We start from the raw sequence: 49,263 nt of genomic DNA, 5'->3' as shown, positions 1-49,263 counted from the left end.
TTAGGACATCGGGGACGTTCCTAGTTTGACAACTTTTTAGACAAAAAAAGAACGATCTAATTCTTTTAAAATATACTATAATATTAAATTTTTCTAGTTAAGCAGGACAAAACTATTGTGCAGTCTCCACTTTTTCTACTTTTTTAAGAAATCTTTGTTGGTAGAACCATCCGAATCACCTATCAAAAATGCATAGCAAAAAACCCGCGAAAATTCGCGGGTTTAACAAGATTTCCAAACTATGGTGGAGGCGAGGAGAATCGAACTCCTGTCCAAAGGTATTGCCACAGAGGCTTCTCCGAGCGCATTCTGTGTTTTAGTTTTCGCTCAGTTGATGCCCACAGACAGGCTTCTTCGGAGCTATCTCGACTATTTTTCCCAGTCAGCCCACCGAGAATAAGGCTTCAGGTATCCTGCTTTTTGACGTCCTATCCCGCCTCGCAGGCAAAGGAGAGTAGGACGTTAGCATTAAGCTGCTAAAGCGTAATCTTCGTTTGCGTTTACTTAAAGGTCCACCGTTTTAACGGGCTAATGGAACCCCGACTCGCTACCTATGCCACAACTACCCCTGTCGAAACCAGTACGCCCCCATAATTATGATTACGCTATTCAATTGTCATATAATTATATCACAAAATCAACTATATGCAAAATATTTTTCACCGCAGGCTTCAGGAATTTTAAAGGAGATTATGACGGCCTAAATGAATATATTAAGTTTGATGATAGCGACATAACTCAAGGAGAAGACTTATATGACACAACGCACTTCAGGTACATTAATGGTATTGGCATCAGCTGCTGGATTCGCGACTTTAGCCATCTTTGTGAAATACGCCTATGCCGCAGGCGTTACTACAGTCACAATGCTTACCGGCCGCTTTTTGCTGGCCGCATTAGCATTATGGGCAGTAGTAATAATGCGGAAGATCCCTATCGTTACCGATAAAAAAATCGTTATCAAGCTTTGTCTTATGGGGATTTTAGGCTACTGTGTAGTGTCTATCCTGTTTACCTCGACACTATATTATCTTCCTGCCTCGTTAGCGGCTATGCTGCTGTATGCGTATCCGGCGCTAGTCACGCTAATAGCTTTTATCATAGGCGATGAAGTTTTCAGTTGGAATAAAGGTATCGCTCTCGTTATATGTTTTCTCGGATTATTTTTAGTGTTAGGAGTATCCTTTAGCAGCCTCCAACCGATCGGCATTATGCTCGGGCTAAGTGCAGCGCTGGTTTACTCGGTTTATATTGTTGTCGGTAATCGCGTACTTAAATCAATCAATCCGCTTCTAGCTACTACTTATGTATGCTCTGCCGCCGGGATAGCGCTATTGGTGGGGGGCTGGGCCGCCGGCTATCAGTCTTTAGACTTCGACCCGCATGGCTGGGCCGATATATTCGGAATGGCTTTACTGGGAACAATCGTTGGCATCTTAGGACTTTTTGCCGGCATGAGCAGAATCGGAGCCGCTAATGCTTCAATAATAAGCATAACCGAGCCGGTAATTACCGTAATCCTTTCGGTATTGCTGCTGGCCGAAGAATTAACTTTACTTCAGGTCATAGGCGGACTTTTGATTATAGCCGGAATAATTGTACTTCAGGTATGGGCAAAAGAACAGGCGCCTTACATGGAGAATGAACAGTTGGACCGTATATAAGCTAGAAACAGAGATTGCCACTTCCCTTCGGCACTCACAATGACAGTAAAACCAAGAAATCATCGCAAACAAAGCACTGCAATCTCAGCCTTTTGTTAACAGAATGAAAATCCCTCTTATGAGGGATTTTTTAGTTAACTACATCTTTTGTCTATCGCGAAAAGCCCGGTCAATTTCCCGTTTGGCATCGCGTTCGGCTATGTCCTGACGTTTATCATAATTTTTCTTACCGGTGGCTAAGGCTATTTCAACTTTTGCTCTGCCACGGGTGAAATACAGTTTAAGCGGCACCAGGGTGTATCCTTTTTCCTGGGTTTTGCCGACAAGTTTATTAATTTCATAGCGATGCATTAAAAGCTTACGCGTGCGGAGCGGCTCATGATTAAAGCGGTTGCCCTGATCATATGGGCTGATATGCATATTATGGAGCATCAGTTCGCTATTATCGATGCGGGCATAGCTGTCCTTTAGATTGGCCTTGCCGGCCCGAAGCGATTTGACTTCTGTACCGGTTAGGGCAATGCCGGCTTCGAATGTTTCATGGATATGATAGTCATGGCGCGCTTTACGGTTTTCAGCAACGATTTTAATACTTTTCTCCACCGCTTTCACCTCACCGGATAATAGTCTATAACTACCATATTATATCAAAAAACCTCACATGGGTCAACGAAGCCAATGGCTTACAGTTATGCGAATTTGTTCAAGGAGCTAAGGTCTTAAGATTTACGACGTTTTGGTTTTGCAGAGACGCCTTTCTTACTTTTAAGCTTTGGTTTAGGCGGTCTTGCAGCCGGCTTACCAGCCGATTTCGCAGCTGGTTTAGCTGCTTGTCTGCCAGTGGGCTTTGGCGGTGACTTTCGAGCGGCGGTTTTCGGTTTGCCGCTGTTTTTTCCAGCCGGTCTTGGTTTTTGATTACTAGGGGCAAGGACAAAATCAAGTGTCCGCTCTTCAGGGTTAGTGCGAGTCAGCAGTACTGTTACCGGTTCTCCCAGACGGTAGACATTCTTAGTGCGTTCACCGATAAGCGAGTACTGATCTTCAACGTAGTGGTAGTAATCATCGTCCATGCTTGATATATGGACCAAACCCTCTACGCCGTTCTCCAATTCAACAAACATGCCAAAGGCGGTAACACTGCTGATAATGGCTGGAAACTCTTCGCCGATGAATTGGGTCATATACTCAACCTTTTTAAGTTCGACTGTTTCACGTTCAGCCTCAGCTGCTGCTCTTTCCCGCTCTGACGCATGAAAAGCAATTTCAGGAAGCATTGCGGCAAGCTTTTGACGGCGTTTAGCCGATACATCGCCGGTATTGAAGGTTTCCCGCAACAGACGATGGACAATTAGGTCGGGATAGCGTCTGATTGGCGAGGTAAAATGGGTGTAATAGGTTGCTGCCAAGCCAAAGTGACCAAGGTTTTCGGCCTCATAGCGGGCTTGTTTTAACGACCTGAGCATTACTGTGCTGATTATGCGTTCTTCAGGACGGCCGGCAATGCGGCTAAGCACCTTTTGCAGGGCCATCGGTCTAATCTCATTAGTTTTGGGTAAACTTTGGCCAAAATTGTGTAACAGCACATTGAGCCGATCCATCTTCTCTTGATCCGGCTGTTCATGTACCCGAAAGACAAATGGCACCTCAAGTTCGTGCATATGCTCAGCGACCGTTTCATTAGCCACTAGCATAAATTCTTCAATGATAGATTCCGAAAGAGTCCGGACTCGTTTTACTATTTCAACCGGCCGGCCGCTTTCATCAAGCTTAACCTTTAGTTCCGGAAAATCAAAATCAACTGCGCCCCGGCGAATCCGCCGATCCCGCAATATCCGGCAGAGCCTCTCCATGTCCTCAAGCTGCTCAATTAGGTCGCTGTACTCTGTGCGCATCTGCTCATCATGCTCGACTAAAACTTTTTGCACAATATTATACGACAACCGCCGATGAACTTTGATTACACTGGGGAATATCTCATAATTCAAGACTTGCCCGCGATGATCAATCTCCATGTGTATCGACATGGCCAAGCGGTCAACGCCGGCATTAAGACTACAAATGCCATTTGACAGCCGCGGCGGCAGCATCGGCAGCACCCGGTCTACTAAATAAACGCTTGTCCCGCGCTGACGAGCCTCTTGGTCGAGCGGCGTGTTTTCGCGGACATAATAGCTAACATCGGCAATATGCACACCAAGGAGATAGCGGCCGTTCTTGAGGCGCTCAACATAGACGCCGTCGTCTAAATCTTTGGCATCTTCTGAGTCAATTGTAACGATGGGTAAGTGCCTTAAGTCCTGGCGGCCTTCAATTTCCTGCTCATTGACTTCCTGGGGGACCTTATTAGCTGCTCGTTCAACCGCAGCGGGGAATTCAGTAGGTAAATCGTGTCGTTTGATAATGGACAAAATTTCGATACCAAGATCGCCCTTTTGACCTAGTACTTCCACAATCTTACCTTCAGCGCTTTTTTTACGTTCCGGCCATTTAGTTATTTCGGCAACAACTTTTGCGCCGATTTTTGCACCGTTGAATTCATCTTTAGGAATAAAAATGTCATTGCCCAGACGCGGATCATCTGGAATGACAAACCCAAAATGTCGGCTGCAGTCAAATACACCTACGACCTTAGTATTAGCACGCCGGACAATGCGAATAATCTCACCTTCACGGGTCCTGCCGCGACCCGAAGGTCGATTGATTCTGACCACTACTCGATCATTATTCATAGCACTGAGCATGGCGTCCGGCGGGATAAACACATCACCTTCATCTTCAACCGGATTTTCGGGAATAACAAAACCATACCCTTTGTTGGTCGCTGAAAGCCGGCCGACAACAAGGTTCATTCGCTCAGGCGTACCATATTTGTCAAATCGCGTTTTTATTATTTCAGCCTCGTTCTCCAGTTGTTGGAGAAGATCCCAAAATTCAGCGAGTTCGCTGCCTTTCAGTTCCAATTGTTCGGCCAAGTCCTCGGCTGTCAGCGGTTTATAGGCCTCGGTATGCATAAATGACAATATTCTTTCCTTGAGAGTCATGTTTGACCTCCATCAATTACTATCGCCGTCGTTTTGGCTTGTGCAGTCACTGTACCGTCGGGCAGTTCTATCGTACCGGTCAATTCGTACATTTTACCACGCTGTCCGGTTATTTTACCGGTAACTTTTAGTTCAACGCCGATCGGTGTAGGCTGCCGATACCGGACTTCGAGCCGAGCCGTAACAGCGGTTACGCCCTTTATATAAACATAACGGGTGGTTATTTCATCAAGTAGTGTACTGATGATTCCGCCATGCACTATTCCATCGTAACTTTGATGCTCCGGGCCAGCGGTAAATCTTGTAATGTAAGTGTCATTTTCCTCGGCAAACTGGAGCTTTAGGCCAATTGGATTAAGCCGTCCGCAGGCAAAACACCATTGATTGACTTCGTCTTTTTCCAGATTATTTGTCATAAGCTCACCTCATATTTTATTTTTACCGCCGGATAAAATCAGCAACAAGTCTAAATACACTGTCGCGTTCTGCATCAAGCGTAATAATATGACCAGATTCCTCCAGCCAAACAAGTTTTTTTTCGCGGCTGCCCAGTCGGTCATAAATATGCCGGGCGCTTTTCGGGCGCACCGTACGATCATTACGCGACTGAACAATTAGCGTCGGTTGATTAATAGTCGGTAGCAGCCTGTCAACCTTCTTAATAAGCTCAATCAGACTGCCTATACAATTCAATGGCGTTCGGTCATAGGAAACTGAGTAAATCGGGTCAACATCATGAAATTTGCGCCGCCGTTTAGGGGCATATTTGCGGATAAGGCGATATAGCGGCAGCATTGGTAGGCGCCTGTCAGCAATGTATATAGGCGCGCTCAATGAAGCTACGCGTTCAATGGGGTACTCGGACGCCAGCTTTAGGGATAGTAGGCCGCCCATCGACAGACCGACCGCATCTATTTTAGAGCAGGCTCCCTTAAGCATTAGATAGGCGTCTTCGACATTGCCGAACCATTGGGACCAAGCTGTTGCCGCCATGGCCTCAGGAGTAGTACCATGCCCGGTTAGCCGCGGCGCAATTACAGTATAGCCAAGATCGTTAAGATGATATCCTAATAACCGCATTTCGGATGGCGACCCGGTAAAGCCATGTACTAATATTACACCATGCTCACCACCCGGCAGCAAGAATGGTTCGGCACCTTTCATTATGGCCAATGGGTATCCTCCTTCGTCGTTTACTGTCTAATATTATCATTATACCATTATTAGGCATTTTTAGATAATGCCGCATGGATAAAACTAACGAGTAAATTATGCATAGCCGGCTGGGTGGCCGCCATCATTTCAGGATGCCATTGTACGCCGATAAAAAATTCGCTTTCCGAGTTTTCAATGGCTTCAATGACGCCGTCTGCTGTCCACGCTGTCACTCTAAAGCCTGGCGCAACATTCTTTACGGCCTGATGATGAAAACTGTTTACTATGGCTTTGGGCCCAAGGATACTTGCAAGCTGAGAGTTTTCAGCAATCTCAATTGTATGGGTCGGAATATTATTTTTAGCATTTTGCATATGCTTTATAACTCCGGGCACGTCTGACAAGTCTTGGTATATCGTTCCACCAAAAGCGATATTAATGAGTTGGATACCGCGGCAAATGCCGAGAATAGGAATTTGAGCCAGAGCGGCAGCTCTAACCAGCTCAATTTCGTGAAAATCACGTTCGGGGCAAACATAACCCAATTTCTCAGCCGGCTGCTCACCAAACAGCAGCGGATCGACATCATAGCCGCCCGACAAAATTAGCCCATCGATTATTTTGAGCTGCTGCTGTATTGATTCCTGATCGGTAATGACCGGAAGCATAACAGGAACGCCACCGGCCTGACTCACTGCTTTGATGTATTCTGTACTTACTGCTGCCCGCTCAGCGCCATTATCTAACGTCAAAATATTGGCTGATATGCCAATTACCGGTTTAATCATAACAATCCTCTCCTTAAGCTTTATGCTAAGATTTTATGCCGATAATGGCTAAAAAGTCCAAAGGCGCCAGGCTTTACGCCTGACGCCTTTTCTAGATTCTAGAAGAAAAGCAATGGAGCAATAATTAGGGAAATTGTTCCGGCCACTTTGATAAGGGGGTTCATTGCCGGACCTGAAGTATCTTTGAAGGGGTCACCAACAGTGTCGCCGATAACAGCAGCGGCATGAGTAGGTGTACCCTTTCCGCCGTATTTACCTGTTTCAATATATTTCTTAGCATTGTCCCATGCGCCGCCGGCATTGGCCATAAAGATAGCCATGAGTACACCGGCTGCGGTAGCACCGGCCAAGAAACCGGCCAAAGCTTTAGCCCCAAGGACAAAGCCTACTAGCAGCGGAGAGCCAACCGCGAATAAACCGGGAAGCATCATTTCGCGAATAGCGGCTTTAGTGCTTATATCAACACAGCGAGCATAATCAGGACGACCGGTGCCTTCCATAATGCCCGGGATTTCTCTAAATTGACGACGTACTTCAGCAATCATTTCAAAGGCGGCTTTACCAACAGCCTCCATGGTAAATGCGCAAACCAGGAACGGCAGGGTTGCGCCCAAGAAGATGCCAATGATAACAGCAGGTTCAGTCAGGTTGATTACCAGATGACCATCAACCAAGAGCCCCGCAAGTTTTGGATTTTTAGCAATTTCTTCACCAAACGCAGTGAAGAGAGCCAGAGCCGTTAAGGCTGCCGAGCCAATAGCAAAACCTTTTGCAATAGCAGCGGTAGTGTTGCCTACCGAGTCAAGTTTATCAGTTGTTTTACGAACTTCAGGTTCGAGTTCAGCCATTTCAGCAATACCGCCGGCGTTATCGGCAACCGGACCGAACGAGTCAACCGCTACTACCATACCGGCAGTACACAGCATACCCATAGCAGCCATAGCGATACCGTAAATTCCGGCATAATGATAAGCTACCCAGATAGCTACAACGAACACCAGCATCGGAAGGCCGGTACTTCTCAGACCGGTTGCAATACCAGAAATGATGTTAGTGGCAGGACCTGTTTGAGAAGCATCTGCAATGCGCTGAGTCGGAGGTTTGGCATTGGAAGTATAATACTCGGTAATGGAACCAATGGCAACGTTGACAATCAAGCCGGCTACAATTGCGACAAAGATGCCAAAACCTTGTGAGCCGAAAACATGAGCTGCGAGCAAGTAGGACAAGATAGCAGTAATTATATTTGTCGCCCATAAACCGCGGTTAAGCGCAGCCTGGGGATCACCATCTTCACTGGTACGAACAAGGAAAATACTAACGATAGCAGCCAGTATTCCAGCTGCACCAATTAACAACGGGAAGATAACACCATTAATGCCGAACAGGGTATTGCCGATCAGCATTGCGGCAATTGCAGTGGCGCCATAGGACTCGAATAAGTCCGCACCCATGCCTGCAGTGTCGCCAACATTATCGCCAACGTTGTCGGCAATAACGGCCGGATTACGGGGGTCGTCCTCGGGAATACCGGCTTCAACTTTACCAACAAGGTCGGCACCGACGTCAGCAGCTTTAGTATAAATACCGCCGCCAATCCGGGCAAAAAATGCAATTGCGCTTGCGCCAAAAGCAAAACTATTTATCGCAACAGGATCACGGAAGATTATGTATAAGACCGACACGCCTAATAGTCCAAGACCGGCAACCGACATCCCCATAACAGCTCCGGCGCGGAATGAAACGCTGAGCGCGCTGTTAAGACTTCTCCGGGCCGCTTCAGTGGTCCGGGCATTCGCTTTAGTAGTTGAAGTCATGCCTGCATAACCGGCTAAAGCCGAACAAACAGCGCCAACCAGGAACGACACAGCAATCTCATAGCCGGTTACAAAAAACAAAACAGCAAAAATAACCACGGTAAACGGAATAAGGGTTTTGTACTGCCTATTCAAGAAGGCCATTGCTCCCTCAAATATTGCCTGTGAAAGTTCTTGCATCCTTGCGTTGCCAGGGCTTTCTTTAAGCACGCTGGCCATAAAATAAGCTGCGAAAGCTAGTGCCACGATACCGGCAATAGGTGCAATATACAACAGTTCCATGCGTAAATTTCCCCCTTAGTTGGATGAATTGTCCACTAAATTTGGTTAAAAATATTACCTCAATGACCTTACATTGAGGCATATTAGAACTACTGCATCAGCTTAGCTAGAATCATTGTTACGATTGCGAATAAGGTTCCTAAAATCATAGTTGCTCTGGATAAGATTTCGTCCAATCCTTTTTTCTTGCCACCAAACATGGTTTCCGCCCCACCGGCGATGGAACCGGACAAACCAGCGCTTTTACCTGACTGAAGTACCACAACGGCAATTAAGGCAATACAAATGATAGCTTCAAGAATCATCAGTCCTGTAATCAAAGTTCTAACACCCCCCTACTTTTACTCATTTATTGTAACATAGATAAAATAGGGTAGCAATGTATTACAAATATTTTTATTATTCCTACTTTTTCTACCCCAAAAAAGCAGCAATTATACGCCTTATTTAAAAAAAATTTGTAAATGAGGCCAAATATCGAAAATCAATAGCTAGCAATTTTGCCGGCTATTGATTTTCTTTACGGCTTACTTCTTTAAGTTGCAAAAGACAGCTTTGCCTCTATACTCTGCAACATCACCAAGTTCTTCTTCGATGCGAAGCAGCTGATTGTATTTTGCGACACGATCTGTACGCGCAGGCGCACCTGTCTTGATTTGGCCGGCATTAACGGCTACTGCAATATCGGCAATAGTGGAATCTTCGGTCTCGCCTGAGCGATGGGAAATTACACAAGTGTATCCAGCCCGTTTAGCCATTTCAATAGTGTCAAAAGTCTCGGTCAGTGTACCTATTTGATTTACTTTTACAAGAATAGAGTTAGCCACGCCTTTAGCAATACCTTGGCTTAATCTTTCAGTATTAGTTACAAATAAGTCATCGCCGACAAGCTGGATTTTGCCGCCCAGACGTTCAGTCAGCAGCGCCCAGCCTTCCCAGTCGTCCTCGGACATACCGTCTTCAATGGAGATAACAGGATATTTTTCAACGAGATGCGCATAGTATTCAACCATCTCAGCGGCTGTTTTAACGACGCCTTCGCCTTCAAGGTTGTATTTGCCGTCTTTGTAGAGTTCGGTTGCCGCTACGTCAAGCGCAATGCAAATTTCTTCGCCCGGCTTGTAACCGGCTTTAGTAATCGCTTCAATAATTACTTCAATAGCTTGTTCGTTAGATGCTAAGTTAGGAGCAAAGCCGCCTTCATCACCGATAGCGGTATTTAAACCACGGGCTTTAAGTACACCTTTAAGACCATGATATACTTCTGCGCACATTCGCAGTGCTTGGGCGAAGCTTTCAGCGCCAACCGGCATAACCATAAATTCTTGAATATCAACATTATTGTCAGCATGCTTGCCGCCATTGAGAATATTCATCATGGGTACTGGCAGTTCTTTAGTGTTGAAACCGCCAAGATATTGATACAGCGGCATGTTGGAAGCAGCGGCAGCTGCCTTTGCTACTGCCATTGAAACGCCAAGAATTGCGTTAGCGCCTAGTTTGCCTTTATTAGGTGTACCGTCAATCTCAAGCATAAGTTTGTCGATAGAAACTTGGTCGAGCGCCTCCATACCAATAAGCTCAGGGGCAATAAGTTCGTTTACATTTTGTACAGCCTTCAGTACGCCTTTGCCTAGATAGCGGCCTTTATCGCCATCTCTTAGTTCAACAGCCTCGTACGCGCCGGTTGATGCTCCGGATGGTACGGCAGCGCGGCCAAGCGTGCCGTCGTCCAGCACTACATCGACCTCTACAGTGGGATTACCCCGCGAGTCCATAATCTCTCTGGCAAAAACATCTACAATCGTCGACATGATGATGCCTCCTTTATAATATATAGAAATTAGAATTTTATTTCGCTATCAGACTTTGGCCTGTCATTTCGGGCGGGATTTGCATAGCGGCCAGCTCGAGGATTGTCGGTGATATGTCAGCTAGTTTTCCTGGCCGCAGCTTAGCGTTACGATGGTGTTCTGACACCATAATGAAAGGAACTACATTCGTGGTATGACAGGTTAATGGCCCGCCGGTATCCGGATCAATCATGCATTCACAATTTCCATGATCGGCTGTAATCAAAGTTATGCCGCCCCGGTCGCGCATGGCATCAACTACACGCCCCACACATTTGTCTACTGTTGCGACCGCATTGACAGCAGCCCCCATCTTGCCGGTGTGACCAACCATATCACCATTCGCGTAATTGAGAATAATCAAGTCATATTTACCACTATTAATTGCTTTAACCACTTTGTCGGTTACTTCAACAGCGCTCATCTCCGGCTTGAGGTCATATGTAGCAACTTTGGGGGACGGAACTAAAATGCGGTCTTCATTAGCAAACGGTTTCTCCTCGCCACCGCTAAAGAAAAAGGTAACATGGGCATACTTCTCAGTTTCAGCAATTCTAAGCTGATTTAAGCCAGCTTGGCTAAATATCTCGCCCAGCGTATTTTTTAAGTATTGCGGCGGATAGGCAACGTCAACATCAAGTGTTTCGTCATATTGAGTCATAGTTGCAAACGCCAGCGGCAAATACCCTTTTTTGCGGTCAAAACCGCGGAAATCTCTATCAACAAAGGTTCTGGTCAGCTGACGCGACCGATCTGGCCGGAAGTTAAAGAAAATAACGCCATCATTTGGTTTAATTGCCCAGTCGTCAGGGCCGGCGATGACAGTCGGTTGGACAAACTCATCTGTTTCACCGCGCTCATAAGCTTGCTTGATAGCCTCCCGGGCCGTCGGAGCTGTTATCCCTTGCCGATAGACCAAGGCAGCATAGGCCTTCTCTACCCGCTCCCAGCGCTTATCACGATCCATGGCGTAATATCGACCTGAAATAGTTGCAATCTTGCCAATGCCTAACTCGGCAATTTTATTTTCTAAAGCGGCTAAATAGTCAATCGCACTGGATGGCGGCACATCGCGGCCGTCTAGGAAAGCATGCACATAGACTTCTGTAAGGCCATGTCGCTTTGCTAATTCGAGTAAGGCATAAAGATGCTCAATATGGCTATGAACGCCGCCGTCTGATACTAGACCCAGAAGATGGAGGGCTCCTCCGGCAGCCTTAGCCTTTTCGATTACGCCGGTCAATACCTTATTAGTAAAAAAGTCCCCGTCTTTGATAGCCTTGGAAATACGGGTTAGTTCTTGATAAACTATCCGTCCGGCGCCGATATTGAGATGGCCGACCTCGGAATTTCCCATTTGACCGTTCGGCAAGCCTACCGCCTCACCAGAGCAGGCTAGCGTAGTCGACGGATACAACTCGGATAACAGCGTTAAATGGGGTGTTTCCGAATGGCTTATCGCGTTGCTGGGATCGTCAGCACAGCCTACGCCCCACCCGTCCATTATAACAAGGGCAATAGGTGTTTTAAGTTTGCTCAATCTATTCCCTCCACAGCGTTTAAAAATTAATTATCTGGCTGAAGCCGGCTGCATCTAAAGCAGCTCCGCCGACTAATGCGCCGTCAATATCACTTTTTGCCATCAGTTCAGCAATGTTTGCCGGCTTAACACTGCCGCCATATTGAATTCGAACACTTTCAGCAGTTTGGTTATCGAACATTTCGGCCACAGTTCTGCGGATAAAGGCGCAGACAGCGTTAGCGTCCTCAGCCGAAGCCGTCCGGCCGGTGCCAATCGCCCAAACCGGTTCATAAGCAATAACCAGACTAGCTACTTGCTCGGCAGTAAGGCCTTCCAGGCCGCCCTTAACCTGCTGACCAACAACATTTTCAGTTGTGCCGTTTTCGCGCTGTTCGAGCGTTTCGCCGACACACATTATCGGTATTAAATTATAGCTTAATGCCGCTTTTACCTTCTTATTAACGGTTTCATCGGTTTCAGCAAAATATTGGCGGCGCTCGGAATGGCCGATAATGACATATTGGCAGCCTGCATCGATAAGCATTTCCGGAGCTATTTCACCGGTAAACGCGCCTTGCTTTTCCCAGTACATGTTTTGCGCACCCAGACCAATGTTGGTATCCTTCAGAACCTGACCAACACTATGAAGAGCGGTGAAGGGCGGGCAAACTACCATATCTACAGCTTTAACGTCGGCTGTCAAACCGGCTAAATCACGAACTAGAGCAACTGCTTCGCTAATATTTTTATGCATCTTCCAGTTGCCGGCAATAATCGGTTTACGCATGTTGAAGACCTCCTATTTATCTGCCAAGGCCGCAATACCTGGCAGAACTTTACCTTCCAAGAATTCCAACGAGGCGCCGCCGCCTGTCGAAATATGACTGATGCGACTCGAAAGACCGGTTTTCTCCAGCGCAGCGATTGAGTCGCCGCCGCCGACGATACTGGTTGCCTTCGAATCAGCAACAGCTTTAGCCACACGTTCGGTTCCCTTGGCAAAGGCGTCCATTTCAAAAACGCCCATCGGTCCATTCCAGACAATTGTTTTAGCGGCAGCTACAGCTTCAGCATAAACTTCTGCCGTCTTGGGTCCAATATCAAGTGCCATCCAATCATCAGGGATTGAGTCAATGCTCACCGGCCGGTTATCAGCGTCAGCCGCGAACTTATCGGCAATAACAACATCGGTCGGCAGCAGCAGGTTAACCCCCTGCTGTTTCGCCTTTTCGATCAGGGCTTTGGCTAAATCCAGTTTATCTGCTTCAACAAGCGATTTCCCGATTTTAAAACCTTGGGCAGCCAAGAAGGTATTAGCCATGCCACCGCCGATTATTAAAGTATCAACTTTATCGAGGAGGTTTTCGATAACCCCGATTTTATCAGACACTTTAGCACCGCCGATAATAGCAGCAAACGGGCGGGTTGGGTTAGCCAGCGCCTGGCCTAAGAAGATAATTTCCTTCTCCATTAAAAAACCGGGAACGGCTGTTAGATGTTTTGTGATACCTTCAACCGAGGCATGAGCCCGGTGGGATACGCCGAAGGCATCATTAACGGCAATTTCGGCAAGCAATGCCAGCTGACGGGCAAATTCCGGGTCGTTTTTTTCTTCTTCTTTATGAAACCTTAGGTTTTCCAGCATTAAGATTTCGCCGGGCTTTAAGGCTGCAGCCATAGCTTCTGTTGCTTGCCCAACACAGTCGGACGCAAATTTAACTTCGCGGCCGAGCAATTCAGCTAAGCGTTTGGCAACAGGAGCCAGTGAGAACTCAGGTACAACAGCACCTTTCGGTCGGCCTAAATGGCTGGCCAATATTACAGCGGCATTACGTGACAAAAGATATTCGATAGTCGGCAGTGTAGCCCTAATCCGAGTATCGTTGGTAATATTGCCGGCCTTATCCATGGGCACGTTGTAATCTACGCGAACAAATACCTTTTTATTATTCACCCACACATCGTTGAGGGTTTTTTTATTCATGTCCATACCTCCAAAGCATTCACGCCAAGCGTGACATTCACTAAGCAACAGCCTGAGGGCCACAAAATGTGACCCTCAAGTATCATTAACCTATGTGGCTGCAATTACAGACCTTTACCGGCAATAAAGCTGATTAAGTCAACAACGCGGTTGGAATAGCCCCATTCGTTGTCATACCAGGAAACTACTTTAACCAGGTTTCCTTCAATAACCATTGTTGATAAACCGTCAACGATCGAAGAATTCGGATTGCCGTTATAGTCTCTGGAAACGAGCGGCTCATCCGAGAAAGCCATTACGCCTTTAAGCTCGCCTTCGGCAGCAGCTTTAAGGGCGGTATTAATTTCTTCGGCAGTAGCTGATTTATCAAGTTCAGCGACCAAATCGACTACTGAAACGTTAGGTGTAGGAACGCGCATTGCAAAGCCATTGAGTTTGCCTTTCAGTTCAGGCAGAACAAGGGCAACAGCCTTTGCTGCGCCAGTGCTTGTCGGAATAATTGACATACCGGCTGCTCTGGCCCGGCGCAGGTCTTTATGCGGCAGGTCAAGAATTTGCTGGTCATTAGTGTAAGCATGTACAGTTGTCATCAAACCGCGTTTGATGCCGAATTTGTCATTAAGAACTTTGGCAAAGGGCGCTAAGCAGTTGGTGGTGCAGGAAGCATTGGAAATAACATGGTGGTTTTGGGCATCGTATTTATCTTGGTTTACGCCCATTACGATAGTAATATCCTCATTTTTGGCAGGAGCCGAAATGACGACTTTCTTAGCGCCAGCTTGTAAGTGAGCAGCCGCTTTTTCCCGCTCAGTAAAACGGCCGGTTGATTCAACAACCACTTCTACGCCAAGATCTTTCCAAGGCAGGTTGGCCGGTTCGCGTTCAGCAAGAACTTTAATGGTTTTGCCGTTTACAACAATGTTATTGCCATCAGCTTTAACCTCTGCATCAAGGATACCATGTACTGAGTCATATTTTAAAAGATGAGCTAATGTTTTTGCATCAGTCAAGTCGTTTACTGCTACAATATCAATTGCCGGGTTTTTTAACGCCGCGCGGAATACATTACGACCAATACGTCCAAATCCATTAATACCTACTTTTGTTGCCATTATACAGATTCCTCCTAAAATTTATTTAGCTTAGCGACAAATGTCGCAATATTGCCATACCTAAGCTGGTTTATATGATAGCCTTAATAGCTTTGGCGGCAGCCTCATCAATAACCAGCACATCCTGTCCGCCGGCGCTGGTTACCGCGATAATAGCCTCAGCTTTTTTCCGTCCGCCGGCTACCGCAATAACCAAACCAATATCGGCCAGGTCATCGAGTCGCAGCCCCACGCTGCTTGTTACATAAACACATTTCCCCTCTAGCGTGCAGTAATAACCCAGGGCTTCACCGACAGCGCCCCGTCTGACAATTTCATCGGCAATCGGCGCGTCACAACTGCGCCGCATGGCCATATCCAACGCCCGGCCAATTCCATGAATGAGAATGTTGGCATGTTTTATCATCTCAATAACAGTATTGGCATTCGCATCATTGGCCAGAATTACGTCCAACGCTTCCTCGCTCATACCATCGGGAATATGGAGCAGACGATAGGTGCCGCCTAGTTTTGCCGCCATTACAGCAGCGATAATATTGGCTTGATATTCCACCTGCTCCCCCAGACCGCCCCGAGCCGGAACAACCGTAGTCTTCGATGCTGAAAAACTGGTAACCTCAGCTACTTGGGCCATTGTTGACCCACCGCTTACAGCAATAACCATCTCCTCGGTCAGATATTGTCCGAGAATGTTTACCACCGCCCGCCCCAGTTCACGTTTGACGGTTGTATCGGCTTCACTGTCGCCAGAGATGATAATTACTTGTTTTACGCCTAACTTATTAGCCAATTCAGCTTCGAGCATATCAAGACCGTGGAGTTCATTTATGTATCCTTCGGAATCCCGTAAAAGTTTTTCGCCGTCAGCTGTTATTGTCATGCCAAGCGATGAAAATTCTAAAAACCCGGCATTCTTAAGAAACTCAACCTGAGCCCGCACTACCCTTTCGCCAATCCCCAGATTCTGAGCAAGCGCCCGTCGGCCAATCGGCTGACTGTAATTGACATGCCTTAAGATATTATACCTATCTTCGATTAGCGCTATAAGTTCGGGCGCTAATTTGCGATGAATTTGAACAACATTTTTCACGCTGTCATTCCCTTCCGGGATATAATCTGCCCGCCAGTAATTTATTTTGTCCCGCCACTAACAAAAAAATCCATACAACATATATCTATTTCGCTATAGCTAAAATAATTCCTGCTATTGTTGTTAAAAATTATGTCTTAATTTGATATATTGCCCGGGAAATACATGCTTTAGTGCGACATGGAACGGCATAGACGTCGAACCAGCGCAAACTAAACCGCGCGATACTATCGCGCGGTCCGTATTTTTGCCAGTCATGATTTCCCTACTGAGGAAATGCCATTACCTTATTGAATTCCAGATATACTGTCGAACCATCAGGATAATCCTGATATGACCCTGCTTTGTCAATTACTCTGATAATTTCATCATTGACCTTCACACGGCAGTCGGTTGAATCACCGAGATAAAACTTATGGAGCAGCGTACCACGCAAGCCCGAACCCGTTTTACTCATTGTAATATGCTCAGGGCGGACAGCGGCCATCCCTTTGCCTGTAAAGCTGCTGCTCTGATGCATGGTAAAACCGATGGTCGGCATTTCAATTGTATCCGCCTTAATTTCAGCAGGTATGAAATTAACCAAACCAATAAAGTCGGCAACAATTTTGTTGGCCGGATTCTCATAGATATTCTGAGGCTTGTCAATTTGCTGAATAACACCTTGATTCATTACGACAATCCGGTCAGACATGGCCATGGCTTCAGCCTGGTCATGGGTCACATAGATTACAGTGATGTTAAGCTTCTTCTGCAAGTCTTTAATCTCGAACCGCATACTTTCACGCAATTTAGCATCAAGGTTGCTGAGCGGCTCATCCAGGAGCAGCAAACGCGGTTCGCCAACCAACGCCCGCGCTAGAGCCACCCGCTGCTGCTGGCCACCTGACAATTGGTGGGGGTAACGCTCACCGTAGCCATCTAAATGCACAAGTTCAAGAGCATGATTGGTACGCGCCTGGATATCGGCCTTGGAAACTTTTTGAATTTTTAAGGGATAGGCAATATTATCAAAAACACTCATATGCGGCCATACAGCATACGATTGGAAAACCATCCCGATATTCCGCTTTTCCGGCGGGACAAAGGTACCGTTCTTGCCCGAGCTGATTAGCCGGTCACCGATATAAATCTCACCTTGCGTCGGCCGTTCAAAGCCAGCCACCATTCGCAGCATTGTAGTTTTGCCGCAGCCTGACGGACCCAAGATGGATACAAACTCACCATCGGCGATAGTAGCATTAAAGTTATTTACTGCTTTGACCTCGCCAAACTGCTTTATTACTGATACAATTCTGACTTCTGCCATTAGTTTCCTCTCCTTAAATCCCAACATTGCCTTTGGTTAATTTACGAATAATAAGGTTTCCTACAAGAACGATAATTAAAATTAGTACTGACAGCACTGATGCATTTTGCGGGTCGGCATATGTTTGCAATTCATACAGCAAAACACCGATAGTCTTTGTTTTAGCGCCATATAGAATAATCGACATCGTCAGTTCATAAAATGACGGCATAAAGACTAAAAACCAACCTGCGACAATTGACGGTGCTATCAGCGGCAGCATAATATCCTTGCAAGTCCTTAGCCAACTTGCCCCCGAGTTTAAAGCTGCTTCTTCAAGCGAAGGATGCACCTGGCTTAATGATGCTGAGATTGTCCGCACTGACATTGTAAGATATTTAACCATGTAGCCGACAACCAGAATGGTCAATGTCGAGTAGAGATTGAGCACTAAATTTCCCGAGAATGCAATAATCAGCGCCAGCGCAATAACTACGCTCGGTGTAGCGCCGCCAAGCGTTGACAGCACGTCGGGAATAAGTCTTCCCTTGGCCCGGGTTTTTACAGCGAGATAGCTGACAAACAGGGCGATAACGGTAGATGCAGTAGCGGCGGCCGTAGCCGTAATGAAACTGTTTTTAATCGGAATAAGATATTGTGAGCTTTGTATTACCGGGAGCCAGTTTTCAAAAGTCAAGTTACTTAACGACACCGGCTCGGAATATGTTCTAATGAGTGAAGAAACAAAAATCGAGGCAATCGGCAAAAACACCGTTACAAGACCGTATGTGACGGCTGCCCCGACGGCCGGCCACTTCCATACCCCAAGGTCAACAATATTGGGGCGCGTACTCTTGCCGCCGATTGTAACATAGTCCTTTTTGCCAAGCATCATGGTCATAATGAACAGAATTGAGTTAGCAACCAGCATTAATGATACAGCAAGTGCCGTTGCATCTCGGATACCATTACTGTCGCCCATATAAACATAGGTTACAATCCGTGTTGTCAGTACTTCTATCTGGGCCGGCATGCCGACAATTGAGGGTATGCCGAAACACGAGCCGGCCGCGATGAATACTAACAGGCCACCGGCTAATATACTAGGGAACATCAGCGGCAGCGTTACATCTATCAGAGCTCGCAGCGGCGATGCGCCGGAAATACGAGCAGCTTCTTCCAAAGTCGGGTCCATTTTCTCCAATGCCCGTGATATGGTTATGAAAGCAAAAGGCGAATAGAATAAAGTCAAAACCCAGACCAAACCGGCCATACTATAAATATTAAATGGGGATTCTGACAAGTTGAATAAATGGACTAGCATGGTGTTAACAAATCCAACACTGGGATTTAAGAGCTGAGTCCAAGCAATGGCGCCTACATACGGCGGAATCATGTATGTTGCTACAAATGTTGTTCGGAAAAATCCTTTTGCCGGAAGATTGGTACGACCAACTAGCCAGGCAAGCGGAAAAGAGATTATCAGACTCAGAATCATTACCAGCAGCGATAGCTTAAAGGTATTTATCAAGGCTGTCCAGTTGACAATCTTGCTATAAACTGACCGATAATTTTCAAAATTCACTGAGCCGTCTACAATAAAACTGTTAATTACTAGGTATACCATGGGGACGACGACAAATATTACCAGCACGCCTACCGCGCCCAAGATAACAAGCCATTTGGCGTCGAGCCTAGAGAATACCCCTTTTAATCCCACTTAGAAGCGCCCTCCCTAAATTGGGGTGAAGATCGCTCTTCACCCCAAACAACTATTATTTATCAAGTATTCTTGCCCTAAAGGTTTCTTTGATTTGTTCGGCATTTTTAGCCAGCTTATTCCAATCAGCATTCACTGCTTTATCCATGAATGTTTTTAGCGCCGGCGCGCCTTTTGGCGGTTCTACGTCAGCACGTACCGAATGCATCCAGCCTTTAACGATAGCTTGTTGACCTTCTTTAGACAGCCACCAATTGGTGATAGCTTCTGCAGCCTCTTTGTTCTGGCTGGTATTGAAGATAGCAATCGGACTTGGAATTATGATAGTGCCGTCTTCAGGATAGACCACTTTAACGGGTTCACCCTTACCAGCCATCTTCAAGATATTTTCTTCCAGGATAATTACGATATCATACTCACCAGTCAATAGTTTATTCTGAAGCGCAGAGTTGCCTTCTTCAACTTTTAAACCATTGTTTTTAAGAGCCGAAAAATAGTCCCAGCCATATTTGTCTGACAATGCTCCAGCCGTTACATAAGCTGTACCTGAAAGCAGCGGGCTTGGCATACCGATTTTGCCCTTCCATTTCGGGTCAAGCAAATCCTGCCAGGATTTCGGCGCATCAGCATCGCTAATTTTCTTGGTGTTGTAGGCAATAATCATGTTGGAAATCCGAACCGGAGTCCAATAGCCTTCTTCGTCTTTAGGAAGTACGACATCTTTGCGGTTTGGAGCATCGTACTTATAAAGCAGGTTCTTTTCTTTAAGAGTCAAATAATACGAAGGGTCTGCTACCATCAGCAGATCGGCCTGCACTCTGTTAGCTTCCACTTCTCCGGAAATCTTGGTTATAACCTTTTCTGTTCCGCCTTGAAACCACTGGATATCAAGGTTAGGGAATGCTTTGGCCATTTCCGGTTTAACCTTTTCAATAATATCCGGATAGATTGAGGTATAAATCATTACCGTACCAGTGGGGCCGCCACCAGCTTTGGGTTTGTCCGAAGCTGTGCTGCCGCAGCCGGCAAACACCAAGCCAAGCATACACACAGCTGCAACCAACGCCACTAAAACATGCCAACGCTTTTTCACTTTAAAGCCTCCTTAGATAATATAGAAAATTATTTTTCTAGTTAAAAAATATTCTAAATTTCTCGCAGCATTCCTGCCATATTACATACAATATACAAAGTTAAAAAAATCACATTCGAGGTGGACTATGTATATATATGCTCACCGCGGCGGCCGGGCTGGTGGCCCCGAAAATACAATGGCGGCTTTTACGAATGCACTAGCCTGTGGCGCCGATGGAATTGAACTTGACGTTCAGCTTACCAAGGACGGCCATGTCGTTATTTGCCACGATTATAAAATAAACCGCACCAGTGACGGGTGCGGTTTGCTTAAAAACCTGACCTTAAGTGAATTAAAAGAGTTTGATTTTGGCGCTTGGTACGACCCAAGGTTTAAAGGTCAGAAACTATTAACTTTAGCCGAGTATCTTGAATGGCACATCACGACACCGCTATTGCTGAATATCGAAATTAAAAACGGGCCCGTTATTTATCCAGGCATTGAAGAACTTGTCATAAGACTTGTCGAACGTTACCACCTAGTTGATCGCGTGATAATATCGTCGTTTTATCATCCGTCATTATTACAAGTTAAGAAGCTAAACTCAACAATAAAAACCGGCGTCCTGTTCGAAGGGCGCCCTATCCACATTTGCCGGCTGGCACAAGATGTGTGCGCTGATTACCTCCATCCCTTCTGGCAAAATCTTGATAGTAATTTTGCCGAAGCGGCACGAGCGAATAGAATAGGCATCAACACCTACACTGTTAATGACCAAGACGATTTTGACTTAGTCTGCAGCATAGGCGTCGATGCCATAATTACTGACTGCCCCGAAAAATTTATCCGCTGACCAAGACACTGCAAGAAATAGCCAATCCTACTCTATCTTAACAGAAACGACACCTTCGATTTCCATTAGATTAGCAACAATTACCGCAGCATCTAGTCTTTCTAGCGAATCGATTGTGATTGCCATAAGAACATTGTGATCACTGGAGCCTTCAACCTTGATATCCCTGATATTAAGTCCATACTCGCCTAGCCGCGAACATACCCGGCCAATTTGTCCCGGCTTATCGGCTGCATTAATAAGTAAACTCACAGCCCCACCAATATGGCCCATCCATTTTTCAAACCGCGTAAGGGCTGATAATGTTATAAATACCAAACCGGTCACCATAATAGCGCTGATATAATAACCACTGCCGGCAGCTAACCCCACTCCTGATACAACCCATATACTGGCAGCTGTCGTCAAACCCTTAACCGTCGTGCCTTCTTTCATGATTGTGCCAGCTCCCAAAAAACCAATACCGCTGACAACCTGGGCAGCCAGTCGGGTAGGGTCGGCATTCGTTAAACCTTGAACCGTATAATATATATTAATCGAAAGAACCATTATCAAACAGGACCCGACACATACCAAAACATGGGTCCGCAACCCGGCCGCTTTATTACAGGCCTGACGTTCGTAGCCGATGAGTCCGCCCAAAAACAGCGCTATTATCAAACGCATGAGAACATCGACTTCGGATATCAAGTTCCTCCCCCCCAACGAAGCCTCACCAACCGGCCATGTGCTATTAAAAGCCCTGGCTTTATCTAATTACGAAGCAAGCAAAAACGCACCCGCCCCAAAAATTGATGAAATTAACAGTGCTTGAATAAGCAATGTGACAACATCTCCCCACTCTACATGCCGCACTATGCCCACCTCACTTTACTTTACTTTAATAAAATGCAAAAACCCCTGACACACCCTCCACTCAAGTGTAAACATATCAGGAATTTTTTCTCATTTTTCCTAACTTTTGTTTCATTTTTAGAATATTTTATTTAATTACTATTTTAGCCAATATATCGGATAATGTCAATACAAATCGTCATCCAAATACTGTATACTTGTTAGCAACCCGGCTTGCACCGAGTGTTTGAAGATTTGGGAGAACCAAAAAAGCTCTTTTGCACCAACCGGCACAAAAGAGCTTTTATATATTCCATTAATTTATCATCTAATTCCATAGTGAAGTTTGACTTGCGCTTATCGCACAAATACCATTCTTAATGGCGCTTTCCACATCTTCGCGGGTGTGAACCAACCCGCCGCCCAAGACAGGCAGCCCGGTACCTGCTTTTAACTGCTCGATAGCACTGGCCGGAACGGCCGCAGGCAGTACCTCGACAGCATCAGGCTTATATTTTTTAGCCAAATTAATTCCTGTACGCAAAGCTTCGGAGTCCATCAAAAACAACCTCTGAATAGCGATCATACCTTCTTCCTGAGCTACTTTGCACAAATATGCTTTAGTAGTTATGAGACCATTAACACCCATCCGGGCTAAATACCTGATCCCCGCTTCATCCTTGCCAATACCATCAAGTAAGTCAAGATGGACAAGCAGGCGCTTTTTGTGACTTTGAGCTTGCGCCAGCAGCGACGGCAAAATTAAAATATCACCAAACAACAATATAAGAGTAGGCGCAGCGGTTTTCTCAAGAGCATACTTAAAATCTTCAATATTGCGAACCGCCGGAATTACCGCACCTGCGCATAATAGTTTTAATAAGTTCTTAGGCTGCATTTGATACTCTCCTTATCGATTGGTGTAGCCCATCAGCTTAGGTTCTACTCTTGTCGAACTTCTTTAACACCCTTGACTGCGATTATTTGCTGCGTTAAATCGGACATGCTCATATTACTGGGCATTAATAAATTAATCGTAATTATCGCCAAAGTGTCTTGCTGCTCTATTTTTATATCACGAATGCTAGCGCCACAATTGCCGAGTATTGAGCTAATCTGCCCGATCTGCCCGGGAATGTCCAAAGTTTTTACAATCAACTGGGCCAAATAAGCTTGATTGTCTTTATGCTCCATCCGCGCCAAAATGGTCAATGTTAAAAATACCAGTACCGTCGCCATCAGGGCCCCCAAATAATACCCTGCACCCGCTGCCAGGCCAACCCCCGAAACTACCCAAAGACTGGCTGCAGTTGTCAGACCTTTGATTGTTGGGCCTTCTTTTAAGATACTGCCTGCCCCCAAAAAACCGACACCGCTTACGACTTGTGCGGCCAAACGGGCCGGGTCGGCATTGGTCAACCCTTGAACCGAGCTATAAATATTAATCGAAAGGACCATAATCAGACATGATCCCACCGCGACCAGAATATGCGTTCTAAGCCCCGCTGCTTTATGTCGGGACTGACGCTCATAACCTATGATACCGGCAAATAATGCCGACGCAACCAGTCTAAACGCAACTTCCCAGTCAGCAATCATAATGCCCCTCCAAGATAGCCTCTATTACCATGATAACACAAATTAACAGAAAGACAAAATATACCGCAATGTCGCTTAATCCAAAAAAAGATAGGCCCTACGGGCCTCAAATCTAATGTACATGACGTTTTATTCATTATGATCTGCCCCTTTTAAGGCCTTCATCAAAGCACTGACATCGTCAAAGATAAAATTGGGCTGAACCTCGGCATGTTCTAAATCAGCCAACTTGGTTTCACCGCTTAATACCAATATGCCGCATATGCCGGCGTTTTTGGCCATTTTGATGTCAGTATATACCCGGTCACCCACCATGGCCGTCTCCTGGCGCCGACAGTGCATTTTGGTCATAAGGGCATCAATCATCTCCTGATAAGGTTTACCGATGATTTTAGCTCTTTTGCCGGTTGAAGCGTAAATAAGTTCTAACATAGCTCCGGTATCAGGCAAGTAACCCGAACGCTCGTCAGTAGGACAATTTATATCCGGATGGGTAGCAATAAACGGCACATCCTCCCTAATTAAATGACAGGCTTCAGCCAGCTTAGCATAGGTTAATGTCTGATCAAAGCCAAGCACCACATAATCAGGCTGTTCGGCAGTAAGTGTAAACCCTTGATCAGCAAACTCCTGTTCAAGGTCAGGCGTACCCAATAGGTATACCCGGGCATCGGGTTTTACCGAATTAAGATATAGCGCCGTAGCTTCGCCTGAAGTCATTACCTCATCGCTAGTAGCCGGAATGCCCAGTCCTTGAAGTTTTTTCACGTAGCTTAATTTATTCTTCGATGAATTGTTTGTTAAAAATAGGTACTGCCTACCGCTGCTCTTAAGATATTGCAGAAATTCCAGCGCACCCGGAAGCAGGTTTTGACCCATGTAAATGGTGCCATCCATATCCAGCGCAAAATATTTAAGGCTGCGCAGCCATGCTTGTTTTTGCGGCATGATAAGCCTCCCAATTTCAGTTTAAAAGTACTGTTCCCCGTTGCATTATACTTACATTAAATCACGGGCGGCTACAATATCAACCCCTAAACCCAGAATATCCGCGCAGATGACATCGCCCTCTTTAACCGGGGCTTTGGTCTCAATTTGCGACAGAAAACAGGCGCAATCCATTACCCTGTCCTTAGGCAGCGCGGTTTTTGATATTACCGGCAGCAGCGGCAGCTCGGCGCCTGAGATTCTAACAGTGGTTGTGAGCATTCTTTTAGGCGCAGTCACTTCTTCGCGGGCGTATTTCTCACCCCGCGGGCAGGTAAACCCAGATACGCCGGTGACTTCGCCGTTCTTTATTTCAACCTCACCCAGACAACCCATAGGGCATACGATACAACTAAGTCGTCTTGTTACTTGTTCCATTAGTTACACCTCACTTTGCTAACGCTACCGTAATTTTATCATCACATGCACTGACAGTTTCGGCAGGAAGTTCGACTACAATCATTTCGCCTGGCTTAGCAACCGCTAATTTACGGCTATACAACTTCTTGCCGGCGCTTTCAATATTAAGCGTAACACGATGTTCAGGCTGAGCCACACGCATAAACAGCCTTACCGGTTCAGCGCTTTGCGGAGTAATAGAAACATGCTGCGGCACAACAGTACGCATACCATTTTTCGCCTCGACAGCTACAACTTTACGCACCGCTTTAAGCTGACCAAGCGCATATTTTGCGGCAGCAGCTCCGGCAATTTCGCCTTCCTGCGATACAAAATCTACCAAGTCGTGAACATGGACAACATTGCCGGCAGCGAAAAAACCGGGCAATGTAGTATGGCGGAATTGATCAACAACCGGCCCGTTGGTAAGACTATCCATTTCCATGTCAAGCGGCCGGGATAATTCGTTTTCCGGAATTAAGCCGACTGATAAAAGCAGGCAGTCACAATCAATATCAAACTCCGAGCCGGGGATTATCCGGCGAGTCTCATCAACTTTGGCGCAGGTAACGCCTGTTACCCGGTCTTTGCCATGGACCTTAAGAATGGTATGGGACAAATGCAACGGGATATTAAAGTCTTCCAGACATTGAACAACATTTCGCGTCAAGCCGTTTGAGTACGGCATAAGCTCAAGGACAGCCTGAACTTGCGCGCCTTCTAATGTCAGGCGGCGAGCCATGATAAGACCGATATCGCCAGAACCAAGAATAACGATCTTTTTACCGGGCAGGAAGCCTTCCATATTCACCATGCGCTGAGCCGCACCGGCGGTAAATACACCTGCCGGACGCCCGCCGGCAATACGGATGGCACCGCGCGTCCGTTCCCGGCAGCCCATCGTGAAAATGACAGCCTTAGCCTCAATCTTAAGCATGCCTTGCTTAGGATTAACAGCATATACCGTTTTGTCCTGTTCAACATTAAGCACCATAGTATCAAGCATAATCTCAATAGCCGGGTCAGCGTTGACCATTTTTATATAACGTCCGGCATAACCCGGGCCGGTCAATTCCTCTTTAAAACGGTGCAGACCAAAACCGTTATGGATACACTGCTGCAATATGCCGCCGAGTTCACGGTCGCGTTCAATTATTAGTACTTTTTCTGCTCCGGCTTGACGGGCACTCAGCGCAGCCGCCATTCCGGCCGGACCGCCGCCGACAATTACTACATCGTAAGTATTAGTCATTACTTTTGCACCTCCCAGAAATCTTGTCGAAGAACAAATACGACTGGGTTGTGTCTTTGCGAACCTCAGTAACCGGGATATTGAGCTCACGGGCAAGAATTGCCGTAACACGCGGCCCGCAGAACCCGCCTTGGCATCGGCCCATACCGGCTCTGGTGCGGCGTTTAACGCCGTCAACCGTTACAGCTCCGCATGCTGAATGAATAGCATCGACAATCTCACCTTCAGTAACTGTCTCGCAGCGGCAAATAACCCGGCCATACAGCGGATTTCGCGCAATAACCTCTGCTCTTTCAGCATTGCTAAGTTCATGGAACTTGACTTTGGGTGGATTCTTTGGAACAAAATTGGCTTTTTCAATCAAAGCAAGGCCCTGATCTTTCAGAATTCCAACAATAATCTCAGCGATAGCTGGGGCTGCTGTCAGACCAGGTGATTGAATGCCGGCGGCTTGGATAAGGCCGTTAGCACTGTCGGATGCTTTTAGAATGAAGTCGCCGTCACCGGCTGCTGCCCGAAGCCCGGCGAATTGAGTAATGGAGGCATGCATCGGCAGGTTTGGCACGGTTTTGCCCGCTCCCGCGATAATTTCCTGCAAACCATCGGGTGAGGTGGCTATATCTGCTTTATCATCAATATCTTGAGCGTTTGGTCCAATGAATAAGTTGCCATGGACAGTCGGCGAAACCAAGATGCCTTTTGATACCTTGCTCGGCGTTGGGAAGATAACGGTATTTACTAGATTAGCTGCCGTCTTATCGAATAATACATATTCCCCCTTGCGCGGCTTAATATTGAAGCTGTTATCGCCGGCCGTGCGGCTAAGATCATCGGCAAAAAGGCCGGCCGCGTTTATAACATACTTAGCGGCAATAAACCCTTTGGCTGTTTTGACGCCGGTAACTTTACCATCAGCAACAACAATTTCTTCAGCCGGGCACTCAGTATAAATTTTTACCCCATTTAAAACAGCGTTATTGGCAAAGGCAATTGTTGCCCCAAACGGGCACATAACCCCGCCGGTCGGAGCCCAAAGTGCACCCAATACCTTGTCAGATAAGTTAGGTTCCCGCTGTAAAACCGTTTCTCTATCCAGTATTTCAAGACCAGGCACACCGTTCTCGCTGCCGCGCATTAACAAATCACGCAATGTTACCATTTCTTCTTCACTGGTCGCAACAACCAGAGAACCGATGAATTTAATGTCTATCCCGAGGTCTTGGTAAATTTCCCGATACATTTCATTGCCGCGAACGTTGGTAATCGCTTTAAGTGTTCCTGGTTTAGCGTCAAAACCGGCATGCAGAATGCCGCTGTTGGCTTTAGACGTTCCCATTGCGACATCCGGCTCTTTTTCGAGAAGCACTACATCAAGATCATATCGGGATAACGCTCTTGCAATTGCTGTACCAACAATACCTCCGCCGACAATAACTATATCCGCTTTGGCTGTAATGGTCATGGCCTAATATCCTCCCTGTATTATACGGACAGAAAAAACAAAAGCCCAAATATATTCTGAATTTCAGAACATATTTGGACTACTCTGTATCTCCAGTCCGCAATATTAATTTAGTTTCTATAAACTAGGTTCTTGGGAATTTACAATTTTCCTGCTTAAAATTAAATTTTCTTTTATCACCCAGCTTCAGCCATGCTTTCAAAGCTACCAAATTATCGCTTAAAATTCGTCTTCCCAGCTGATGAACGGCTGCGGCAAATCGGGCATGGCATTAACCATCAATTCAACTAGCCCACCGTAAATAATGTTGTATTTATCTCTGAATCCGTAGTGCCCAATTAATGCATCGCGGGCCGCGCCCTTGCAATTGGAGCAGGGAGCGCAGTAGTACTTAGGTATGGCCGGATCCAGACAATCATTGAAGGCCTCGATTACCTGGCGCGCTTTACGGCGGCTAGCCAGTGAATTGCGCCATTCGGGGAAATTTTGTGAGTTCATAATGGCAAAACCGCTGCCACCGCCGCAGCAGTAATTACTAACGCCGCTGTTCGGCATTTCCCGAAATTGTCCCGGCGAAACGATATGATTAATTATATTACGCTGCGGCGAAATTATCCCCATCAGCCTAACCATATTGCAGGGGTCGTGAAGGGTAACTGGGAAGTTATTGCGGGTCGGGTCAAATTTTACAGCGCCGCCGGTTATAAGGGATTCTAACAATGGCAGGCAGGACTCGCGCGGTATAGCCATATCACCGGTAATTAATCGGTCAGCAATACTGATTAGTGCCTTAGTAGCATGGCCGCACTCCCCGACGACAATCTTTTTGACCCCTAAGCGCTTGGCGGCCTGAACCTGACCCAGTGCGATCCGGGCAAACTGAATATCATCATACCAAACACCGTAATTAACGCCTTCATAACCCATAGATTCACTTGAAAGTGTCCAGTTAAGACCGGCCGCTTCAAATAATATCGCAAAAGCTGCCGGATTTTCCGGCCATGCTACATACTCGCCAGCATTGTGGATTAAGAGAATATCGGCATTTTTCTTATCAACAGGTATCTTAAGGCGCTTACCCGTCTTTTCTTCAATAATATCCTCGATGAATTCAATATTATCCAAAAAAGCGGCGCTATTCATCCCGGTTGACGAGCCGGTTTTAAGATGCTGGATAGTGCCGGATTTGTGAACATTATCAGGCGCAATTCCCATCTCTTGACTGAAGAGTTTGCGTAGTTCTCGGGCTAAAAGAGCATTATCAACCCCCAAAGGACAAACCGATGCGCATCGCCGGCATAACGTGCAGCGATAGGCTAGTTCAGCCAAATGGTAAACTACCCGCCAGTTAAGTTCAATATCTGCGCCCACCCATCTGCCGAGCAATTTCCCTGCCGGAGTAAAATAACGACGGACGATACGCCGCAAAACTTCTGAGCGAAAATTAGGCCGATAAACATCATTGCGTCCGCTTTCGATAAATACCGGGCAGGCCTCGTTGCAGGTATTGCACTGCATGCAGTAAGAAGTCGACAGCGTTGTCGGCTGGAGGAACCCCCAATTGTTCTGCCGATCAAATATTTTTTCTAATCCCTTGAGGAACGCTCTCACAATAGCCTGCTCTTGTTCTTTATTTTTAGGTAAAGGCAGACTAAGGGCTGAGAATCCGTCAAGTGAAAAGTCGTATTTACTGATAGTATCAGGCTTTAATTGTTTAAACGGCGTATTATCTTCGCCCGGCAAAGGCAGCAGATCTTCGGCGCCCAATAGCGAAACTACAGGTTGGTCTGAGCCAATATCCCCCAGACTAACTCGTTTTTTCATCATTTAGGATCCTCCTTTCCTTGAGATACCTGCGCACTCCAAGATGCCTGCGTTTGCACATGGTCCGCAGACCAGTCAACTTGGTAATTAAAATAGCCGGAAATGTCCTGTTCCATTTTACTGCCAGGTTTCATCATTTCATCGTCCCACATGATATTGTGATAAAAGAAATACTTAACAGCAAAATGCATCATGCGGCCAAATGGCAATAACAGCAAAAAAATCCCGAATACTAGAAACTGGATGATAATGAGCGGGTGCTCAATAGTTCCTGGATTAAAGACCAGCAGCGTCATTATTTGCTGCTTAATAATTGCAAAGGACGGGTCAGCAACCAGCCATGCGGCAAAACCGGAGCCAAATAAAAGTGCCATAAGATATAGGTTGAAATAGCACACAAAATCAGACATGTACCTTAGCTCCTCATCGGTATGCCGTCGCCATAAAAGCAACAGACTGCCGATAAGACCGGAAGTTAAACCGATAACACCGCTCGAAAACTCCAGCCACTCAAGCGCATAATCAAAAGCTGTCTCGGCCTTGTTTATATCACTGAAACCAGCGACGGCAAGCCCGGCATCCAAAATTAAGAAAGTCAGCCACAACCCACAGAGGTAAAGGCCGGCGTGTAGCGGAAAACTTCCTTTCCATAGCTTAGGATTATGGACAAACGCCTTTTTAATAAATAACATTTCCTGACTCATTTCCTTCATTTCATGAAGCATTGAGCGCTGCGGCGGCAGTTTGCTGTAATCAACCTTTTGGTACTTAGATCCTTCTGGTCCCTGATGCGGTACAGGGTATAAATCCCAACGCAGATGTCTGGGCATTTTTGCATACCCCAGAACTTTATATGCCGTGACAGAAACAAACACGAGAATAGCAATATAAATCAACGGCCCGGTAATAAACCACCCCAAAGACACCATAGCAGCACCTCCCGCCTTAAATATTTAAACCAGCAATAACGCTAGGCGCAGTTTCTCAAATACCGTATCTTACAGCATGCCCCAGCCTCGCGTATATTCCAGTAAAATCTGAAACTCCGGATCCTTAAAGCCTGCTGCGATGAGGTCGCGTTTTATCTCATAAGCCTCAACCGTGGTTGAATAGCAGTATATTGCCATCTTATCAGCCTCAAAAATAAACCCCTTAGAGGCCATAACATCCATCATCGCTGCTACCCGATTAGCCCTTTTTGTCATTAAACGTCCGGCCTCTCTCACAGCAGCCGCATCGACTTTTACACCCCGGCCGACATTTTCCCAGTAAGATTCATCCGGCGCTAGCCACAATTTTACCCGCGTCAGGTGTGTGACAACGGGAGGACCGTACTTTTGTCTGACTTTCTCCATCAATATCACCTTTTCTCCGATGGTTAACCTGTTTATAATTGATTAGGCCAGCCGCTAGATCATTAATCCCAGCGGCTGGCTATACACTATCCTATTTTACATTCAACCAGTAATCGACAAAGATAACATTTGATAACCAGTAGCCCAATGGGACGTTAATCAGTACACCAATGGTGAAGGCCGCAAACGGTTTCCAGCCGGCAGCCGCCAAATCCCTGAACCTGGTCGTGAAGCCGATACTCAGGAAGGTCCAGGTAAAGGTCCAGCTGCGCAAGGTCTTAATTACCCCCAGGGCATCTTTGGAATAGACTGAGCCAAGCTTCGGATCAAGGCTGGCAATTACTAATGTTGTAAATATTGACGCCACGAAGAAGCCAATAACGAATTTGGGGAACCGGCGCCATACTTCACCATAGTCAACCCGCTCGGATTGCGCTAAGCTTTTCTTTTCCCACAAAGTTACCGATAGAATAGCGGCCATCAAAGCCCACAGTCCGACAAACATATCGCGGCCAACAACCTTCATAAGTGTGAAAGTTTTTACTGCGCGATCATCGCCAGGCGGTAAATTAGCCATTGCATTATACTGCTCTGCAGCCGCGAATCCGGCAGCGTCGGCAAATTCAGATGTACCTATCCAAGCTCCGGCCGGGCCGGGTTCCATCCCGAGACTCTTAGCTACGGCCGGCAGGAAGGCAATCATAACTACCGCCCAAATTACGACCAGCGAGATTGCCATGGAAACATGTTCCTTCTCGGCCCGGCAAGCGCCGCCGACAGCGATTGAGCCCGATACACCGCAGATCGAACCGCCGGCGCCGAGGGTTGCACCAAAGCGTGGATCAAGCTTAAACAATTTTGTGGCAGCAAAGTAAATCGAAAAGAAAGTAACGACCGATACAATAGTTGCCTGCAGCATGGCCAGTGGGCCGGCTGTCATAATAATGGTAAACGGAAGGGTCGCCCCCATCAGGACGATACCGGTTTTTACATAGAACTCAGTTCGCAGCGCCTCTTGGAACCAACTAGGCAATTTTATGCAATTGCTCACAATCATCCCAAAAACAAGCGCCAGCAGGGGTGTTTCTAATTGGTAGGTTTTCATAAACTTATTAGAACCAAGGATTGTAATGATTATTGATAAGATATAGAGGACAATAAAACCAGTGACGAACCGCTGAACATTGTAGCCCATTACCTTTGCAGCAATAGTAAAGGCGATAAGGAAAAACCCAAATAAGGTAAATAGACCACTGGGATTTTTGCTCAAGCCTGCTGTAACTTTACTAAAATCATCAGACCAACTGGAAATCTTTACAGCCATGGACTTAAAAAAGCTAATATCACCGGCAAAAAATGCAATCGTGATAAGTACTGTGAGCAATAGCGCAATGATAATGGCCCAGGTATCTTCCCGCTTAATGAACGGAAGACTTGATTGTGGTACTCCAGCCATAGGAATTCCTCCTTTTTATTTAATATCAGGCAGCATTCGAGCCGCCTGACGGCTTAGGCTTACGCCAAGCTTGCTGGAGTAGGATTAGGCGTAAGCCAAGCGTTCAGCGTGATTATACACAGCCGGTCGGTTTAGGCAATCCAGCTAGCTTGCACGCCCCTTTTGCCGGGCCGGAGGGAAATAGTTCATAGATTTCCTTTAAGGTAAATCCGGTATCTTTGCAAAGCTTGCGAATCATCGGCGCAATGCCGAATTTCAGGTAATACTCACGAAGATAATTAATAACCTTCCAATGCTTTTCGGTCAATTCATCAACATGTTCTTCCTTGGCAAAATAAAAGACGATATCTTCATTCCACACCGACGGATCGACAATAAATCCATCCTCATCAATTTCTATCTGCATTCCTTTAATATCAATTACGCTCATGTGAGCACCTCCTCAGTCCCATTTCACCATTTCAATTTTCTAATCCAATACTATTGCCTTGCCTACCAAATCCATTACGCCGCCCATCTCAAAATCGATTAAGCCATAATGTTTCATGACGGGGGGAATTTGCGCCTTACAGATAGAGCAAGGAATAGCCAAATAGTCAATCTTACCGACAGCTTTAACTTGTTCGGCCTTTTTCCGGCCCAATTTCATGCGAATATCCATCATCTCATCCATCAAAATACCTGACCCGCCGCCGCAGCAGAAATTGTCCTCGCGATTGGGTGTCATTTCAACAAACTCATCAACGCAGGCTCTGACAATGCGGCGCGGCTGCTCAATAACATCACCGGCCCTGGCTAAGTTACAGGGATCATGTAAAGTCACCCTAATCGGCAATTTGTTAAATTTGAGTTGGCCTAAATGACGGTCACAGTATTCATGGATGTGAATGAGTTCAAAGGGCACCGGACCGTTTAACCCCTCGGTATACATTTTGGCAGCTCGCCAACCATGCCCGCACTCACCTTGAATTACAGTTTTGGCACCAACGGCAGCAGCAGCCTCTTTTAGCCGCAAATTATGACTATGCATAGCGTTGTAGTTAAACAGCAGGCCAAAGTTTGCGGCTTCGAGCACTGATGAAGATATTGTCCAGTTAGCCTTAAGCTTATGAAATAACTTAGCGGTGCCATACATTGTATAAACATTGGTGAAAAAGTCAGCTGATGATGGTATAAACAAAATATCCGAGTTTGGTTTATCAACCGGTATCTTGATGCTTACTCCGGTTTCTTCCAAAAGATCATCTTCCATAAATTCGACGGTATCCAGGGTAGCCAGCTGATTGATGCCCATGTTATTGCCAGTCTTGACCATATTAGCAGCAACGCCCTGCATAAATTTCGGCATAATACCCAGTTCCGACAGAATATGACGGGCCATTATCGTTATTTCGGCAGTATCAATTCCAAACGGACAAAATCTGGCGCAGCGACGACATTCATTGCACTGATAAAAATAGGTCAACCACTTGCCGACAGTGTCTTCATCAAAATCTTCAGCCCCGACAAACCGATTAAGCGTTCTGCCGGCCCAAGTAAAGTACCGTTTATAGATACTGCGCATCAAATCAGCCCGGACGGCCGGAATATTATGATAATCTTCGGTACCTAAATAGCTGTGACACTGTTGCATGCAGCTGCCGCACCTGGTGCAAGTATCAAGCATAGTCATGAGCGAGCGCAGTTTAGGCAGCATTTCTTCGAGTTTTTCAACAAATCTCAGCTTCAACTCAGCTTCCGGTGTTACCCTATACCCCAGGGCCGCCACTTCATTGGCTTTGGCTATGTGTAAAGGAGGCTTCACTCAGCAGCCCTCCTTGCGCCGAAATCGGCCTTAGTAATACTGCCCGCTGTTGGATAGGCCGGCGGCGGCGCAACAATGAGCGACCGCGTTACAAAGAATCCGGCCAGATGCACAAGCTTAGAGAACGGGAAGTATATCAAGAGAATATTAACTAAGAAAAAATGACTTAGAAAAATCCAGTTTTGCGGCGCGGCAGCCGGGCAGAAGGTTATTAGCCCTGCCATATAACTCCGGATAGCTGCCAAGTCTACTTCCAGTGTTGTCAGCCGCATATGCATACCACTAATGACAATGGCCAACAGCAGGAGAATATCAAAATAATCGGCCGGATTGGACATCCGCTTTACTTCCGGCACTGCTGTCCGTCGATAAAAAAGCACTATTAACGCTCCTAGTAGCAGTATGCCTGCCCCTGTTCCCAAAGCAGCTGACATAGCTACGCTTTGGGACGGGGACATCCCGAGCGCCGTAAATTGCAGGCCCAATTGTGATATTCCGACAATATGACCGCCAACAACGGCAAATAGTCCAATATGCATCAGCCATGCCCATAGCCACAGCCCTTGTTCGCTGCGCCTCAGGCTATCGAATAATATTAACTCCTTACTTATCGCCAGCACCCTGCCGGCGGTGTCGGCAGGGGCAGGGAACATTGTAAGCTTAAACGGCACCGGGCATTTAAGCCAGGTTGCAATCCGCCATATCATTCCTGCCAGAAAAACGCCTGCCGCAAGATAAGGGAGAACCTGACCAATCAAAAAGAGCATAATCATCCCCCCGCCGGTACCCTATTTTTTTCAAAATTAGGCGCCTTGAGATCGCCGCGCTCCGCTCGTAATGACATTTTAGTCGATTGACAACCCTTTAAAATGTCGCTCAAACGGTAGCGCGGCAATCTTATATTTTAATACTTAAACTGCGTTGTCGATCTGAACGTAGTTGTTGCGTGAGTAAAATCGTCAATATGTTTAGCAGTAAACGGAAGGTCAGTCAGCTTGAAGAAGCGTTCCCAGCCGATTCGCTCTATCCACTCGCCCATTCGCTCGCCTTCACGAGCATGATCGGCCCAAACCTCGACCAAATGTTTGACTGCATCGGTAACTTCCGGCCATTTCGGCGGATTATTGGGCAAGAAAGGAATGGCTAGTTTCGAGAACATCGGTGCAGTACGAGCATTGGATAGCTTGCCGCCGACCCAGATTGATACACCGTCATTAGGAGGATCCATTATTTTAATGGCCGGGCAAACAGCTGTACAGTTGCCGCACATCATACATTTTTCAGGGTTTATTATGACGCTTTTTGCCTTGGGATTGGGACGGATGGCCCCGGTAGGACAGGCAGCAATAGTAGTTGGAATCTCACAGATTTTGCTGACCATTTCGTCATTGACGCGTGGAATTGTCCGGTGAATGCCAACGACGCTGATATCTGAGCAGTGGCAAGCCCCGCACATATTAACACAGCAGGCGACGGCAATTCTCAACCGGGCCGGGACTTTGATTTTGCCGGTAAAATAGTCATGGAGTTCATCCATAATATTCTTAGAAAGACCCGAGGCATCGGTTACCGCACTCTTACAGTGAATCCAACCTTGCGTATGGACGACATTACTAATTGATACCCCCACACCACCGATGAGATAGTCTTTGGCATCAAGCTCGTCAATAAGGGGCTGCAGTTTGGACTCATCCGAAACCAGAAACTCAACATTATTGCGGGTAGTAAACCGCAGGAAACCATCACAGTACTTGTCAGCAATATCCGAAATATCGCGAATAAAGTCGCTGCAGACTAACCGGGGCGAGGCCACGCGCACTGAATGCAGCACAGCACCGCTATTGCTGACATGCCTTAAAACACCGGGACGCGGAATGGTATGATATTTCCATTGACCGTAGTTTTCTTTAATAATCGGCGGGAGCATTTCCCGAAAATCGGGCGGTCCAAAGTCGGTTCTAGCCACGTTTCTCTACCTCCTCCGGGTTCCAGAATATATAAGGATTATGGCGCGGCGCCTTAACCATCTGCGGCAGCGGCTCGAGGCCAACAGCTTCAAGGAAGTTTGCCAGGCCAACTCTTTCAATCAATTCGCCCACCCGTTCACGGTTCTTAGCGTTATCTGCCCACCAGTCGGTGACTTTATTAATTAAGTCTTTTAGCTCGGTATACGGCGGCTCCGTCTTCATAAACGGCACTAGTACCCAGCCAATCATTGGGCCCTTGACAACCGGGACTTTACCACCGATTAGGATAGTAGCGCCGGTTTCGGTACCGATACTGATAGCTTTCGGCATTACATTAATGCAGTGCATACAGCGGGTGCAGTCCTCGGCACAAAGGCTGAGTTCCTGTTTATCGGCATCCCAGCTAAGCGCCTGGGTCGGGCACTTATTAATCAACTGTTCATTTATCTTGAAACCGTCAGCAACGTATTCACGCACCGCTTCCATATCAATTCGCAAAGTATCGCGCCAAACACCAATTACAGCAAGGTCGGAACGCGCCGAGGCCGCTGCACAGTCATTCGGGCAGGCCGAAACTTTAATTTTAAATTTATACGGCCACTGCGGACGATGGATAACATCCTGATAGTACAGCGTCAAATCACGAATAATATCAGTACTGTCAATACAAGCTTTTTCGCAGCGCGCTTTACCGACACAGCAGCTCAACGTCCGCATGGCGCCGCCCGAACCGCCAAGATCAAACCCAATCTCTGCCAGTTCATCAACACATGGCTGAAGATTTTCAGTTGTGGTACCAAGCAAAATGATGTCGCCTGTAGATCCATGCATGTTATAAAGACCGCTACCATACTTATCCCAAACATCGGCTAACTGGCGCAGCTTTTCAGAAGTATAAAAGAAGCCGGCTATTTGATTTACCCTTGCAGTATGGAATTCTCTAACATGGGGGAACTTTTCAGGAATATCGGAATAACGTCCAACAACCCCGCCGCCATAGCCTTTAACTCCGACAATACCACCATGCTTCCAGTGTCCAACATTTTCTTCATAGGAAGTTTCCAATTGCCGCAGCAGATCGGCAGCACTTTCGTTCTTAGCTGCTGCTTTTTTCATTTGGGTAACAAAACTTGGCCATTCACCCTTCTCCAACTCATCCAAAAGCGGAGTTTTCATTTCGTCCATTTACTTCACCTCCGAAATTAATACTCTTCAACTGTGATTGCGCCAACTTCGCATATTGCGACACAGCTTTGACAGCCCATGCAGTCATCGCCAACAACCTCGGCTTTTTCGCCTTCCATTTTAAGAATTTGTGCCGGGCAGGCTTGAGTGCATTCACCGCAGCCTACACATGTGTCAGCGTCAATCGTCACTAAAAACATTAATGCCCTCCCCCTTCGTCCTACTTACTAAACGATATTCTGGTGGTTTTACGAATATGACAGAAAAAAAAATTCTAGTTGCACTTTTGTACAACTAGACGACGCAAAACCTTATTATCACTAAAACCGATGAATAGTATAAGATTTTCTAATTTTACAGAATGTAGCGGCGACAGTACAATAATGAAAGTAATCATATGACATCGAACGACAAATTCTGTCAAAAATTTGGAGGCAAACTATGAACACTATTCGTACTTTACTGCCAGGCATTGCATTTGCTGCGGTTGTTGCTGTACCGGCTTGGCTTTTGGGCAAATTATTTCCTATTGTCGGCGGACCGGTTTTTGGAATTATCCTCGGTATCATGCTCGCCGCTTTGAAACGGCCTACAGTGTTTGATACCGGCATAAAATTTACCGGAAAAAAGGTTCTGCAAGCTGCAATTATCCTATTAGGCTTTGAAATGAATTTATTTAATGTTTTAGCAGTTGGCAGCCAATCGCTAATTATCATGATTTTTACGCTTGCGGCAGCTTTCATTACTGCTTGGTTTATGGGCAGTTATCTAAAACTCGTTGGCAATACTAGCATTCTCATTGCCGTAGGAACAGCAATTTGCGGCGGCTCTGCCATCGCGGCCACAGCTCCGGTGATATCCGCAAACGATAAGGAAATTGCCTATGCTATCTCAACAGTTTTTTTATTCAACATTGCCGCCGTGTTCATTTTCCCGTTTATCGGCCATCTCCTTGACATGAGCGACATCGGTTTTGGAATATGGGCAGGGACAGCTATTAATGATACTTCCTCAGTTGTAGCAGCCGCCTATTCTTATAGTCCGGCAGCCGGCGAGTTTGCGACAATCGTAAAATTAACCCGTACTTTGATGATTATTCCCATAACCCTCGTGTTGGCTGTCTATACCTCCCGCGCCAGCCAAGAACCAAATAAATTTAATCTCGTAAAAATCTTTCCCTGGTTCGTCCTTGGCTTCCTGGCAACTACCATAATAAGCACAACCGGTATTATACCTGCAGCAATCTGTGACCTACTTGGCGCAACCGGAAAGTTTTTTATAATAATGGCTATGGCAGCCATCGGCTTAAATACTCATGTCGTTCAATTGCTCAGTAACGGAATCAGACCGATACTGCTCGGCCTATCCTGTTGGATAGCCGTCGCTGTAGTGTCACTTGTTATTCAGTATCAATTTAACTTAATTTGATAACAAAGAGGCGGTGTGTCAAGGAGCGGTTCACTTGACACACCGCTTTTGGACAGGTCTTAATTTTGTGCTTTTGTACCAAGACAAAAAAGCACAGGCTAATGTACTAGCCTAGCCGGTCATATAAAAAAAAGAGCCCGTTTTATGGCTCCTTCATCTATCATTCCTGGTTTTTTCCATAACATATGCCATGAACTTTTCGACAGCGTGGGTTCGGAATCTTTCCTTGTGATATATCATGGTGAACTTTCGCGGAATGACTCCTTCCTGCAGCGGAATGGCAATAAGTTCGCCGCGTTGAAGTTCACTTTCTACTGTTAATGCCGAAATAGCAGTAATTCCAATTCCCAACTTTACGGCTTCTTTAACAGCCTGCGTACTTCCCATTTCCAGCACCACATTAAGCTTGCTTGGGTCGATACCATGCATAGTTATAAACTCCTCAAAAATCTTGCGGGTTCCTGAGTCTTTTTCCCGCATTACCCAGCGGACGCTCTTAAATTCTGCCAATGACATCCTATTTAACAGATGCTTATATTGCGGTGAAGCAATAACGATAAGCTCATCGCCGCCAAATTTAGTATCGACCAACATATCGAGCGGTTCATAATGGCCTTCGATAAAGCCCAAATTAATGCTGCCCCCAACTACCATAGCCGTAATTTGCTCAGTATTAAAAACGTCCATGGAAGCTTCGACTAAAGGGTGCTCTAAACTAAACGATGCAAGAATGCGCGGCATATAGTATTCGCCGATTGTCAAACTGCAGCCAATATTTAGCTGTCCCATAATATCCGCTTTTAAGCCTTGCATTGCTTTGTTTGATTCTTGGTAAAGCCGTTCTAATTCGATGGCATAAGGATAAAGCGCCATACCGGCCTGGGTTACCATAATCTTACGGTACATGCGGTCGAATAGCTTTATATCATAATAACTTTCAAGACTCTGAATCTGCTGACTTACTGATGATTGTGTCATGTGCAGTTCTTGAGCCGCTAATGAAAAACTTCCTTTTTCTACGACTGTTTTAAATACTTTCAATTGAACATCAAGCATTATGTCACCATCCGCAATTATTTTGCGAATCATATCTAATCTGGATTCTTATACCATCTAGCTTTTATGCCGCCTCGCTACATTCTACCGCGCAGCATTTTCTCCTGATACATATTAAAGTCAGCTGCTCTCAGCAAGTCTGCAATGCAGACTGATTCGCTGCAGCTACAAGCGGCATAACCAACCGACATGCTAATCGTAAACTCCGGATTACGATCATTATGACGAGCAGCCGCCTCTTGAATCCTTCTATATATCGACTGGGCAGCTGCCAAATCACCGCGCGGCAGCAGGATTGCAAATTCGTCACCGCCAATCCGGCCTACAATATCGCCTTTGCGGACAGCCTTTTTAATAATATTAGCCGCTACCACCAGCAAATTATCGCCCGAGCTATGGCCTAAGGTGTCGTTAACCAGTTTGAGCCTGTCAATATCACACATCATGACGCCAACTGGGCCTTTCCCCTCCTGCTGGATACGGAACATTTCCTGTTCAATATATGTTCGGTTATAGATCCCAGTTAGACTGTCGTGCAGACTAAGATACTTAAGCCGCTTTTCCCGTTCTTTGCTTTCAGTAATATCCCGAACTATTGCTAAAACTTCAGCTGGGCCGCTAACGCCAAGCCGAACTTCCCATACCCTGCTGCAGCCACCAAGCGGAAGTTCATAATCATAAGTCTGCAGCGATTTAGTTCGAAAAGCCCGTTCCATATAGTACCTTGTCAATTCGAGAATCCGTCGCGGCAGCACCTCATTAATATGCTTACCAACTACCTCGCCGGTTGGTTTTAACACGTTCTCATCGGAACCGGCCCTAACTTCCAGAATAATGCCATCCTGGCTCAGCCGAAACATAGTATCAGGTAACGCTTCGATTAACGCCTGATTATCCATTCCACCAAGCTGATCTGCTGACTCTGCAGCTTTGCGGCACGAAATATCCCGAGCAAAACCAACAAGCAGCTGTTGGCTGGATACCGCCAAAATGTGCGCCGTAATCTCCAAAGGCAGTATCTGTCCTCCCTTGGTTTTGAAATTCAGCGTAAAGCAAGTCTGCCTTCCGTTTATAGTCGTACCAAAAGGAGCGATTTTTTGGAGAGCATCTTCGCTAACAACATCATAAAACGCCATTTTAAGCATCTCAGCTTTAGTATAACCCAACATACAACACATTTTAGCGTTGACCTCAATATACATGCCCGGAACAGCATCATTTAACAGACATACCAAAATCCCATCATTGCTGTATTCAAAGATAGTCTTATAAAGGTCTTTGTATAAAGCCATCTCGCGGGTTGTCGGCGAGGAATTTAATAAACTCATGTCCATCTAGCCTTTCACGTATTTAAGGTCGAGTATTCTTACATATTCTACAGCCATTGGGAAAATCCTACAGGCAAAACCCTACATAATAAAAAAAACTTGCTGAATTATCAGACGAGTGTGGCTATTCAGTAATATGACTGGCATCAGCAAATTCGAGGCAATTGATCGCCAATTAGCATATCAAGCAGCCTTACACCGCCGATTGCCGTTTCCAAACCGACCTGCCCCGCCGGCTTACTGACTATCCTGCCAATTACACAGGCGTCTTTTCCATAACAATCTGCTTGCATAATCTCAAGTACCTTCTTGGTATATTGGGCATCTACAATGGCAATCAGCTTACCTTCATTAGCCATATATAAAGGATCATAGCCTAAAATATCACAGGCTGCTTTAACTGCCGCCCGCACTGGAATAGTTGTCTCGTTAAGCAGGATACCCACCTTGGCAGCGGCAGCAATTTCATTAAGGGCAGTCGCAAGGCCACCCCGGGTTGGATCGCGAAGTACGGCAATGTCAGGAACAGCCGCCAAAACTGCTTCCACCAAATGATTAAGCGGAGCGCAATCGCTGCTTACCGATTCTGGCAGAATAAGGCCATGCCGTTCACTCATAACGGCCAGTGAATGGTCACCCAAGTAGCCACTGAGAATAATATCCTGCCCCGGTTTTACCCGCTGGGGTGAGATATCAACACCGTCCATTACCGCCCCTACTCCGGTGGTATTCAGATAAATGCTATCTATAGCCCCTTTTTCAACGACTTTGGTATCGCCGGTGACAATTTGTACTCCGGCCTCAATTGCTGCTGCCTGCATTGACTTAACAATCCGTTTAAGATCATCGAGGGCAAAGCCTTCTTCAATAACCATTCCAACACTTAAGTATAGCGGCTTAGCGCCCGTCATGGCTAAGTCATTTACCGTACCGCAAACAGCAAGCTTCCCGATATCGCCGCCCTTAAAAAACAACGGCTTTACAACGAAGGAATCAGTGGTAAAAGCCAGCTTGATTCCGTTTATATCAAGTTTCGCTCCATCATGCATTTCACCAAGGATGGGATTGGCAAAAGCCGGCCACATTACTTGCTCGACAAGATCGCGGCTCAGTTTTCCGCCGCTGCCATGAGCTAATTGAATATATTTATCGTTCACAGCTGCCACCTCCCTGCGCCATATTTATACCAAGCTGCACAAGCGCCCTCAACCGAAACCATGCAGGCGCCGACCGGCTGCTCAGGACGGCAGGCCGTTCCAAACAGCGGGCAGGCTGTAGGTTTTATAATGCCGCTTAATACCTCGCCACAGCGGCAGCCGCTGATTTCATGCGAAACAGGCTTCTCGACCGGCAGACAGGCGGCATCAAACAATCGGTATTCGGGCTTTAATTCCAAGCCGGAACCGGCAATTACCCCAAGCCCGCGCCACGCAGTATCACAAGGCTGGTATACCTCACTCAGTATCTGCTGCGCCGTACTATTGCCGGCAAAAGGCACAATTCGGCGGTAATGGTTTTCAAGTTCGGCCCGGCCTGCACGAAGCTGTTTTACAAGCATATACACTGCTTTTAAAATATCGAGCGGCTCAAACCCGGCAACTACCGCCGGAATTCTGTACTCGTCCTCAAGAAACTTATATGGCTTTAGACCAATGATAGCGCTAACATGTCCCGGCAGCAAAAAACCGTCCACCTTTACCTTCGGCTCTGTTAATAATCCCCGCAAGGCAGGAGGTACCAATTTATGGGCTGATAAAACAAAGAAGTTAGTAATTCCTTGCTGTTTAGCCGTCAAGATTGTGGCAGCGGCTGTCGGCGCCGTTGTTTCAAAGCCAACGGCTAAGAAAATTACCTTTTTATCCGGATTGGTCTTAGCTATCTCTAAACTGTCGAGCGGAGAGTAGACTATCCTAATATCGCCGCCCTCAGTCCTAGCCTCCATCAGTGTCTTGTCGGTACCCGGCACACGCAGCATATCGCCGAAGGTGGCGATTATTGTATCACTTTGATGGCTAAAGGCGATTGCCGTATCAAGATATTCGTTAGGAGTCACACAAACCGGGCAGCCCGGGCCGCTTACCAGCTCAACCTCAGGCGGCAGAAGTTGGCGGATGCCGGCTTTAAAAATGGCAACTGTATGGGTGCCACATACCTCCATTAACCGTAGCGGGCGATCAGTAAACTGGCGGATTTCGGCGATATAAAAGTCGGCAGCCTTTTTGACCTCGCTAGCTGTCATGCTCTGCATACATTTCCAGCTCCTTAAATAATTCAAGGGTTTTATGCGCCTCTTCTTCGTCTACAGTTTGAATGGCAAAGCCGGCATGGACTAATACATAATCGCCGATTTTGACCTCCGGAAGCAGCATGAGACTAACCTGGCGGGTAATGCCGCTAATATCGACAGTGCCCAGCATATCAACCTTATCAACAATCTTGCCCGGAACCGCTAAACACATAGGTACTAAGCTCCTTTCATAAAACCACCACTACCACTTTTAACTTATTACCTTCCCGTAACTCCAATTTCCAAAGCTAATTTCTAATTACCAATAATACTTGCCGCAATTACAGCTTGGCCTAGTGCCAGCCCTCCATCATTAGACGGTACCTGACGATGTAAATAACAATCGTAACCGCTTCGCTGCAGCAGCTTAAGCGTCTCATTCAGCAGCGTAATATTCTGCCAAACGCCGCCGCTCAGTGCCACCTTCCTTATCCCGGTATCTTGGCTGATTAGGCTGATTATGTTTACAGTAGCCGCTGCCAAGGTGATATGAAAACTCGCTGCTAATTCGGCAGGACTTGTTCCTTGCTGCAGTTGTCTGATAAGCTCGCCGAAGGTTGGTTTGAAGTCAAGCTGATAGGGGCTTGCTTTTATAATATCATAGGGCAGTACACTGCCCCGTTGTCCGGCGGCAGCCAGTTCCAGTTCAACAGCTGCCTGGCCTTCATAATTTATTTGATTGCGGATATTCAGCAGGGCTGCCGCAGCATCAAACAGCCGTCCAGCACCCGATGCCAGCGGGGCATTTAAGCCTTTAGCCGCAGCATCGGCAACTAATTTCCACGTACCCGGCAAGCTGCGGACAAACGGAATATCTATTCCGGCCAATCCCTTGCCGTAAATCTCGTACAGCAGCCACAAAGCCAACCGCCAAGGCTCTTTGATGGCCTTAGTTCCGCCCGGCAAGCGCAGATATCGCAGATGGCCGGCTCGTACAAAGCTTTTGAGATCGGCCACAATAAACTCGCCGCCCCATAATGCACCGTCCAGGCCATAGCCCGTCCCATCAAACGCCACACCAATGACCTTCTCGGTCAGGCCATGCTCGGCCATTACTGCCGCAATATGAGCATGGTGATGCTGAACCCCGACCTTCGGCAAATCAAGGGTAAGGGCATACTTGGTTGACAAATACTCGGGATGAAGATCATAAGCGACCGCCACAGGGTTAATGGTAAATAGTTTCTGGAAATGCTTAATAGAATCGACATAAGAGTTATATGTCGCTAAGTTCTCTAAGTCACCGATGTGGGCGCTCATAAACGCCTGCTTATCGCGGGTCAGACAAAAAGTATTTTTTAGCTCGCCCCCTGCCGCCAGAACCTGGGGCATCTGATAAGCCAGACTGATGGGAGACGGCACCAAGCCGCGGCTGCGTCTTAGCATATACTGCTTTTCAGCAACCACCCGCATTACCGAATCATCCACCCGACGATAAATCTGCCGGTCATGAACGAGAAAATAATCAGCTATCGACGATAACTGCACCATGGCATCATTATCATCATACACAATTGGCTCATCACTGGTATTGCCGCTGGTCATAACCCAAACCTCCGGCTCATCAAGCAGCAGCCAGTGGATAGGGGCATAAGGTAGCATGGCACCCAACCAAGGGTTATTTGGTGCTACATTGTCCGCCAAATTATAATCAGGTTTCTTAGCCAGCAACACAATCGGCCGGACAATTCCGCCAAGCATAATCTCTTCAACCGGCGAAATGAAACATAATCTATGTATCGCCTCGATACTGCCGCCCATGACGGCAAAAGGCTTATCTTCTCTTGTTTTACGAGCACGGAGCTTTGTTACCGCCTGCTCGTTTCGCGCATCGCAGGCTAAATGATAGCCGCCGATGCCCTTAACAGCAACTATGCAACCCTCTTTAACAAGCTTTTTGGTCTTAGCAAATATGTCTTGGCGTTCTACCGGCTTACCGGTATTATCCAATAGCTGATAAGATGGTCCGCACTGCTGACAGGCATTGGGCTGGGCATGAAACCGCCGATCGGCAGGATTATCATATTCATGCTGACAGCTCGGGCACATTGGAAAGACCGCCATCGTGGTAAAAGGCCGGTCATAAGGAATGTCTTTGATTATACTATAGCGCGGTCCGCAGTTGGTACAGTTGATAAACGGATAACCGCTGCGCCGGTCGGTACTATCCTTAAGCTCACGCTGACAATCAGCGCAAGTTGCAACATCGGGCGATACCAAGGCCGTTTTAGCCGCTGTACTATCACTGTTTCTGATAACAAAGAGGCTGTCACCGCCGACTGCTGCCGGCGTTATTTTAACTTCGGACAACACAGCTAATGGCGGCGCCTGCGTCGTTAGAGCCTTTACAAAAGCTTCTAGACTTGCAGTCCGCCCCTCAACCTCAAGCTCAACTCCGGCAGCGTTATTTAGAATAAAGCCGCTAAGCTCAAAATGATTGGCCAAATTAAAAACAAAGGGGCGGAAACCCACCCCTTGTACGATACCGGCAATATTAATCTTAAGACGTTTCATAACGTTCTCCTATTTTAGAGGGGTGCTTATTAATTCCGCATTATTCCTTATTTTTCCTGCTGACTGGCAAGTGCTATTTTTGCCTGAATCATCAACGCGCATTCAAGCCGTTTTTTCTGAAGCTTGCAGCCAATTTCATAAGGTTTATAAATATCCCCACTGAACAAATCAGCGTTGGCATGACAGCCGCCGCTGCAATAGAACCGCGCCCAGCACTTAGCGCATTCCGGCTTGTTGAGAACATGAGCCTGCCGGAACTTCTCGGGCATTTTAGTTTCTTTAACGCCCTCAAAAACCGTACCCAGTCGATATTTTTCACGACCGACAAATTGGTGACAAGGATAGAGCTCGCCGTCCGGGGTAACAGCAAAGTATTCATGACCGGCTCCGCAGCCACTCAGCCGCTTGGCAACACAAGGCCCATTATTGATATCCATATTAAAATGGAAGAACTCAAAACCATTGCTGGCCAACTTACGATTGAGATATTCAACGGCGAGCTCTTCATACTGCTGGTAAAGCTTAGGCAGGTGTTCTTCTTCCAAAGCATAGTCACAGTCCTTAGCGACAACGGGCTCTACCGATAAAAGATTAAAGCCTAAATCAGCCATTGCTAAAACATCGGCGGCGAAATCAAGATTATTGGCCGTGAAAGTACCGCGCAGATAATAATTCTCACCGTTACGAGAATCGACTGTTTTGCGGACATTTTTTAAAACCCGGTCAAAGCTGCCCCGTCCGTCAACATGCGGCCGCATATTGTCATGGACTTCGGGCCGACCGTCCATACTTAGTACCAGGCTTATATTATTATCATTTAGATATTTTATATTCGCATCGTTTAGAAGTACGCCATTTGTTGTCAGCGTAAGCTTGAAAACCTTGCCTGTTTCGCTTTCACGCTGTCTTACATATTCAACAACAGCTTTGACGGTATCCATATTCATTAGCGGTTCGCCGCCAAAAAAGTCAATTTCACAGTGACGGCGCGCGCCGCTATTTTCAATAATAAAATCTACCGCCCGCTTGCCGACCTCTTGGGACATAAAGCCGCGGTCATGACCGAAATCACCGGTACCGGCAAAACAGTACTTACAGCGCAAATTACAGTCATGGGCTATATGCAGGCAGAGTGATTTGACCAATGGCTTATCGCTAAAAGTCGGCGGCACATTGATATCAGGCGCAAACAGCTGACCCTCGGCCATCAAGCCGCGCAGTTCAGCCATTACTTCCTTAAGCTCGACTTGCTCATATTTACCGTCAAGAGCGGCCAGAACTTTCTGGTCATTATTGCCGGTAAAGACATCCATTATATCATAGACAATTTTATCAATAACATGCACGGCGCCGCTATTGATGTCGAGCATTATATACATGTCATTGAGATAAAACTTATGAATTTTCATTAAGTACAACCTTTCATATATGAAAATAAACCCCTTGCCGAACTTACGGCAAGGGGCTGTTCCTCCGGCCTATTGCTTCTGGCAGACCTGATTGCCAACAGTGCAGGATGTTTTGCATGCCGACTGGCACGAAGCCTGGCATTCGCCGCAACCGCCTGTATGTACAGTTTTTTGCAATGAAGCTGTATTAACAGTCATAATATGCTTAGCCAAAGTAACCCCTCCTTGAACAACTACATTTTTACTTAATCTATTTTATCCCTTTTCGGATTTGGAATCAAGTAGTTATTGTTCTGGAGTTAGCACTAACCTAACCGGCAAGTTAGATGCGCCCGGCGGGCTAAAGGTCAGCCACAGTGATTGACCGCCGTCAAAGGTGCCCAAGTAAGCTGCTTCCTTCTCGGTTGCGCCGAAGGAGGTCGCATTCTCCGGAGTCGGAATTACCGATCGAATCTGATGCTGATACTTGAGGCCCATGCCACCGGCGTATTGGCCGCCGCGCGGATTGAGGTGATACGCAATTTTGCCATCGTAATGCGATGGAATAAAGATCTTATAGACAACACCATAATTGCCATAGTTAAGCACCATGCTGCCGTCTGTTTTATCGATGCCGGTCACATATTTATCAAGCTTATTGTCGGCAAGGGTAATGGCTACCGGCCCATCTTTTTTAGGGCTGTACGCTTGGTCAGCTACCAGCAGACGGTCTGCCCCTTCAAAAGTTCCCCGCAAACGCCATTGATCGGCGGGCAGGATTTTAGCTGTTTTTGCAAACTCTTTCACATCTGCGTCAACGGGCAGCATCATAACACTAACCTTTACCGGGCGGTCGGTTATAAAGTCATACATGCCGTTAACGAGCTCGTTAGTCTGGACAACAGCATCGGCCAGTTCAGTAGAGAGCTGCCGGGAACCGCCAGCCGGAACTTCGACCAAATACAAATTGTTGTCGGCAAAATACTCCATCTGGACTTCCTTGCCAATTGCCAAATAATCAAGTCCAGGACCACCCAAACCAAACTGCGTTACTGTAATATTAGCCGGCTTATCGCCATCATTCTCGAACAATACAACAATTTTTTTGGGCTCATCAGTAGCATTTACATGATGAAAAAACAGTCTGGCTTTCCCGTCTACCGTATCCTGATATGTAATACCATCCTCAGGCACCATCTCCGGGCTATCTGATAGTAACAATTTACCGCCCGAATAAGTTTCTTTAACCTGCCACTCGGGCAGTTTGAGTAAATCAATACCGTTCAACCGGTCTTTTACCGCGTCAGCGGCCAAGCCTGTGCTGTTAACACACAAAGCCAAGGCTACCGCCGCCGGCAGTATGTATCGAAAAAATTTCATTATATCCCTCCTAACATAAGTGCATTATAGCAATAACTTGTTTTTATGTAAACGTTTTTTCGCTTCTTCCAAAATTAGTATATGTCAAGGGGATTTTTACGTCCGTTGACCTTTGATGCTTATAGTACGATGAATCATCGCCCGGTTAATAGATGGTATGCTTTGAAACCTCCAAGGACAAAGGTGACGTTCCTTTTTCGTCACCTTCTCTCAAATCTTAGGACAAAGGGGACGTTCCTTTTTCGTCACCTTCTCTCAAATCTTTACTATTACGCCGAGATATTCCGGTTGCTCTCTCAATTTAATCATAGCACGACGTTCAGTATTCAGTAATTTAACTATGTACGTTGGATAGATAGATGACAAACAAGGAACGTCCTCGTTGTCCACAGTTACTTTCGTCCTAAGATCAGCGCTGCTTGCTTTAGTATGTCATTCTCCATTTTTAGGCGTTGATTTTCTTTACGAAGCTGAATTAATTCATTTTGTTCAGCACTTCGATTATCGGCCTCTT

45 protein-coding genes, 1 other RNA gene and 1 pseudogene are annotated in these 49,263 nt (G+C 46.5%); 3 read left to right on the top strand and 44 right to left on the bottom strand.

The window, feature by feature from the left end:
• Positions 1-242: 242 nt before the first annotated feature.
• Positions 243-590: a transfer-messenger RNA gene (ssrA, locus tag GX348_12535) on the bottom strand.
• Positions 591-755: 165 nt separating this feature from the next.
• On the opposite strand from ssrA, the gene GX348_12530 reads away from it, so the two are divergent.
• Complete coding sequence (locus GX348_12530; protein ID NLP42984.1) at positions 756-1,664, top strand: DMT family transporter; 909 nt, start codon at positions 756-758, stop codon at positions 1,662-1,664.
• A gap of 138 nt (positions 1,665-1,802) precedes the next feature.
• Here the strand turns inward: GX348_12530 and smpB are convergent, their stop codons facing one another.
• The 16 genes from smpB to GX348_12450 form a co-directional block, all read right to left on the bottom strand.
• The gene (gene smpB, locus GX348_12525) at positions 1,803-2,267 is read right to left on the bottom strand and encodes an SsrA-binding protein SmpB (GenBank protein ID NLP42983.1); all 465 of its coding nucleotides are present in this window, start codon (positions 2,265-2,267) and stop codon (positions 1,803-1,805) included.
• Between the two features lie 116 nt (positions 2,268-2,383).
• On the bottom strand, positions 2,384-4,705 hold the full coding sequence (rnr, locus tag GX348_12520) for a ribonuclease R (GenBank protein ID NLP42982.1): 2,322 nt from the start codon (positions 4,703-4,705) through the stop codon (positions 2,384-2,386).
• Positions 4,702-5,121, bottom strand: a complete 420-nt coding sequence (locus GX348_12515) for a PaaI family thioesterase (protein NLP42981.1) — start codon at positions 5,119-5,121, stop codon at positions 4,702-4,704. The genes rnr and GX348_12515 overlap by 4 nt, the downstream gene beginning before the upstream one ends.
• A 22-nt stretch (positions 5,122-5,143) precedes the next feature.
• Positions 5,144-5,878, bottom strand: coding sequence for an alpha/beta fold hydrolase (locus GX348_12510; protein ID NLP42980.1), 735 nt, complete (start codon positions 5,876-5,878; stop codon positions 5,144-5,146).
• 50 nt (positions 5,879-5,928) lie between these two features.
• Positions 5,929-6,648, bottom strand: coding sequence for a gamma-glutamyl-gamma-aminobutyrate hydrolase family protein (locus GX348_12505; protein ID NLP42979.1), 720 nt, complete (start codon positions 6,646-6,648; stop codon positions 5,929-5,931).
• Positions 6,649-6,746: 98 nt separating this feature from the next.
• Positions 6,747-8,747 (bottom strand): sodium-translocating pyrophosphatase, encoded by a 2,001-nt coding sequence (locus GX348_12500; GenBank protein ID NLP42978.1) that lies wholly within the window; start codon positions 8,745-8,747, stop codon positions 6,747-6,749.
• Positions 8,748-8,836: 89 nt separating this feature from the next.
• A complete protein-coding gene (secG, locus tag GX348_12495; GenBank protein ID NLP42977.1) occupies positions 8,837-9,067 on the bottom strand; it encodes a preprotein translocase subunit SecG in 231 nt (76 codons plus the stop codon).
• Between the two features lie 207 nt (positions 9,068-9,274).
• A complete protein-coding gene (gene eno, locus GX348_12490; protein NLP42976.1) occupies positions 9,275-10,561 on the bottom strand; it encodes a phosphopyruvate hydratase in 1,287 nt (428 codons plus the stop codon).
• Positions 10,562-10,598: 37 nt separating this feature from the next.
• A complete protein-coding gene (locus GX348_12485; GenBank protein ID NLP42975.1) occupies positions 10,599-12,140 on the bottom strand; it encodes a 2,3-bisphosphoglycerate-independent phosphoglycerate mutase in 1,542 nt (513 codons plus the stop codon).
• 19 nt (positions 12,141-12,159) lie between these two features.
• Positions 12,160-12,909: a triose-phosphate isomerase gene (locus GX348_12480; GenBank protein ID NLP42974.1), complete on the bottom strand. Its 750-nt coding sequence runs from the start codon at positions 12,907-12,909 to the stop codon at positions 12,160-12,162.
• 12 nt (positions 12,910-12,921) lie between these two features.
• Positions 12,922-14,106, bottom strand: a complete 1,185-nt coding sequence (locus GX348_12475) for a phosphoglycerate kinase (protein NLP42973.1) — start codon at positions 14,104-14,106, stop codon at positions 12,922-12,924.
• 104 nt (positions 14,107-14,210) lie between these two features.
• Positions 14,211-15,218, bottom strand: coding sequence for a type I glyceraldehyde-3-phosphate dehydrogenase (gene gap, locus GX348_12470; protein ID NLP42972.1), 1,008 nt, complete (start codon positions 15,216-15,218; stop codon positions 14,211-14,213).
• 70 nt (positions 15,219-15,288) lie between these two features.
• On the bottom strand, positions 15,289-16,308 hold the full coding sequence (locus GX348_12465) for a DNA-binding transcriptional regulator (protein ID NLP42971.1): 1,020 nt from the start codon (positions 16,306-16,308) through the stop codon (positions 15,289-15,291).
• Between the two features lie 265 nt (positions 16,309-16,573).
• On the bottom strand, positions 16,574-17,617 hold the full coding sequence (locus GX348_12460; GenBank protein NLP42970.1) for an ABC transporter ATP-binding protein: 1,044 nt from the start codon (positions 17,615-17,617) through the stop codon (positions 16,574-16,576).
• 13 nt (positions 17,618-17,630) lie between these two features.
• A complete protein-coding gene (locus tag GX348_12455; GenBank protein NLP42969.1) occupies positions 17,631-19,223 on the bottom strand; it encodes an iron ABC transporter permease in 1,593 nt (530 codons plus the stop codon).
• 148 nt (positions 19,224-19,371) lie between these two features.
• Positions 19,372-20,361 carry an ABC transporter substrate-binding protein gene (locus GX348_12450; GenBank protein NLP42968.1) on the bottom strand — a complete coding sequence of 330 codons (990 nt, stop codon included), beginning with the start codon at positions 20,359-20,361 and terminating at the stop codon, positions 19,372-19,374.
• Between the two features lie 175 nt (positions 20,362-20,536).
• Between GX348_12450 and GX348_12445 the strand changes: the two genes are divergently transcribed.
• Positions 20,537-21,244, top strand: a complete 708-nt coding sequence (locus tag GX348_12445; GenBank protein ID NLP42967.1) for a glycerophosphodiester phosphodiesterase — start codon at positions 20,537-20,539, stop codon at positions 21,242-21,244.
• A 27-nt stretch (positions 21,245-21,271) separates the two neighbouring features.
• On the opposite strand, the gene GX348_12440 is transcribed toward GX348_12445, so the two are convergent.
• The 17 genes from GX348_12440 to GX348_12360 all read right to left on the bottom strand — a co-directional run bounded on the left by GX348_12440 (position 21,272) and on the right by GX348_12360 (position 37,568).
• Positions 21,272-21,934, bottom strand: coding sequence for an MgtC/SapB family protein (locus GX348_12440; GenBank protein ID NLP42966.1), 663 nt, complete (start codon positions 21,932-21,934; stop codon positions 21,272-21,274).
• A gap of 472 nt (positions 21,935-22,406) precedes the next feature.
• A complete protein-coding gene (locus tag GX348_12435; GenBank protein NLP42965.1) occupies positions 22,407-22,976 on the bottom strand; it encodes a glycerol-3-phosphate responsive antiterminator in 570 nt (189 codons plus the stop codon).
• 44 nt (positions 22,977-23,020) lie between these two features.
• The gene (locus GX348_12430; protein ID NLP42964.1) at positions 23,021-23,674 is read right to left on the bottom strand and encodes an MgtC/SapB family protein; all 654 of its coding nucleotides are present in this window, start codon (positions 23,672-23,674) and stop codon (positions 23,021-23,023) included.
• Positions 23,675-23,806: 132 nt separating this feature from the next.
• Positions 23,807-24,625, bottom strand: coding sequence for an HAD-IIA family hydrolase (locus GX348_12425; protein ID NLP42963.1), 819 nt, complete (start codon positions 24,623-24,625; stop codon positions 23,807-23,809).
• Positions 24,626-24,676: 51 nt separating this feature from the next.
• Positions 24,677-25,042, bottom strand: coding sequence for a DUF1667 domain-containing protein (locus tag GX348_12420; GenBank protein ID NLP42962.1), 366 nt, complete (start codon positions 25,040-25,042; stop codon positions 24,677-24,679).
• A 10-nt stretch (positions 25,043-25,052) separates the two neighbouring features.
• Positions 25,053-26,315: an FAD-dependent oxidoreductase gene (locus GX348_12415; GenBank protein ID NLP42961.1), complete on the bottom strand. Its 1,263-nt coding sequence runs from the start codon at positions 26,313-26,315 to the stop codon at positions 25,053-25,055.
• A complete protein-coding gene (locus GX348_12410) occupies positions 26,308-27,771 on the bottom strand; it encodes an NAD(P)/FAD-dependent oxidoreductase (protein NLP42960.1) in 1,464 nt (487 codons plus the stop codon). The genes GX348_12415 and GX348_12410 overlap by 8 nt, the downstream gene beginning before the upstream one ends.
• 225 nt (positions 27,772-27,996) lie before the next feature.
• Positions 27,997-29,604: a (Fe-S)-binding protein gene (locus GX348_12405; protein ID NLP42959.1), complete on the bottom strand. Its 1,608-nt coding sequence runs from the start codon at positions 29,602-29,604 to the stop codon at positions 27,997-27,999.
• Complete coding sequence (locus GX348_12400; protein ID NLP42958.1) at positions 29,601-30,530, bottom strand: hypothetical protein; 930 nt, start codon at positions 30,528-30,530, stop codon at positions 29,601-29,603. The genes GX348_12405 and GX348_12400 overlap by 4 nt, the downstream gene beginning before the upstream one ends.
• Positions 30,531-30,599: 69 nt before the next feature.
• Positions 30,600-30,956 (bottom strand): hypothetical protein, encoded by a 357-nt coding sequence (locus tag GX348_12395; GenBank protein NLP42957.1) that lies wholly within the window; start codon positions 30,954-30,956, stop codon positions 30,600-30,602.
• A 91-nt stretch (positions 30,957-31,047) separates the two neighbouring features.
• Positions 31,048-32,412 carry a putative sulfate exporter family transporter gene (locus GX348_12390; GenBank protein ID NLP42956.1) on the bottom strand — a complete coding sequence of 455 codons (1,365 nt, stop codon included), beginning with the start codon at positions 32,410-32,412 and terminating at the stop codon, positions 31,048-31,050.
• Between the two features lie 112 nt (positions 32,413-32,524).
• Positions 32,525-32,842: a TusE/DsrC/DsvC family sulfur relay protein gene (locus GX348_12385; protein ID NLP42955.1), complete on the bottom strand. Its 318-nt coding sequence runs from the start codon at positions 32,840-32,842 to the stop codon at positions 32,525-32,527.
• A gap of 39 nt (positions 32,843-32,881) precedes the next feature.
• Complete coding sequence (locus GX348_12380; protein ID NLP42954.1) at positions 32,882-34,216, bottom strand: (Fe-S)-binding protein; 1,335 nt, start codon at positions 34,214-34,216, stop codon at positions 32,882-32,884.
• Positions 34,213-34,983, bottom strand: coding sequence for a respiratory nitrate reductase subunit gamma (locus GX348_12375; protein NLP42953.1), 771 nt, complete (start codon positions 34,981-34,983; stop codon positions 34,213-34,215). Before GX348_12375 ends, GX348_12380 begins: the two co-directional genes overlap by 4 nt.
• Positions 34,984-35,120: 137 nt before the next feature.
• Positions 35,121-36,143, bottom strand: a complete 1,023-nt coding sequence (gene dsrB / locus GX348_12370; protein NLP42952.1) for a dissimilatory-type sulfite reductase subunit beta — start codon at positions 36,141-36,143, stop codon at positions 35,121-35,123.
• Between the two features lie 31 nt (positions 36,144-36,174).
• Positions 36,175-37,368, bottom strand: a complete 1,194-nt coding sequence (gene dsrA / locus GX348_12365; protein NLP42951.1) for a dissimilatory-type sulfite reductase subunit alpha — start codon at positions 37,366-37,368, stop codon at positions 36,175-36,177.
• A 17-nt stretch (positions 37,369-37,385) separates the two neighbouring features.
• Complete coding sequence (locus tag GX348_12360) at positions 37,386-37,568, bottom strand: 4Fe-4S dicluster domain-containing protein (protein ID NLP42950.1); 183 nt, start codon at positions 37,566-37,568, stop codon at positions 37,386-37,388.
• A 241-nt stretch (positions 37,569-37,809) separates the two neighbouring features.
• On the opposite strand from GX348_12360, the gene GX348_12355 reads away from it, so the two are divergent.
• Positions 37,810-38,796, top strand: coding sequence for a YeiH family putative sulfate export transporter (locus GX348_12355; protein NLP42949.1), 987 nt, complete (start codon positions 37,810-37,812; stop codon positions 38,794-38,796).
• Positions 38,797-38,949: 153 nt separating this feature from the next.
• Here the strand turns inward: GX348_12355 and GX348_12350 are convergent, their stop codons facing one another.
• The 10 genes and pseudogenes from GX348_12350 to GX348_12305 form a co-directional block, all read right to left on the bottom strand.
• On the bottom strand, positions 38,950-39,852 hold the full coding sequence (locus tag GX348_12350) for a LysR family transcriptional regulator (protein ID NLP42948.1): 903 nt from the start codon (positions 39,850-39,852) through the stop codon (positions 38,950-38,952).
• 77 nt (positions 39,853-39,929) lie between these two features.
• The gene (locus tag GX348_12345) at positions 39,930-41,180 is read right to left on the bottom strand and encodes a diguanylate cyclase (protein ID NLP42947.1); all 1,251 of its coding nucleotides are present in this window, start codon (positions 41,178-41,180) and stop codon (positions 39,930-39,932) included.
• A gap of 146 nt (positions 41,181-41,326) precedes the next feature.
• Positions 41,327-42,337 (bottom strand): hydrogenase expression/formation protein HypE, encoded by a 1,011-nt coding sequence (hypE, locus tag GX348_12340; GenBank protein ID NLP42946.1) that lies wholly within the window; start codon positions 42,335-42,337, stop codon positions 41,327-41,329.
• On the bottom strand, positions 42,334-43,428 hold the full coding sequence (hypD, locus tag GX348_12335; protein ID NLP42945.1) for a hydrogenase formation protein HypD: 1,095 nt from the start codon (positions 43,426-43,428) through the stop codon (positions 42,334-42,336). Before hypD ends, hypE begins: the two co-directional genes overlap by 4 nt.
• Complete coding sequence (locus GX348_12330) at positions 43,409-43,639, bottom strand: HypC/HybG/HupF family hydrogenase formation chaperone (protein NLP42944.1); 231 nt, start codon at positions 43,637-43,639, stop codon at positions 43,409-43,411. Before GX348_12330 ends, hypD begins: the two co-directional genes overlap by 20 nt.
• Before the next feature lie 83 nt (positions 43,640-43,722).
• Positions 43,723-45,981, bottom strand: a complete 2,259-nt coding sequence (gene hypF / locus GX348_12325) for a carbamoyltransferase HypF (GenBank protein ID NLP42943.1) — start codon at positions 45,979-45,981, stop codon at positions 43,723-43,725.
• Between the two features lie 47 nt (positions 45,982-46,028).
• Positions 46,029-47,390: a thioether cross-link-forming SCIFF peptide maturase gene (scfB, locus tag GX348_12320; GenBank protein ID NLP42942.1), complete on the bottom strand. Its 1,362-nt coding sequence runs from the start codon at positions 47,388-47,390 to the stop codon at positions 46,029-46,031.
• A 69-nt stretch (positions 47,391-47,459) separates the two neighbouring features.
• On the bottom strand, positions 47,460-47,588 hold the full coding sequence (gene scfA, locus GX348_12315) for a six-cysteine peptide SCIFF (GenBank protein ID NLP42941.1): 129 nt from the start codon (positions 47,586-47,588) through the stop codon (positions 47,460-47,462).
• A gap of 87 nt (positions 47,589-47,675) precedes the next feature.
• A complete protein-coding gene (locus GX348_12310; protein ID NLP42940.1) occupies positions 47,676-48,749 on the bottom strand; it encodes a copper amine oxidase in 1,074 nt (357 codons plus the stop codon).
• Positions 48,750-49,144: 395 nt separating this feature from the next.
• Positions 49,145-49,263 (bottom strand): annotated as a pseudogene (locus tag GX348_12305) (IS3 family transposase).

The organism is Veillonellaceae bacterium (assembly GCA_012523975.1).
Classification (GTDB): domain Bacteria; phylum Bacillota; class Negativicutes; order JAAYSF01; family JAAYSF01; genus JAAYSF01.
The sequence above is the reverse complement of the archived record's forward strand: the minus strand, read 5'-3'. Positions and strand labels throughout refer to the sequence as shown.

Coding starts and splice junctions, on each gene's coding strand:
- GX348_12500 (NLP42978.1), bottom strand. CDS start 8,747: ATGGAACTGTTGTATATTGCACCTATTGCCGGTATCGTGGCACTAGCT.
- GX348_12460 (NLP42970.1), bottom strand. CDS start 17,617: ATGGCAGAAGTCAGAATTGTATCAGTAATAAAGCAGTTTGGCGAGGTC.
- GX348_12420 (NLP42962.1), bottom strand. CDS start 25,042: ATGGAACAAGTAACAAGACGACTTAGTTGTATCGTATGCCCTATGGGT.
- GX348_12455 (NLP42969.1), bottom strand. CDS start 19,223: ATGGTATACCTAGTAATTAACAGTTTTATTGTAGACGGCTCAGTGAAT.
- GX348_12400 (NLP42958.1), bottom strand. CDS start 30,530: ATGGTGTCTTTGGGGTGGTTTATTACCGGGCCGTTGATTTATATTGCT.
- dsrA (NLP42951.1), bottom strand. CDS start 37,368: ATGGACGAAATGAAAACTCCGCTTTTGGATGAGTTGGAGAAGGGTGAA.
- hypF (NLP42943.1), bottom strand. CDS start 45,981: ATGAAACGTCTTAAGATTAATATTGCCGGTATCGTACAAGGGGTGGGT.
- eno (NLP42976.1), bottom strand. CDS start 10,561: ATGTCGACGATTGTAGATGTTTTTGCCAGAGAGATTATGGACTCGCGG.
- GX348_12505 (NLP42979.1), bottom strand. CDS start 6,648: ATGATTAAACCGGTAATTGGCATATCAGCCAATATTTTGACGTTAGAT.
- GX348_12530 (NLP42984.1), top strand. CDS start 756: ATGACACAACGCACTTCAGGTACATTAATGGTATTGGCATCAGCTGCT.
- GX348_12435 (NLP42965.1), bottom strand. CDS start 22,976: ATGCAGCCTAAGAACTTATTAAAACTATTATGCGCAGGTGCGGTAATT.
- GX348_12425 (NLP42963.1), bottom strand. CDS start 24,625: ATGCCGCAAAAACAAGCATGGCTGCGCAGCCTTAAATATTTTGCGCTG.
- GX348_12475 (NLP42973.1), bottom strand. CDS start 14,106: ATGAATAAAAAAACCCTCAACGATGTGTGGGTGAATAATAAAAAGGTA.
- scfA (NLP42941.1), bottom strand. CDS start 47,588: ATGACTGTTAATACAGCTTCATTGCAAAAAACTGTACATACAGGCGGT.
- dsrB (NLP42952.1), bottom strand. CDS start 36,143: ATGCTCCCGCCGATTATTAAAGAAAACTACGGTCAATGGAAATATCAT.
- GX348_12360 (NLP42950.1), bottom strand. CDS start 37,568: ATGTTTTTAGTGACGATTGACGCTGACACATGTGTAGGCTGCGGTGAA.
- GX348_12385 (NLP42955.1), bottom strand. CDS start 32,842: ATGAGCGTAATTGATATTAAAGGAATGCAGATAGAAATTGATGAGGAT.
- GX348_12390 (NLP42956.1), bottom strand. CDS start 32,412: ATGGCTGGAGTACCACAATCAAGTCTTCCGTTCATTAAGCGGGAAGAT.
- GX348_12450 (NLP42968.1), bottom strand. CDS start 20,361: ATGCTTGGCTTGGTGTTTGCCGGCTGCGGCAGCACAGCTTCGGACAAA.
- GX348_12405 (NLP42959.1), bottom strand. CDS start 29,604: ATGATGAAAAAACGAGTTAGTCTGGGGGATATTGGCTCAGACCAACCT.
- hypD (NLP42945.1), bottom strand. CDS start 43,428: ATGCAGAGCATGACAGCTAGCGAGGTCAAAAAGGCTGCCGACTTTTAT.
- GX348_12375 (NLP42953.1), bottom strand. CDS start 34,983: ATGCTCTTTTTGATTGGTCAGGTTCTCCCTTATCTTGCGGCAGGCGTT.
- GX348_12350 (NLP42948.1), bottom strand. CDS start 39,852: ATGCTTGATGTTCAATTGAAAGTATTTAAAACAGTCGTAGAAAAAGGA.
- GX348_12515 (NLP42981.1), bottom strand. CDS start 5,121: ATGACAAATAATCTGGAAAAAGACGAAGTCAATCAATGGTGTTTTGCC.
- GX348_12415 (NLP42961.1), bottom strand. CDS start 26,315: ATGACTAATACTTACGATGTAGTAATTGTCGGCGGCGGTCCGGCCGGA.
- rnr (NLP42982.1), bottom strand. CDS start 4,705: ATGACTCTCAAGGAAAGAATATTGTCATTTATGCATACCGAGGCCTAT.
- GX348_12445 (NLP42967.1), top strand. CDS start 20,537: ATGTATATATATGCTCACCGCGGCGGCCGGGCTGGTGGCCCCGAAAAT.
- GX348_12395 (NLP42957.1), bottom strand. CDS start 30,956: ATGGAGAAAGTCAGACAAAAGTACGGTCCTCCCGTTGTCACACACCTG.
- GX348_12330 (NLP42944.1), bottom strand. CDS start 43,639: ATGTGTTTAGCGGTTCCGGGCAAGATTGTTGATAAGGTTGATATGCTG.
- gap (NLP42972.1), bottom strand. CDS start 15,218: ATGGCAACAAAAGTAGGTATTAATGGATTTGGACGTATTGGTCGTAAT.
- GX348_12355 (NLP42949.1), top strand. CDS start 37,810: ATGAACACTATTCGTACTTTACTGCCAGGCATTGCATTTGCTGCGGTT.
- scfB (NLP42942.1), bottom strand. CDS start 47,390: ATGAAAATTCATAAGTTTTATCTCAATGACATGTATATAATGCTCGAC.
- GX348_12345 (NLP42947.1), bottom strand. CDS start 41,180: ATGAGTTTATTAAATTCCTCGCCGACAACCCGCGAGATGGCTTTATAC.
- GX348_12480 (NLP42974.1), bottom strand. CDS start 12,909: ATGCGTAAACCGATTATTGCCGGCAACTGGAAGATGCATAAAAATATT.
- GX348_12310 (NLP42940.1), bottom strand. CDS start 48,749: ATGAAATTTTTTCGATACATACTGCCGGCGGCGGTAGCCTTGGCTTTG.